Origin of the sequence: Streptomyces sp. NPDC005533 (assembly GCF_042871845.1) — a bacterium.
GTDB lineage: Bacteria > Actinomycetota > Actinomycetes > Streptomycetales > Streptomycetaceae > Streptomyces.
Map to the genome: position 1 here is coordinate 92,835 of NZ_JBIAJH010000024.1, position 43,084 is coordinate 135,918.

The 43,084-nt window shown below is 72.5% G+C and carries 34 protein-coding genes, 1 tRNA gene and 1 rRNA gene; 15 read left to right on the forward strand and 21 right to left on the reverse strand.

The annotated features are described in order from the left end of the window. Positions 1 to 149 precede the first annotated feature (149 nt). The 6 genes from ACFYP3_RS23825 to ACFYP3_RS23850 all read left to right on the forward strand — a co-directional run bounded on the left by ACFYP3_RS23825 (position 150) and on the right by ACFYP3_RS23850 (position 4,612). Positions 150 to 824 (forward strand): amino acid ABC transporter permease, encoded by a 675-nt coding sequence (locus tag ACFYP3_RS23825; protein ID WP_388835920.1) that lies wholly within the window; start codon positions 150 to 152, stop codon positions 822 to 824. Beyond that, the gene (locus tag ACFYP3_RS23830) at positions 821 to 1,714 is read left to right on the forward strand and encodes an amino acid ABC transporter permease (protein WP_388835922.1); all 894 of its coding nucleotides are present in this window, start codon (positions 821 to 823) and stop codon (positions 1,712 to 1,714) included. Before ACFYP3_RS23825 ends, ACFYP3_RS23830 begins: the two co-directional genes overlap by 4 nt. A 188-nt stretch (positions 1,715 to 1,902) precedes the next feature. Continuing rightward, the gene (locus ACFYP3_RS23835) at positions 1,903 to 3,477 is read left to right on the forward strand and encodes an FAD-dependent monooxygenase (RefSeq protein ID WP_388835925.1); all 1,575 of its coding nucleotides are present in this window, start codon (positions 1,903 to 1,905) and stop codon (positions 3,475 to 3,477) included. Positions 3,478 to 3,509: 32 nt separating this feature from the next. After that, positions 3,510 to 3,596: a putative leader peptide gene (locus tag ACFYP3_RS23840; RefSeq protein ID WP_311318651.1), complete on the forward strand. Its 87-nt coding sequence runs from the start codon at positions 3,510 to 3,512 to the stop codon at positions 3,594 to 3,596. Positions 3,597 to 3,674: 78 nt separating this feature from the next. Next, entirely contained in the window at positions 3,675 to 4,229 is a 555-nt protein-coding gene (locus ACFYP3_RS23845; RefSeq protein ID WP_388835928.1) for a cysteine dioxygenase, read from the forward strand. Beyond that, on the forward strand, positions 4,220 to 4,612 hold the full coding sequence (locus ACFYP3_RS23850; protein ID WP_388836010.1) for a rhodanese-like domain-containing protein: 393 nt from the start codon (positions 4,220 to 4,222) through the stop codon (positions 4,610 to 4,612). Before ACFYP3_RS23845 ends, ACFYP3_RS23850 begins: the two co-directional genes overlap by 10 nt. Before the next feature lie 147 nt (positions 4,613 to 4,759). On the opposite strand, the gene ACFYP3_RS23855 is transcribed toward ACFYP3_RS23850, so the two are convergent. The 4 genes from ACFYP3_RS23855 to ACFYP3_RS23870 all read right to left on the reverse strand — a co-directional run bounded on the left by ACFYP3_RS23855 (position 4,760) and on the right by ACFYP3_RS23870 (position 10,401). Then, positions 4,760 to 7,321: an FtsX-like permease family protein gene (locus tag ACFYP3_RS23855; protein ID WP_388835931.1), complete on the reverse strand. Its 2,562-nt coding sequence runs from the start codon at positions 7,319 to 7,321 to the stop codon at positions 4,760 to 4,762. A gap of 90 nt (positions 7,322 to 7,411) precedes the next feature. Continuing rightward, a complete protein-coding gene (gene recX, locus ACFYP3_RS23860) occupies positions 7,412 to 7,978 on the reverse strand; it encodes a recombination regulator RecX (RefSeq protein WP_388835934.1) in 567 nt (188 codons plus the stop codon). Between the two features lie 3 nt (positions 7,979 to 7,981). Beyond that, on the reverse strand, positions 7,982 to 9,094 hold the full coding sequence (recA, locus tag ACFYP3_RS23865) for a recombinase RecA (RefSeq protein WP_388835937.1): 1,113 nt from the start codon (positions 9,092 to 9,094) through the stop codon (positions 7,982 to 7,984). Positions 9,095 to 9,270: 176 nt separating this feature from the next. Then, positions 9,271 to 10,401, reverse strand: coding sequence for an NADH:flavin oxidoreductase (locus tag ACFYP3_RS23870; RefSeq protein ID WP_388835940.1), 1,131 nt, complete (start codon positions 10,399 to 10,401; stop codon positions 9,271 to 9,273). Positions 10,402 to 10,586: 185 nt separating this feature from the next. Here ACFYP3_RS23870 and ACFYP3_RS23875 point away from each other — a divergent pair, with 185 nt between their 5' ends. Then, positions 10,587 to 11,036 (forward strand): MarR family winged helix-turn-helix transcriptional regulator, encoded by a 450-nt coding sequence (locus ACFYP3_RS23875; RefSeq protein ID WP_388836013.1) that lies wholly within the window; start codon positions 10,587 to 10,589, stop codon positions 11,034 to 11,036. Positions 11,037 to 11,156: 120 nt separating this feature from the next. Here ACFYP3_RS23875 and ACFYP3_RS23880 read toward each other — a convergent pair whose 3' ends face one another. Further along, on the reverse strand, positions 11,157 to 11,609 hold the full coding sequence (locus tag ACFYP3_RS23880; protein ID WP_388835943.1) for an iron chaperone: 453 nt from the start codon (positions 11,607 to 11,609) through the stop codon (positions 11,157 to 11,159). Between the two features lie 194 nt (positions 11,610 to 11,803). On the opposite strand from ACFYP3_RS23880, the gene ACFYP3_RS23885 reads away from it, so the two are divergent. Next, positions 11,804 to 12,562 (forward strand): Clp protease N-terminal domain-containing protein, encoded by a 759-nt coding sequence (locus ACFYP3_RS23885; protein ID WP_388835946.1) that lies wholly within the window; start codon positions 11,804 to 11,806, stop codon positions 12,560 to 12,562. On the opposite strand, the gene ACFYP3_RS23890 is transcribed toward ACFYP3_RS23885, so the two are convergent. Next, a complete protein-coding gene (locus ACFYP3_RS23890) occupies positions 12,513 to 13,604 on the reverse strand; it encodes an AI-2E family transporter (RefSeq protein ID WP_388836015.1) in 1,092 nt (363 codons plus the stop codon). The two genes, ACFYP3_RS23885 and ACFYP3_RS23890, sit on opposite strands and share 50 nt — an antisense overlap. 268 nt (positions 13,605 to 13,872) lie before the next feature. Beyond that, positions 13,873 to 14,067 (reverse strand): DUF3046 domain-containing protein, encoded by a 195-nt coding sequence (locus ACFYP3_RS23895; RefSeq protein ID WP_030154244.1) that lies wholly within the window; start codon positions 14,065 to 14,067, stop codon positions 13,873 to 13,875. Positions 14,068 to 14,148: 81 nt separating this feature from the next. On the opposite strand from ACFYP3_RS23895, the gene ACFYP3_RS23900 reads away from it, so the two are divergent. Next, a complete protein-coding gene (locus ACFYP3_RS23900) occupies positions 14,149 to 15,141 on the forward strand; it encodes a hypothetical protein (RefSeq protein ID WP_388835949.1) in 993 nt (330 codons plus the stop codon). Here ACFYP3_RS23900 and ACFYP3_RS23905 read toward each other — a convergent pair. From ACFYP3_RS23905 to ACFYP3_RS23915, 3 genes are all read right to left on the reverse strand, one after another. Continuing rightward, positions 15,110 to 15,418 (reverse strand): AzlD domain-containing protein, encoded by a 309-nt coding sequence (locus tag ACFYP3_RS23905; protein ID WP_388835952.1) that lies wholly within the window; start codon positions 15,416 to 15,418, stop codon positions 15,110 to 15,112. The two genes, ACFYP3_RS23900 and ACFYP3_RS23905, sit on opposite strands and share 32 nt — an antisense overlap. Continuing rightward, complete coding sequence (locus ACFYP3_RS23910) at positions 15,415 to 16,122, reverse strand: AzlC family ABC transporter permease (RefSeq protein ID WP_388836018.1); 708 nt, start codon at positions 16,120 to 16,122, stop codon at positions 15,415 to 15,417. The genes ACFYP3_RS23905 and ACFYP3_RS23910 overlap by 4 nt, the downstream gene beginning before the upstream one ends. A 128-nt stretch (positions 16,123 to 16,250) precedes the next feature. After that, on the reverse strand, positions 16,251 to 17,084 hold the full coding sequence (locus ACFYP3_RS23915) for an AraC family transcriptional regulator (protein ID WP_388835954.1): 834 nt from the start codon (positions 17,082 to 17,084) through the stop codon (positions 16,251 to 16,253). Positions 17,085 to 17,164: 80 nt separating this feature from the next. Here ACFYP3_RS23915 and ACFYP3_RS23920 point away from each other — a divergent pair, with 80 nt between their 5' ends. From ACFYP3_RS23920 to ACFYP3_RS23935, 4 genes are all read left to right on the forward strand, one after another. After that, positions 17,165 to 21,754, forward strand: coding sequence for an ATP-dependent helicase (locus ACFYP3_RS23920; protein ID WP_388835957.1), 4,590 nt, complete (start codon positions 17,165 to 17,167; stop codon positions 21,752 to 21,754). A 157-nt stretch (positions 21,755 to 21,911) separates the two neighbouring features. Beyond that, a complete protein-coding gene (locus ACFYP3_RS23925) occupies positions 21,912 to 22,607 on the forward strand; it encodes a hypothetical protein (protein WP_388835960.1) in 696 nt (231 codons plus the stop codon). 169 nt (positions 22,608 to 22,776) lie between these two features. Next, positions 22,777 to 23,571, forward strand: coding sequence for an Fpg/Nei family DNA glycosylase (locus ACFYP3_RS23930; RefSeq protein ID WP_388835963.1), 795 nt, complete (start codon positions 22,777 to 22,779; stop codon positions 23,569 to 23,571). Positions 23,572 to 23,635: 64 nt separating this feature from the next. Further along, entirely contained in the window at positions 23,636 to 24,406 is a 771-nt protein-coding gene (locus ACFYP3_RS23935; RefSeq protein WP_388835966.1) for an SDR family NAD(P)-dependent oxidoreductase, read from the forward strand. Between the two features lie 420 nt (positions 24,407 to 24,826). On the opposite strand, the gene ACFYP3_RS23940 is transcribed toward ACFYP3_RS23935, so the two are convergent. The 8 genes from ACFYP3_RS23940 to ACFYP3_RS23975 all read right to left on the reverse strand — a co-directional run bounded on the left by ACFYP3_RS23940 (position 24,827) and on the right by ACFYP3_RS23975 (position 38,732). Continuing rightward, positions 24,827 to 25,207, reverse strand: a complete 381-nt coding sequence (locus tag ACFYP3_RS23940) for a helix-turn-helix domain-containing protein (protein WP_030012484.1) — start codon at positions 25,205 to 25,207, stop codon at positions 24,827 to 24,829. 109 nt (positions 25,208 to 25,316) lie between these two features. Next, entirely contained in the window at positions 25,317 to 25,826 is a 510-nt protein-coding gene (locus tag ACFYP3_RS23945; RefSeq protein ID WP_388835969.1) for a CinA family protein, read from the reverse strand. An 85-nt stretch (positions 25,827 to 25,911) separates the two neighbouring features. Beyond that, positions 25,912 to 26,568, reverse strand: a complete 657-nt coding sequence (gene pgsA, locus ACFYP3_RS23950; protein WP_388835971.1) for a CDP-diacylglycerol--glycerol-3-phosphate 3-phosphatidyltransferase — start codon at positions 26,566 to 26,568, stop codon at positions 25,912 to 25,914. Continuing rightward, the gene (gene rimO / locus ACFYP3_RS23955) at positions 26,565 to 28,052 is read right to left on the reverse strand and encodes a 30S ribosomal protein S12 methylthiotransferase RimO (RefSeq protein WP_388835974.1); all 1,488 of its coding nucleotides are present in this window, start codon (positions 28,050 to 28,052) and stop codon (positions 26,565 to 26,567) included. Before rimO ends, pgsA begins: the two co-directional genes overlap by 4 nt. 126 nt (positions 28,053 to 28,178) lie before the next feature. Next, positions 28,179 to 29,078, reverse strand: coding sequence for a helix-turn-helix domain-containing protein (locus ACFYP3_RS23960; RefSeq protein ID WP_388835977.1), 900 nt, complete (start codon positions 29,076 to 29,078; stop codon positions 28,179 to 28,181). A 220-nt stretch (positions 29,079 to 29,298) separates the two neighbouring features. Then, positions 29,299 to 32,121, reverse strand: a complete 2,823-nt coding sequence (locus ACFYP3_RS23965; RefSeq protein WP_388835979.1) for a DNA translocase FtsK — start codon at positions 32,119 to 32,121, stop codon at positions 29,299 to 29,301. 115 nt (positions 32,122 to 32,236) lie between these two features. Continuing rightward, positions 32,237 to 32,923 (reverse strand): two-component system response regulator, encoded by a 687-nt coding sequence (locus ACFYP3_RS23970; RefSeq protein WP_388835982.1) that lies wholly within the window; start codon positions 32,921 to 32,923, stop codon positions 32,237 to 32,239. A gap of 274 nt (positions 32,924 to 33,197) precedes the next feature. Continuing rightward, positions 33,198 to 38,732, reverse strand: a complete 5,535-nt coding sequence (locus ACFYP3_RS23975; protein WP_388835984.1) for a HAMP domain-containing protein — start codon at positions 38,730 to 38,732, stop codon at positions 33,198 to 33,200. Between the two features lie 166 nt (positions 38,733 to 38,898). Here ACFYP3_RS23975 and ACFYP3_RS23980 point away from each other — a divergent pair, with 166 nt between their 5' ends. Beyond that, a complete protein-coding gene (locus tag ACFYP3_RS23980) occupies positions 38,899 to 41,484 on the forward strand; it encodes a SpoIIE family protein phosphatase (protein WP_388835987.1) in 2,586 nt (861 codons plus the stop codon). Positions 41,485 to 41,541: 57 nt separating this feature from the next. Beyond that, complete coding sequence (locus tag ACFYP3_RS23985) at positions 41,542 to 42,255, forward strand: alpha/beta fold hydrolase (protein WP_388835990.1); 714 nt, start codon at positions 41,542 to 41,544, stop codon at positions 42,253 to 42,255. A gap of 46 nt (positions 42,256 to 42,301) precedes the next feature. On the opposite strand, the gene ACFYP3_RS23990 is transcribed toward ACFYP3_RS23985, so the two are convergent. The 3 genes from ACFYP3_RS23990 to rrf form a co-directional block, all read right to left on the reverse strand. After that, entirely contained in the window at positions 42,302 to 42,751 is a 450-nt protein-coding gene (locus ACFYP3_RS23990) for a hypothetical protein (RefSeq protein ID WP_388835993.1), read from the reverse strand. 162 nt (positions 42,752 to 42,913) lie between these two features. Further along, positions 42,914 to 42,986: transfer RNA gene (locus tag ACFYP3_RS23995), tRNA-Thr, on the reverse strand. A 5-nt stretch (positions 42,987 to 42,991) separates the two neighbouring features. Continuing rightward, positions 42,992 to 43,084: ribosomal RNA gene (gene rrf / locus ACFYP3_RS24000) — 5S ribosomal RNA — on the reverse strand; the annotation flags it as partial.

Below are 43,084 nucleotides of genomic sequence, written 5' to 3' on the forward strand. Positions count from 1 at the left end.
CAAACCCCCCGCCCCCCCCCAAAAACAACCCCCCCCCCCCCCCCCAACCCCCCGGGCGGGGGTGGGGGCGGGGGGGGGGGCCCCCCCCCCCCCCGGGGGGGGGGGGGGGCCCCACCTCACCGGCCATCCTGGGGAGAGCGCAGGGCATCGTGTTCGATTTTCTTGATTCCGGGCAGTACGACGTGCTCGGAGCCTTCTGGGTGACGGTTCAGCTCACCTTCTACTCGGCGGTCGGATCCCTGATCTGGGGCACCGTCCTGGCGGGGATGCGGGTCAGCCCCGTCCCGCTGCTGCGGGGCTTCGGCACCGCCTACGTCAACCTGGTGCGCAACACCCCGCTCACCTTGCTGATCATCGCCTGCTCGTTGGGCCTCAACCAGACGCTCGGCATCGCCCTCGGCGGCGAGACGTTCAAGGAGACCGGCTTCCGGCTCGCGGTCCTCGGACTGATCGCCTACACCGGCACCTTCGTCTGCGAGGCCCTGCGCTCCGGCATCAACACCGTGCCCGTGGGCCAGGCCGAGGCGGCCCGCGCGCTGGGACTGAGCTTCTTCCAGGTGCTCACCCTGATCGTGCTCCCCCAGGCCTTCCGGGCGGTCATCGCACCGCTCGCCAACGTACTGATCGCGCTCACCAAGAACACCACGGTGGCGGCGACCATCGGCGTGGCCGAGGCGGCCCTGCTGATGAAGGAAATGCTCGAGAACGAGGCGCAGGCGACCTTCGCGGTCTTCGCGGTCTTCGCCCTCGGTTTCGTCCTGCTGACCCTGCCCACCGGTCTTCTGCTGGGCTGGGTCGCCAAGCGAGTGGCGGTGAAGCGATGACCTCCGTGCTGTACGACACCCCCGGCCCCAAGGCCAAGGCGCGCAACTGGATCTACAGCGGGATCTTCGTCGTGATGTTCGGGCTCGTCATGTGGTGGGCGCTGTCCCTCATGGCGGAGAAGGGCCAGCTCGACGCCGACAAGTGGTCTCCCTTCGTCACCGACAGCCGGGTCTGGACCACGTACCTGCTCCCCGGCCTGACGGAGACCCTCAAGGCCGGCGCGCTCTCCATGCTGATCGCCCTCCCGCTCGGCGCGGTCCTGGGCATCGGCCGGCTGTCCGACCACGCCTGGGTGCGGGCGGCGGTCGGTACGTGGGTGGAGTTCTTCCGTGCCATCCCCGTCCTGATGCTGATGCTGTTCGGCAACGCGCTGATGGCGCCGCGGTTCCTGGACGTCCCGTCCGACACCCGGCCGTTCTGGGCCGTCGTCACGGGCCTGGTCCTGTACAACTCGGCCGTCATCGCCGAGATCGTCCGGGCCGGCGTGCTCTCCCTGCCCCGCGGCCAGACCGACGCGGCCAAGGCGATCGGCATGCGCAAGGGCCAGACCATGACCTACGTGCTGATCCCGCAGGCCGTCACGGCGATGCTGCCGGCCCTGGTCAGCCAGCTCGTGGTGATCCTCAAGGACACCGCGCTCGGTGGCGCCCTGCTCGGCTTCGCGGAACTGCTCTCCACGAACCGGCAGATCTCGGCCAACTACAGCAACACCATCGCGTCCCTCGTCGTGATCGCCCTGATCTACATCGTGGTGAACTTCGCCCTCACCACCTTCGCCTCCCAGCTGGAGGGCCGCCTGCGGAAGTCGCAGAAGGGCACCGGCGCCGTGCTCGGCGCGGAGGAGATCGACGACGCGGTCCCCGGCGCGAACACGGCGGCCGGAGCCTGACGCCGACGTCCGCTGCGGACGACCCCCCGGTCTGACATACGGTCAGTCAGAGTGCGTAGCCTGTGTGGTGCGGCGGAGCTCATCCGCCGCACCACACTGCGTTGTCCCGACGGGGGGCACTTGACGCAGGCACCTCGAGTGGGTTGCATACGTTCTGTGATCACATACCGGACATCGGGAGCCACAGCATGGACCCGGTGATCGTCGTCGGCGCCGGGCCCGTCGGGCTGTCCCTGTCCCTCGCCCTGGCCGGCCAGGGCGTGCCCTCCGTCGTACTCGACGAGGGTCCCGGCAAAGAGGAACCGCGCCCGGCCCGTACGGTCGTCCTGCACGCCGACACCGCGGCCATGGTGCACCGGCTGGGCTGTACGACGCTGCGCGACGAGGGGGCGTACTTCGCCGCCTGGCGCACCATGCGGCGCGGCCGTGACACCCAGCGGATCACCTTCGAGGACCACCCGGCGCCCCTGCACGTGCCGCAGCACGCGCTGACGCGCGGGCTGCGCGACGCCGCCGCGGCGCACCCGCTGGTCCAGCTGGTCACCGAGAGCCGGCTGGACGCCGTGGAACAGGACGGCCAGGGGGTCACCGCCCACACCCGGGGCGCCGAGACCACCTGGTGGCGCGGGAGCCACCTGGTCGGCTGCGACGGCGCCCGCTCCACCGTGCGCAAGCTGCTCGGCATCCGCTTCCCCGGCCGTACCGCCGTGGAGCGGCACGCCGTCGCCGCGTTGCGCACCGAACTCCCCTGGCCGGGCGAGGCCTTGCTGCACCGCAGCGCGCCGCGCGAGGTCACCTCCCGGCCGCTGCCGGACGGGGTGTGGCGGCTGGACTGGCTGCTGCCCGCCCGCGGGGAGCTGGTGACGCCCGACACGCTGGTGACCCTGATCCGGGACACCCTCGCGGTGTGGTGCGGCGGCAGCACTCCCCCGTACGACCTCATCGACACCGGGGTCCACACCCTCCACCACCGCCTCGCCCGGCGCTGGCGCGACGGCCGCGCCTTCCTCGCCGGCGACGCCGCGCACCTGCTGGGCGCGCTCGGCACCCAGGGGGTCGAGGAAGGGCTCCGGGACGCCGAGAACCTCGCGTGGAAGCTGTCCCTGGCCTGGCACCAGGGAGCCTCCGAGGCCCTCCTCGACAGCTACGAGGCCGAGCGGCGCACCGCCGTCGCCTCCCGGCTGCGCGCCGCCGACCAGGCGATGCCGACGCTGCGGACGAGCGGCGGGCTGCGCACCTACCTGCCCGGAGCCGCACGCTCCGCCGAAGCCCTCCTCACCGACGGCCACCTCGGGCGCGGGCCACTGGGCGCGGAGCCGACGTACGCCCCGCCGGTCGCCGTACGCGAGGTGCCGACGGCCACGGAACCGGGCGGACCGGTGGCGAACGTCCCGGTGACCGCACCCGACGGATCGACGGTGCCGCTGCGGGACCTGCTGGGGCAGGGGCGGCTGCTCGTCGTCCTGGTCGCCCCGGGCACCGGGGTCTGGGACCGGCGCCACTGGCTCGGCGCCGGGCTGATGCCCCGCCTCGCCGCGGCGGTGAGCGCCCTCCCGGTCCGTACCGACCTGCTGGTCGCGGACTCCTACCCGGGGGCGCCGGCCCACACCGTGCTGCTCGTACGGCCGGACGGGCACCTGGCGGCGACCTTCGCGGGGGTCCGCCCGGCCGAGCTGTACGAGGCGGCGGACGCGGTCCGGGCGGGCGCGCCCGCGTCCCGGTTGCCCGCCCCCTCGACGACACCGACCGTGGTGATCGATTGACCGCCCTCCCGGACTCGTGGTTCACTCGCCGAATGACCGGCAACGACGTACGCCTGTGGCGGAGGGTCCATATGGACCTGCTCCGCTACGCGGGCTGCGTGTGTCGCCCTTCCTGTTGATTCGCCCTTTCCTCCGCGCGCCCCGTGCCGTCCACCGGCCTGCGCGCACCTCCGCGAACCCAGGAACGGTCCCCCTTCATGTCTGCACCCGCGTCCACCGCACGCCCGTACGTCCCTGAGCCCGCGTCCGCGCCGGCCGGGGGCCCCACGGCCGCCGAACTCCTCGACTTCGCCCTCCGCACGGCGGCCGACCCCGCCGTGGTGGCCTCCCTGCCGCTCGACCCCGAGGGCCGCACCTGGGTCCGGCTGGACGGGCCGGGCGGCAGCGAGGCCTGGCTGATCGGCTGGCCGCCGGGCACCGGCACCGGCTGGCACGACCACGCCGACTCGCGGGGCGCGTTCGCCACCGCCCGGGGCCGGCTCACCGAACACTCGCTGGCCGTACGGCTGCCCTCGGAGGGCTGGCGCTCGCTGGAGCTGGCCCCCGACGTCGACCGCAGCCGCACGCTGGACGCGGGCACCGGGCGGGCCTTCCTCGAGCACCACGTGCACGAGGTCCTCAACGGGTCCCCGACCGAGCACGCGGTCTCGGTGCACGCGTACTACCCGCCGCTCCCGCTGATCCGGCGCTACAGCCGCAGCGGCCCGGTGCTCCACCTGGAGCACGTCGAGAGCCCGGCGGACTGGCAGTGAGCGCCCCCGTCGGCATCGACGAGCTGCTGGAACGGGTCCGCGCGGGCTACACCCGGGTCGGCGCGGAGGAGGCGTACGCCGCCTCCCGCGCCGGCGCGCTGCTGGTGGACATCCGCTACCAGGCCCTGCGCGAGCGCGACGGCCTGATCCCGGGGGCCCTGGTGGTCGAACGCAACGAACTGGAATGGCGCCTGGACCCCCGCGGCAGCCACCGCGCCCCCGAGGCCACCGGCCACGACCTCCAGGTGGTGGTGATCTGCAACGAGGGCTACGCCTCCAGCCTCGCCGCGGCTTCCCTCCACGCCCTGGGCCTCCACCGCGCGACCGACCTGGTCGGCGGCTTCCAGGCTTGGAAATCAGCCGGCCTCCCAACCACCCCATGACACGCCCCCGCCGGCGTGCCAGGCGATCTTCCAGGCCCGCCGGCGTGCGAGGCGTTCTTTCAGCCTCGCCGACGTTTGAGGCGCGGGGGCTCGGGGGCGGCGCCCCCGCAACGGCGCCGCAGCGGCAGGACGTCCGGGGGGCGAGGGCTAGCCCTTGGCCGTGGCCACGTCCACCGGAGCCACCCTCAACGCCACCCTCCCCGGGAGGGAAGTGGCCGCGAGGGCCAGCAGCCCCGCCACCCCCACCACCCCCGCGTACGCGACCGGCAGGACCGCCGGGGCCGCCACCCCCGTCATGCCGACGCTGAACGCGGTCAGTACGGCCAGCGCGATCCCCGACCCCAGCACCACCCCGATCAGGACCACCGCCAGTGCCTCCGCCCGGAGCATCCGCAGCACCTGGCGCCGCTTCGCCCCGGCCAGCCGCAGCATCGCGAACTCCCGGAAACGCTCGGCGGTCGACATCGCGAGCGTGTTCACCACCGCGATCGCGGTGAAGGCCAGGACCAGCCCCATCGCCAGCAGATTGATCTCCGCTCCGGCGGCCTGCCGCCGCGCCGGTGCCTCGTCCGCTTCCGCCGCGGACAGCACCCGCACCCCCGGGAACTCCCGTACCGCCGCGGCCAGCCGCTCCCGGCCGGCTTCCGGCCCCTGGCCCGGCTCCGCCGCCACCAGGACACTGCTCGCCAGCGCATTGTCCGCGTGCGCGGCCACCAGCCCGTGCGGCAGCGTCAGATCTCCGAAGCCCAGCCCGCGCGCGTACACGGCCGAGACCGTCAGCGTGACCGGGGTCCCGTCCCCCAGCGTCAGGCTCAGCGGGCTCCCGGGCTTCAAGCCGAGCTGGTCGGCGGCGAGTTCGCTCACCGCCGCGGCGCGGTCCCCGAACCCGTCCAGGCTGCCGGCCGTGACCCGGGGGTCCCAGGTCCGGGTCAGCCCGGCCGGGGTCACGCCCTGCGCGGCGTACTTCGCCAGCCCCACCCGTACCGACGTGTGCACGATCTCGGTGGCCGCCGTGACGCCGGGCGTCCGCCGGATCCGCTCGGCGGCCTCGTGCGTGATGCCGGGGCCCTGCGCGGCCAGCACCCAGTCGGCCCGGATCCCGTCCCGGGCCTGCGCGCGGGCGGCGTTCCCGAGCGTCGGGGTGACGAAGAGGACGGTGCAGGTCATGCCGACCAGCAGCGCGAGCGGGGTGACGGCGGAGGCCATCCGGGTGGCGTTCCCGCGGAGGTTGGCGGTGGCCAGGTGGCCGCCCGGACCGGTCAGCCGCAGCGGTCCGGCGAGCAGCGCGCCGGCGCCCCGTACGAGCAGCGGTCCGAGGAGCGAGACCGCCCCGGCCAGTACCACCACGGCCAGGAAGGTGACGGGGGTCGACGCCGGCTCGGTGCGCAGCGAGCCGAGTACGACGACGAGCACCGCCCCGCCGGCCAGCAGCAGCACGCCGAGCACGCTGCGGATCCAGCCGGGTCGGCCCCGCTCGACGGCGGCCTCGGCGAGCGCTTCGGCCGGGCGGATCCGGGCGATGCGCCGCCCGGTGATCCGCGCGGCGGCCCAGGCTCCGAGCAGGCTGGCCCCGACGGCCGCGCACATCGGGAAGACGCCGGCGGTGCGCTCCAAGGTGACGGGGACGACTCCGGCGTCGACGAACCGGCCGTGCAGCCAGGCGGCGAGCGGCAGCCCGGCGAACGCGCCGGTGACGCCGGCGGCCAGCCCGACGAGCAGCGCCTCCCGCCCGATCATCCGGCGCAGCTGCGCGGGGGTGGCGGCGACGGCCCGCAGCAGGGCGAGTTCGCGGTGGCGCTGCTGGACGGAGAGGGCGAAGGTGCCGACGACCACGAGGATCGCGACGAGCAGTGAGGTGCCGCCCATCGCGCCGCCCATGGAGACCAGCGTGAGGCGGGCGCCGGCGGCGTCGAGGAATTCCACCGGTCCGCGCTCGTCCCCGGTACTGACCTGCGCCGTGGTGTCCTTCAGTGCCCGGGCGACGCGGCCGGCGAGTTCACGGGCGTCGACGCCCGGCGCGGGCAGCACCCCGATGGCGCTGACCTGCCCGGGGCGGGCGGCCAGCCGCCGGGCCTCGTCGTCGCCGAAGAAGAGCGCGCTCTGCTGGGCGAGGTCGCCGCGGGGTGTGGTCGCGATCCCCGTGACCTGGTACGTCCTGGGCTCGCCGGTGGACTGGACGGTGAGTTCGGAGCCGGGCTTCAGCCCCGCGCGGGCGGCCAGCGCGCGGTCGACGACGACCTCGCCGCCGCTCCGGGGTTCACGGCCGTCGGTGATCGTGAAGGGGGTCAGCGCGGCCGAGGTCCAGGCGTGTCCGTACGAGGGCTTCGGCTCGCCGGGGGCCTTGACCAGCGGGACGGCCTGGAACGTGAGCTCGGGCACGGCCCGCTCGACGCCGGGCACGGCACGGACCGCGTCCACGGTGGTGCCGGGGAGCCAGGCCCGCTCGGCGACCGGCTTGGCCTTGTGCTTGGTCTTGGCCTTCTTCCCCTCGCCCTTCTTCTTGACCGTGGTCTCGTGGACGTTCTGGTCGGCGGAGACGAGGACCGGGGCGGACGCGTAGCGCTCGGTGCCGATCCTTCCGCGGAGTCCCGTTTCCAGGAGGGTTCCGCAGGCGGTGACGAGGGCGGCCGCGCACAGGAGGGCGACGAAGGCGCCGAGGAAGCCGGCCTTGCGGTCCCGGAGGGTCTGAAGGGCGTAACGCAGCATCATGCCGTCAACTCTGCTGGCGGGCGCGGCTCCTGACACTGGCGCACCCCGGCATCCGTGCCCGGGGGCTACCCCCACCCCGGGCCCGGCGGTTCACTCCCCTGGGTACCCGAGGTCGTCGGCGTCCTCGCCCTCCGCCTCCAGCGCACGCCGGACCACCCGCAGGGCCATGCCCTCCGGGTATCCCTTGCGGCCGAGCATGCCGGCGAGGCGGCGGATCCGCTTGTCGCGCTCCAGGCCCCGGGTGGCGCGGAGCTTGCGCTCCACGAGCTCCCGGGCGGTCTCCTCCTCCTGCTCGGAGTCGAGCAGCTCCAGGGCCTCTTCCACGAGGGTGGCGTGCACCCCCTTGGTCCGGAGCTCCTGGGCGAGCGCCCGGCGGGCCAGGCCCCGGCCGCGGTGCCGGGACTCGACCCAGGCTCCGGCGAAGGCGGCGTCGTCGATCAGGCCCACCTCCTCGTACCGGGAGAGGACCTGCTGCGACACCTCCTCGGGAATGCCCCGCTTGTGCAGGGCGTCCGCGAGCTGGCGCCGGGTGCGCGGGCTCCCCGTGAGCAGGCGCAGGCAGATCGCCCGCGCCTGCTCCTCGGGGCTCTGGGGCGGCAGTTCCTGGCGGTCCTCACGACCGCGCCTGCTCCTGCCGCCCCCTTCCTGCTCCCGCACGGGTCAGCTCTTGGCCACGGCGGCCTTGGCCGTCGTCTTGGCCTTCGACGCGGGGGCGGGCACGGCCGTGGCCTCGGCGGGCGCGGCGGCACCGGCGTCGGTGGTCGCGGCGGCGTCCTTGCGGACACCCACGCCCAGCTTCTCCTTGATCTTCCGCTCGATCTCGTTGGCGAGGTCGGGGTTGTCCTTCAGGAAGTTGCGGGCGTTCTCCTTGCCCTGGCCGAGCTGGTCGCCCTCGTACGTGTACCAGGCACCGGCCTTGCGCACGAAGCCGTGCTCCACGCCCATGTCGATCAGTCCGCCCTCGCGGCTGATGCCCTGGCCGTAGAGGATGTCGAACTCGGCCTGCTTGAACGGGGGCGCGACCTTGTTCTTGACGACCTTGACGCGGGTGCGGTTGCCGACCGCGTCGGTGCCGTCCTTCAGCGTCTCGATGCGCCGGATGTCGAGGCGCACGGAGGCGTAGAACTTCAGCGCGCGGCCACCGGTGGTGGTCTCCGGCGAGCCGAACATCACACCGATCTTCTCGCGAAGCTGGTTGATGAAGATCGCGGTGGTCTTGGACTGGTTGAGCGCACCGGTGATCTTCCGGAGGGCCTGGCTCATCAGTCGGGCCTGGAGACCCACGTGCGAGTCGCCCATCTCGCCCTCGATCTCCGCGCGCGGCACCAGGGCCGCCACGGAGTCGATGACGATCAGGTCGAGGGCACCGGAGCGGACCAGCATGTCCACGATCTCCAGCGCCTGCTCGCCGGTGTCCGGCTGCGACAGGATGAGGTTGTCGGTGTCGACGCCGAGGGCCTTCGCGTACTCGGGGTCGAGCGCGTGCTCGGCGTCCACGAAGGCGACGGTGCCGCCGGCCTTCTGCGCGTTGGCCACGGCGTGCAGGGTCAGGGTCGTCTTACCGGAGGACTCCGGCCCGTACACCTCGATCACGCGGCCGCGGGGCAGCCCGCCGACGCCGAGCGCGATGTCCAGCGCGGTCGACCCGGTGGGGATGACCTCGATGGGGTCGTTCGGCTTGTCGCCGAGGCGCATGACCGCACCCTTGCCGAATTGCCGTTCAATCTGTGCGAGCGCGGCGTCGAGAGCCTTCTCGCGGTCGGTGCCTGCCATGGGTTCCACCCGGTTTGCTTGAGTCGATCGCTTCACGCCATTGACGCTAATGCCTGCCACTGACAATGCGCCTCCACGACCGGTTCGGCTGTGGATAACTCATCAGAATGGATGTTCGATTTCCCTGTCAAGCGCACCACGCCCACCGGCACCGACCTGCGGCTGCCGGCTACCGACTACCGGCTGAGCGACCTGAGGGCCGCCGCGTCGTACGGCTTCAGCTCGTCGAAGCGGTTGCCGAGGACCTTCGCCGCCCACTGCGGGTCCTGGAGCAGCGCCCGGCCGACGGCGACCATGTCGAACTCGTCGCGCTCCATGCGGTCCAGGAGGTTGTCGAGGTCGCCGAGCGCAGCGCCCTCGCCGGCGAAGGCGCGGAGGAAGTCGCCGTCGAGGCCGACCGAGCCGACGGTGATGGTCGGCCGGTCGGTGAGCTTCTTGGTCCAGCCCGCCAGGTTCAGGTCCGAGCCCTCGAACTCCGGGAGCCAGTAGCGCCGGGTGGAGGCGTGGAACACGTCGACGCCCGCCGCCGCCAGCGGGGCCAGGATCGCCTCCAGCTCCTGCGGGGTCTGCGCGAGCCGGGCGTCGTAGGCCTCCTGCTTCCACTGCGAGTAGCGGAAGATCACCGGGAAGTCGGCCGGGACGCGCTCGCGGACCGCGGCCACGATCTCCGCGGCGAACCTGGTACGGGCCACCGCGTCGCCGCCGTAGGCGTCGGTGCGGCGGTTGGTCCGCTCCCACAGGAACTGGTCGAGCAGGTATCCGTGGGCGCCGTGCAGCTCGACGCCGTCGAAGCCGATCCGCTCGGCCTCCGCGGCGGCGTCGGCGAACGCGCCGATGACGTCGTCGAGGTCGGCGCGGGTCATCGCCTTGCCGGTCCCCTCCGTGCCGTCGACGCGGATGCCGGAGGGGCCGACGGCGGGGGCGTCGGCATAGGGCGCCTCACCCTGCTTGCGCACCATGCCTATGTGCCACAGCTGGGGCACGATCGTGCCGCCCGCCTCGTGCACGGCGGCGGCGACCTTCTCCCACCCCGCCAGCTGGTCCTCGCCGTGGAACCGCGGCACCCGGTCGCTCTGCCCGGCGGAGTCGTGACCGACGTACGTGCCCTCGGTGACGATCAGGCCCACGCCCGCGGCGGCCCGGCTGGCGTAGTACGCCCGCACGTCCTCGCCGGGCACGCCGTCGGGGGAGAACATCCGCGTCATCGGTGCCATCGCGATGCGGTTGGGGACGGTCAGGCCGTTCAGCCGGACGGGCCGGGACAGGATCTCGGCCGCGCGGGAGGCGGTGGACGTGGTGACGGTCATGCGGGTCCTCCGGATTGAGACGGTGGCTCGTCGAATGACAACGAGAAGTGCATAATACACATGCTATGTATCATGCATATTGCCGCCGCCGGCCGGTCGCCGGGTCCAGCGGTCCGGGGGTCCGCGATAATGGAGCGCCGGAGGGAGCGGGAGGCGCAGTGCTGGAGAAACTGGAGCGGGAGCTGATGCTGCTCTCGCGGCACCAGGTGCTCGCCCGCCGCGAGCGCGACCCCGAGCGCCTGGAGCGGTCGGCTTACCTGCTGCTCAGCCGGATCGACACACAAGGTCCCATGTCCATAGGGCAGCTGGCGGAGGCCTTCGGGCTCGACACCTCGACCGTGAACCGTCAGACGGCCGCGCTGCTGCGCTGCGGACTGGCCGAGCGCGTGGCGGACCCGGACGGCGGCATGGCCCGCAAGCTGCGCATCACGGTCGAAGGCGGCCGCCGGCTCGCCGAGGACCGCGAGGTCAACCGCTCCTGCCTGGCCCGCGTGGTCGCCGACTGGTCCCCCGAGGAGGTACGGGAGCTGGCGGACGCGCTGGTCCGCCTCAACCGCAGCGCCGAGGCCGTCGAGGGACGGTACTGGCCGCGCGCGGAGGAAGACGGCGGCGATGAGGCGTGCTCAGCGCCGTGAAAGGCTGAGGCATGACCGCCCTCGACAGCCCGCGGCACTGGAGGTGCTGCGCGGCGAGCTGGACGGTCGAAGACCGAAGGGGCTGACCCACCGAAACCCCCGCCCGTCACCGGTCGGTGATCAGCTGACGGCCTGCTTGACCAGCGCCGCGATCCGCTCCTCCACCTCGGCCGTCACCTCGGTCAGGGCGAAGCCGGCCGCCCACATCGTGCCTTCGTCCAGCTTGGCCAGGTCACTGAAGCCGAGGGTCGCGTAGCGCGCCTTGAACTTCTCCGCGCTCTGGAAGAAACAGACGACCTTGCCGTCCAGGGCGTAGGAGGGCATGCCGTACCAGAGCTTCGGCGCGAGGACCGGGGCGCTGGCCGTGACGACGGCGTGCACGCGCTCGGCCATGATCCGGTCCGAGTCCTGCATCTCGGCGATCTTCGCGAGGACGTCCCGCTCCGCCTCCGCCGCCTTGTCCGCGCGCGAGCCGCGGCGCGCGGCCGTCTTCAGCTCTCGGGCGTGGTCCTTCATCGCGGCCCGTTCCTCGGCCGTGAATCCCTCGTGCGTGCTGCCACGGTTCTCGCTCATGACGGATCTCCCCCTTGAGGTTCTCGATGCGCGCGCCTTGGGAGAGACCTTAAGCCCGCCCACTGACACCGACACGGCCGATGTCGAGGCGCCACGATCCGCGCGCGGCCGGCCGCCGACCACCGAAAGCGCGAGAAGCCCGACTGACAACCCAGGGTTGACGCTCGCTCGACTGTCAACCTAGGGTTGCACTCATGACGAACCCTCCCGTGGAACCCGTTCGCATGACCCATCCGGTCCGCCTCGACGACTTGATCGAGGCCATCAACAAGGTCCACACGGACCCCCTGGAGCAGCTCAGCGGCGCCGTCGTCGCCGCCGAGGCGCTCGGGGACGTCGCGGACCACCTCATCGGCCACTTCGTCGACCAGGCCCGCCGCTCCGGCGCCTCCTGGACCGACATCGGCCGCAGCATGGGCGTCACCCGGCAGGCGGCCCAGAAGCGCTTCGTACCCAAGGCGGACAAGGAGGGTGCCCCCGCGCTCGACCCGAACGCGGGCTTCGGCCGCTTCACCGCCCGCGCCCGCAACGTCGTGGTGACCGCGCAGAACGAGGCCCGCGCCGCCGGCGGCACCGAGATCCGCACCGACCACCTGGTCCTGGGCCTGCTGGCCGAGCCCGAGAGCTTCGCGGGGCTCGCCCTGGACGCCCAGGGGGTCGCGCCGGACGACGTACGCGCCGCCGTGGCCGCCGTACTGCCGCCTCCCCAGGCGGAGGTCCCCGACCTCATCCCCTTCGACGCGTCCGCGAAGAAGGCCCTGGAGCTCACCTTCCGGGAGGCCCTGCGCCTGGGCCACGACTACGTCGGCACCGAGCACATCCTGCTCGCGCTGCTGGAGCTGGAGAACGGCGAGGGCCCGCTGAGCGGCCTCGGCGTGCGCAAGGCGGCCGCCGAGGCGACCGTCATCGAAGCCGTGGAAAGCGCACTCGGCGCCGCCGGGGACGCGCCGTAGAGGAGTCCGCCGCCTCCGTGAGCGCGTAGCGCTTCACGTACGCGCCGAGGAAGGCCTGCAGCGTGGCGACGGCCGGGATCGCGATGAGCGCCCCGACCGCGCCCAGCAGGGCGGTTCCCGCGATGACCGATCCGAAGGCGACCGCCGGATGGATGTCCACGGTCCTGGAGGTCAGCTTGGGCTGCAGCATGTAGTTCTCGAACTGCTGGTACACCACCACGAAACCGAGGACGTACAGCGCGTACCAGGGGTCGACGGTGAAGGCGATCAGGACCGGCAGCGCACCCGCGAGGTAGGTGCCGATGGTGGGGACGAACTGGGAGACCAGCCCGACCCACATCGCGAGGGCGGGCGCGTACGGCACCCCGAGGACCGCCAGCACGATGTAGGTGGCGACGCCGGAGATCAACGCCATCAGCCCGCGCGAGTAGAGGTAGCCGCCCGTCTTGGCGACGGCGATCTCCCAGGCGCGCAGCACCTCGGCCTGCTTGGCGGGCGGCAGTACGGAGCACAGGGCGCGCCGCAGCCGCGGCCCGTCGGCGGCGAAGTAGAAGGAGAACAGTCCGATCGTCAGCAGCTTGAAGAGTCCGCCGAGCACCGTGGCGGAGACGTCGAGCACGCCGGACGCGCTGTTCTGCACGTACTTGCGCAGCCAGTCGGAGCGCAGCACGCTCTCCTGGATCTCGAGCCGGGACAGATCGGTGTGGAAGGTGGAGTTGATCGCCTTGATCACCGAGTCGAGATAGCCGGGGAAGCCCTCGACCATGGCGACGATCTGACCGGCGAGCAGCGAGCCGAGCAGCGCGAGGAAGCCGGCGGTCACGATGAGGACCGCGAGGAAGGTCACGAAGGTGGCGAGCCCGCGGCGCATGCCGCGGGCCGCCATCCCGGACACCGCCGGTTCGACCGCGAGCGCGAGGAAGAACGCGATCAGGATGTTGACGAGCAGCCCGGTGAGCTGGTGGAAGGCCCAGCTGCCGAGCTGGAAGCAGGCGACGAGGGCCAGGACGAGGATCACGGCGCGCGGCAGCCAGCGCGGCATCCGTGCCTCCGCCCATCCGGGGGCGGCGGGGGCCGCTCCGGCCGGGGGGAGGCCCGCCCCGCCGGATCCGGCCTGCGGGACGGGGCCGCCGGGGGCTACCGGCCGTCGGGAGCCGTCAGGGCCTTCACCGGCGTTTCCGGCGCTCGCACCGCCCGGCCCCGGGGCGGCGTCGGCACTCTGGTCGTCGGTCGTCGTCTCATCACTGGCTGCCACGCCACCAAGTCTGGCCCACCGGCCGCCCGAACCCCGACGTGGTGCGCTTGCGGCGTCAGCGCAGCGAGGCCGGCACGTCCATCGCCGAACACACGGCACGCCACACGTCCTTGGCCTCCCAGCCCGCGTCCAGCGCCTGGTGGACGGTCCGCCCGCCCAGTTCGGTCATGACGTGGTCCCGCGCGAAGGAGTCGGCGTAGCCCGCGCCGAAGTGCTCGGCCATCCGCTCCCAGAAAATCGTCAACCGCATGCCCCCAGTATCCCGCCCCGGGAGAGTGCACCGCCCGCGTTCGCCCCTCCCGGCCGCACCGCCTCGTCCTAGGTTGCACGCATGCCCGGAGACGAAGCTTCCTCGCAGACGTCGCAGACGCCGCCGAACGCGCAGAGCCCGCAGAGCCCGCTGGACCGCGCCGAGCAGTTCATCTGGCTCACGGCCCGCGTGCTGGAGCAGCGGCGGTTCGCGTACCACTTCCTGGGTGGGGACGCCGACCCGGTGGACACCGCCCTCGGCTCCTACCTCAACGGCGACGGCGGCTACGGTCACGCCCTCGATCCGGATCTGCGCGGTCCGCTCAGCCAGCCCCTGCACACGGCGCACGCCCTGCGCGTGCTGGACAGCCTGGGCCGCTGCGCCGGGCAGCGCATCGAGCGGCTGTGCCGCCACCTGACCGGGGTCTCCACCCCGGACGGCGCGCTCCCGGTGGTCTCCCCGGCGCCGCGGTCCTACCCGGCGGCCCCGTACCACCCCACCTACGACGCCCCGCCGGGCGAGCTGCTGACCACGGGCCCGGTCGTCGGCCTGCTGCACCGCAACCGCGTCTGGCACGCCTGGCTCTTCCGGGCCACCGACTTCTGCTGGGACCGGGTGGAGGGCCTGCGCCACTCGCATCCGTACGAGGTCCAGAGCGCGGTGGCCTTCCTGGACGGGGTTCCGGACCGGGCGCGCGCCGCGGCGGCCGCGGACCGGCTGGGCCGGCTGGTGCGCGAGCACCGGCTCGTGGTGCTGGACCCGCGGCGGCGGCCGGAGTACCCGCCGGCTCCGGGCTACGCGCCGGGCGAGCAGCTGTTCCCGCACGACTTCGCGCGTCGCCCCGAGTCGCTGGCCCGCGGCTGGTTCACGGACGAGGAGATGCGCCGCTCGCTGGACTTCCTGACCGCCGCCCAGCAGGTGGACGGCGGCTGGCCGGTCCGCCGCGAGGCCTGGGCGCCGGGGAGCTCGCTGGAGCGGCGGCCGATCGCCACGCTGGAGGCGCTGCTGACCCTGCGGGCGTACGGGCGCCTGCCGGACGGGATCAGCCGCCCAGGGCCCGTACCCCCGCGGTGACGAGGACGGCGGCCGCGACCACGACCAGGAACGGAGCCCGCAGCAGCAGCGCCAGCCCGGCGGCGGCGAGCCCGGCGGCACGGGCGTCGACGACGAGGGCGGACCCGGTGCTGAAGGTCTGCTGGGCGGTGAGCGCGGCGAGCAGCGCGACCGGCAGCAGGGCGGCCAGTCGGCGCACCGTCGGCCGCTCCAGGGCCCCGGCGGGGACGAGCAGCCCGGCGAGCTTGACGGCGTAGCAGCCGACGACGGTGAGGCCGATGGCGATCCAGACGTTCACGGCCGGCGTCCCTTCATCCACAGCACGGCGGGGGCGGCCAGGGCCGCGATCAGTACGGGCACCCCGGCGGGCAGCACGGGCAGGAAGCCGAGCCCGAGCACGAGCGCCAGGGCGGCGACGGCCCGTTCGGTGGCGGTCTTCAGCATCGGCGCGAGCAGGGCCAGGAACACGGCGGGCCCGGCGGCGTCCAGCCCCCACGCCTTGGTGTCCCCGATGGCCTCGGCGCCGAGCGCGCCGAGCAGGGTGGTCAGGTTCCAGAGCGCGTACAGGCTGAGGCCGGTGACGGTGAAGCCGAGCCGGGCCGACCTCCGGTCGGGCTGGGCCAGCGCCACGGCGGTGGTCTCGTCGATCACCCAGTGGGCGGCGAAGGGCCGCACGGCGCGGGGCAGGGCGAGCAGCTGCGACAGCCGCAGCCCGTAGAAGGCGTTGCGGGTCCCGAGGAAGAAGGCCCCGGCGGCGGCGGTGAACGGGTTCCCGCCCGCGGCCAGCGCTCCGACGAGGGCGAACTGCGAGGCGCCGGTGAAGACGAGCAGGCTCAGCACGCACGCCTGGAGGGTGCTGATGCCCGCCCCCGCGGCCGTCACCCCGAAGGCGAACCCGGACAGGCCGACGGCCACCCCGACCCCGAGCGCGTCCCGGATGACGGCGGCCCGCGGCCGCTCGTCGGGCCTCGGCGTCTCTCGTATCTCTGGCTCTGTGACCAGCTGCTTCTCTCCCACGACCCGAAACTACGCGGGGGGCGCCGGGTGGGTCTTGTACGTTCTTGCGCGCCCCCGTCGGCCGTGTTCCGGCCCGGCCGGCAGGGTTCGGGGCAGGCGGCAGGTGGCGGGGGCTAGCCGGCCCGCCCCCGCCGGTAGGCGCCCGGCGGGACCCCCACGATGCGGGTGAAGTGCCGGTTCAGGTGAGGCTGGTCGGTGAAGCCGACGGTGACGGCCGCCTCCGCGGGCGGGGTGCCCGTGTCGAGCAGCCGGCGGGCCCGGCGGACCCGGGCGTCGGTCAGCCAGGTGTGCGGCGGCATCCCGTACTGCTCGCGGAAGGCCCGCAGCAGCGCGAAGGGGCTGGTCCCCAGGTCCGCCGCCAGCTGTTCCAGCGACGGCGGGTCGGCCATCCGCTCCGCCAGCACCGCCCGGGCCCGTTCGGCGTCGGCGGCGCCCGCGCGCCGTACCGTACGGGCCGGCAGCGGGCCCGCGTGCCGGGTCAGCATCCGTGCCACGACTCCCCGCAGCAGCGTGTCGGCGGCCAGCGCGTTCCCCGCCTCGGCGGCCCGGTGCACCTCGGTGATCGTCCGCGAGCCGTGCGGGTCGGTGACCACGTCGGCCGTGAAACCGGGGGTGCCGCGCAGGGTGCCGATCTCGTCGGCGACCTCGGTGATCAGCTCGCGGGAGGGGTAGAGGGTGGCGTAGGCCCAGCCTTCGGGCACCCCGGCGCGCGCGGTGTGCGGCACCTCGGGGTTGATCAGGACCACGCTGCCCGGTCCGGCGCGCACGACGTGGCCGGGCAGGCCGACCTCCTCGATGCCGCCGGTGACGGCCGCGATGACGTACCCGTCGTGCGCGTGGCGCGGGAAGGTGTGGCGCACGTAGTGGGCGCGCAGCAGGTCCAGTCCGGGCAGCTCCGCGTACTGCCAGTGCCGCGCCCACTCCCGGCCGCCCTCTTCCGTCCCCATGCCCCCATTCTGCGCCCCGGCGACGAGGCACGTTTCCCCAGGTCCGGGCCGTTGTCAGTGGCCGGGTGCACGATGGGGGCATGGCAGGCGCTGCGCTCGACTCGTTCTCCCCCGCGACCCGCTCGTGGTTCACGGGGGCCTTCCGTACGCCCACCACCGCGCAGGAGGGTGCCTGGCGGGCGATCGGGGAGGGGGCGGACGTCCTGGTCGTGGCTCCGACCGGCTCCGGCAAGACGCTGGCCGCGTTCCTCGCCGCCCTCGACCGGCTCGCCTCGGCCCCGCCGCCCGCGGAGCCGAAGAAGCGCTGCCGCGTGCTGTACGTATCGCCCCTGAAGGCCCTGGCCGTCGACGTGGAGCGCAATCTGCGCAGCCCGCTGACCGGGATCCGGCAGGAGTCCGTCCGGCTCGGCCTGCCCGAGCCGGACATCCGGGTCGGGATCCGTTCCGGCGACACCCCGCCCGCCGAGCGGCGGGCGCTGGCCACCCGCCCGCCGGACATCCTGATCACCACCCCCGAGTCGCTGTTCCTGATGCTGACCTCGGCGGCCCGGGACGCCCTCACCGGGATCGAGACGGTGATCCTGGACGAGGTGCACGCGGTCGCCGGGACCAAGCGCGGCGCCCACCTCGCCCTCTCCCTGGAGCGGCTGGACGAGCTGCTGCCGCGTCCGGCGCGCCGGATCGGGCTGTCGGCGACGGTCCGGCCGGTGGACGAGGTGGCCCGGTACCTCGCGCCGCGCGGCAAGGTGGAGATCGTCCAGCCGCCCTCCGACAAGGAGTTCGACCTGTCGGTGGTCGTCCCGGTGCAGGACATGGGCGAGCTGGGCGGCTCGCCCGCGACGGAGGGCAAGGAGGGCGGCGACAAGCCGTCGATCTGGCCGCATGTGGAGGAGCGGATCGCGGACCTGGTGCAGGCCCACCGCTCGACGATCGTGTTCGCCAACTCCCGCCGCCTCGCCGAGCGGCTGTGCAACCGGCTCAACGAGATCGCGTACGAGCGCGCCCTGGGCGAGCGGCTGCCGGAGGGTTCGCCCCCGGCCGAGATCATGGCCCAGTCGGGCGCCGCCCTGGGCGCCCCGCCCCTGCTGGCCCGCGCGCACCACGGCTCGGTCTCCAAGGAACAGCGAGCGATCGTGGAGGAGGACCTGAAGGCGGGCCGGCTGCCGGCGGTGGTCGCCACCTCCAGCCTGGAGCTGGGCATCGACATGGGCGCGGTGGACCTGGTGGTGCAGGTGGAGTCACCGCCGTCGGTGGCGTCCGGGCTCCAGCGGGTGGGCCGGGCCGGCCACCAGGTGGGCGCGGTCTCCACCGGGGTGGTCTTCCCCAAGTACCGCGGCGACCTGGTGCAGGCGGCCGTGGTCACCGAGCGGATGCGCACGGGCGCGATCGAGTCCCTCCGCGTCCCCTCGAACCCCCTCGACGTCCTGGCGCAGCAGCTGGTCGCGATGGTCGCGATGGACACCTGGCAGCTGGACGACCTCCTCGCCCTGGTCCGGCGGGCGGCGCCGTTCGCCGGGCTGCCGGAGTCGGCGTTCACCGCGGTGCTGGACATGCTGGCGGGCCGCTATCCGTCGGACGCGTTCGCCGAGCTGAGGCCGCGCGTGGTCTGGGACCGGGTGGCGGGGACGATCACCGGGCGGCCGGGGGCCCAGCGCCTCGCGGTGACCTCCGGCGGCACCATCCCGGACCGCGGTCTCTTCGGCGTCTTCCTGGCCGGCTCGGACCCGAAGAAGGGCGGCGGGCGGGTCGGCGAGCTCGACGAGGAGATGGTCTACGAGTCCCGCGTCGGGGACGTCTTCACCCTGGGCACCACCTCATGGCGGATCGAGGACATCACCCGCGACCGCGTCCTGGTCACCCCGGCCCCCGGAGTGCCGGGCCGGCTGCCGTTCTGGAAGGGCGACCAGCTCGGCCGCCCGCTCGAACTGGGCCGTGCGGTCGGCGCGTTCCTGCGCGAGCTCGGCGCCCTGGGCGACGAGGACGCCCGGCTGCGGCTGCTGGCGGCCGGTCTGGACGCCTGGGCCGCCGAGAACGTGCTGGCGTACCTCGCCGAGCAGCGCGAGGCCTGCGGTCACGTCCCCGACGACCGGACCATCGTGGTGGAGCGCTTCCGCGACGAGCTGGGCGACTGGCGGGTCGTGGTGCACTCCCCCTTCGGCGCGCAGGTGCACGCCCCGTGGGCGCTGGCGCTGGGCGCCCGCCTCGCCGAGAAGTACGGCATGGACGCGCAGGTGATGCACGCCGACGACGGCATCGTGCTCCGCCTCCCGGACGCGGACCTGCTGTCCATGGACCTGCTCGACCACGACCCCGCGGCTCCGCAGCCCTTCGAGTTCGACGACGAGCAGGCCCCGCTGGGTGCGGCCGACGTCGCCTTCGACCACAGCGACATCAACCAGATCGTCACCGACCAGGTCGGCGGCTCCGCGCTCTTCGCCTCCCGCTTCCGCGAGTGCGCGGCCCGCGCCCTGCTGCTGCCGCGGCGCAGCCCGGGCAAGCGCACCCCGCTGTGGCAGCAGCGCCAGCGCGCGTCCCAACTGCTCCAGGTGGCCTCGGAGTTCGGTTCCTTCCCGATCGTGCTGGAGGCGGTACGGGAATGCCTCCAGGACGTCTTCGACGTGCCCGGTCTGACCGAGCTGATGGGGGACATCGAGGCGCGCCGCGTGCGCCTGGTGGAGGTCACCACCCCGGAGCCCTCCCCCTTCGCCCGCTCCCTCCTCTTCGGGTACGTCGCCCAGTTCCTCTACGAGGGCGACTCGCCGCTCGCCGAGCGCAGGGCGGCCGCGCTGTCGCTGGACTCCCGGCTGCTGGCCGAGCTGCTCGGCCAGGCGGAGCTGCGCGAGCTCCTCGACGCGCAGGTGCTGGAGGACCTGGAGCGGGAACTGCAGTGGCTCACCGAGGACCGGCGGGCCAAGGATCCCGAGTCGGTGGCCGACCTGCTGCGCGTGCTGGGCCCGCTGACGCAGGACCAGCTGACCGAGCGCGGGGCGGAGCCGGCCTGGGCCGAGGAGCTCGCCGCGGCCCGCCGCGCCATCCGGGTCAGGATCGGCGGCGCGGAGCACTGGGCGGCGATCGAGGACGCGGGCCGACTGCGGGACGCGCTGGGCACGGCGCTGCCCGTCGGAGTCCCGGAGGCGTTCACCGAGCCGGTCAAGGACCCGCTGGGGGACCTGCTGGCCCGGTACGCCCGCACCCACGGGCCGTTCACCACGGCCGCCGTCGCCGCCCGCTTCGGCCTGGGCACGGCGGTGACCGAGGGCGCCCTGCACCGGCTCGCCGCGGCCGGCCGGGTGGTCCAGGGCGAGTTCCACCCGGCGGGCATCGGCCAGGAATGGTGCGACGCCACGGTGCTGCGCCGGCTCCGCCGCCGCTCCCTCGCCGCGCTCCGCCAGGAGCTGGAGCCCGTGCCGCCGACCTCGCTGGCCACGTTCCTGCCCCAGTGGCAGCACCTCGGCGGAGCGCTGCGGGGCCTCGACGGGCTGGCCCGGGCGGTCGAGCAACTCCAGGGCGCGCCGGTGCCGGCCTCGGCGCTGGAGCGCCTGATCCTCCCGTCCCGGGTGGCCGGCTACTCCCCCGGCCTCCTGGACGAGCTGACCACGGCCGGAGAGGTGGTCTGGGCGGGCGCCGGAGCCCTCCCGGGCAAGGACGGCTGGATCTCCCTGTACCTGGCGGACGCGGCCCCGATGCTCCTGCCCCCGCCGCACCCGCTGGATCCGAGCCCGCTCCACCAGGCGGTGCTGGCCTCCCTGAGCGGCGGGTACGGCCTGTTCTTCCGCCAGATCGCGCAGGCGATCCGCGCCGATTTCCCCGAGGTCTCCGACCTCGCCCTCTCCGAGGCGGTGTGGGACCTGGCCTGGTCGGGCCGGCTCACCAACGACACCCTGGCCCCGCTGCGCTCGCTGCTCGGCTCGGGCCGCACGGCGGGTTCCACGGCCCACCGGGCCCGGCGCACGGTCCCCCGCGGCCGGTACGGCACGCTCAGCGCGACCGTGTCCCGTACGGGCCCGCCCACCGTCTCCGGGCGCTGGTCGCTGCTGCCGCCCCAGGCCCCCGACCCGACCCACCGGGCGCACGCGCTGGCCCGCACCCTGCTGGACCGGCACGGCGTGGTCACGCGGGGCGCGGTGGCCGCGGAGGGCGTCGAGGGCGGCTTCAGCGCGGTCTACCGGGTCCTCTCGGCCTTCGAGGACAGCGGCCAGGCCCGTCGGGGCTATGTGGTCGAGGGGCTGGGCGCGGCGCAGTTCGCGATGGACGGCGCGGTGGACCGCCTCCGGGCCGCGGAGCGGACGCCGCCCCCGCTGGCGGCGGTGGTCCTGGCGGCCGCCGACCCGGCGAACGCGTACGGTGCGGCCCTGCCGTGGCCCGAGCCGCCGGCCGGGGCCACCCACAAACCGGGCCGCAAGGCGGGCTCCCTGGTCGTTCTGGTGGACGGCGAGCTCATCCTGTACCTGGAGCGCGGCGGCAAGACCCTGCTGGCCTGGCCGCCGCCGGATGACCCCCGCCTCGCGGCGGCCACGGCAGCCCTGGTCGCCGCCTCCCGGGCGGGGACCCTCCCGGCCCTGACGGTGGAACGGATCAACGCCGAGGCCGCCCTGACCTCTCCCCTGGGCCGGGCCTTGGAGGCGGCCGGTTTCCACGCCACGCCGAGGGGTTTGCGCTTGCGTTCCTGAGGGCTGCAAATCGGCGCCGACTGTTCCGCTCACGTCCTGGACATGTCACAGAACCGTTGTGGGCCGCCCCCTGGGCTGGCACAGGCGCTTACTCGTCCCTTATCAAGATGATCACAGGCATTGCAGTGGCGATGCACAGTCATGGGGGAGTAGAAGAGTGAGCACCATCAGCATGCGTACCACCACCCTCGGCGCGGTCGTTCTGGCGGTCGCCGGCACCCTGGCCCTGACGGGATGCAAGAACGGCAACGAGGAGCTCGCCCCGGCGCAGCCGAGCGGTTCCGCCTCGACGGGAGCCCCGTCCTCCGCGCCCGGCGGCCCGTCCGCCTCGGCCAGCCCCAGCGCCGCCGACCCCGCCGCGGGCGGCAGCGAGGCCCCCGCGGGGGCGAATGGCACAGCGAAGTCGGGCCAGACCTTCAAGATCGGCGAGGCGGCAGAGATCCCGTTCAGCTACGGAAGCAACAAGGGCGGCCAGATCGCCCTCACGGTCACCGCGATCGAGCAGGGCGACCCCGCCGACCTGGACGCGCTCAAGCTCGGCGACAAGGTGAAGGGGATGATCCCGTACTACATCCGCTACTCGGTGAAGAACACCGGCACCACGGACCTGTCCTTCTCGTCCGTGACCCAGGTCAAGGGCCTGCTCGGGGACGGTACGGAGGCACAGCGCGTGTCGGTCATAGGCAAGTTCGAGAAGTGCCCGAACGAGCCGCTGCCGAAGGGGTTCGTCAACGGCAAGACGCAGACCACCTGCGCGCTGGCCCTCGCCCCGTCGGCCCAGACGAAGGTCGCCGCCGCCGAGTACTGGGGCAACCCCTACGGCTACCCGAACAAGGGCCTCGTCTGGAAGTGACGAGCGGCCCCACAGGCCCCTCCGGCCCCTCCCGACCCCTCCGGCCCGTCCCGGCCCGTCTGACCCCCTCCTGATCCACCAAGAGAGCCCCTGCGGCCGCACCCCGCCGCAGGGGCTCTCGCAGGGGCCCACGCGCCCACACGGGCCGCGGGCGGGTGAGAATGGCCCCATGCCCGAAGGCGACAGCATCCGGCGCGCGGCGACCCGTCTCCACGCCGCGCTGGCAGGCCGCGAACTCACCCGCAGCGACCTCCGCGTCCCCCGCTTCGCCACGGCCGATCTCACCGGCCGCCTCACCCTCGACGTCACCCCCCGCGGCAAACACCTCCTCACCCGCTTCGAGGGCGGCCTCACGCTGCACAGCCACCTCCGCATGGACGGCGCCTGGCACGTCTTCGCCACCGGCGAGAAGTGGCGCGGCGGCCCCGACTACGAGATCCGGGCCGTCCTCGGCACCGACGGGCACACCGCCGTCGGCTACCGCCTCCCCGTCCTGGAGCTGATCCGCACCGCCGAAGAGGACCGGGTCGTGGGCCACCTCGGCCCCGATCTCCTCGGCCCCGACTGGGATCCCGCGCGAGCCGCCGCCAACCTGCTCGCCGCCCCCGAGCGCCCCCTCGGCGAGGCCCTGCTCGACCAGCGCAACCTCGCCGGGATCGGCAACATCTACAAGGCCGAGCTCTGCTTCCTGGCGGGGGTCAGCCCGTGGACACCGGTCGGCGCGATCCCCGAGGCGACCCTGCCCCGCCTGGCCTCCGCCGCCCACCGGCTGCTGTCCGCGAACATCGGCGCGCGGCCGGGTCCCCGCAACACCACCGGTCTGCACCGCCGCGGCCAGGACCTCTTCGTCTACGGCCGCGCCCGCCGCCCGTGCCTGCGCTGCGGCACCCCCGTCCGCGAGGCCCCTCAGGACGACCGCCCCACCTACTGGTGCCCCCGCTGCCAGCCGGGGCCCACGCCGTAGGCGGTGTCCAGGCGACGGGACGCCCTGGTTGACGGTCCGTCAGATCCGGTCGTACCGTCCCGGCATGCCCACACCCACAGCCTCGTACGACCTCACCGGCCGCACCGCCCTGGTCACCGGCGCCGCCAGCGGCATCGGCCGCGCCACCGCCGTCCTCCTCGCCGAGGCGGGCGCGCACGTCCACTGCGCGGACCGTGACGAACAGGGCCTCGCCGAGACGGCCGCCCTCATCGCCAAGGCCGGAGGCGCGGCCACCGTCCATCCCCTCGACGTCACCGACCGGGCCGCGCTCCGGGCCGCCGTGACCGCGGCGGGCCCGCTCGACATCACGGCCGCCATCGCCGGAGTGATGCACACCAGCAGCGTCCTGGAGACGACCGACGAGGACCTCGACCGGGTCCTGGACATCAACTTCAAGGGGGTGCTGCGCACCTGCCAGGAGGCCACCCGCAGCATGATCGCGGGGGGCCGCCGCGGCTCCGTCGTCACCATGGCCTCCGGGGCCGTGGACGCCGCCCAGCCCGGCCTGCTCTGTTACAGCGCCGCCAAGGCCGCCGTGGTCCAGCTGACCAAGACCCTCGCCACCGAGGCCGGCCCGCACGGCATACGCGTCAACGCCGTCGCTCCCGGCTGGATCCGCACCCCGATGACCGGCCGCCACAGCCCCGAGGTCCAGGAGCAGACCGAGGCGGCGATGGTCCGCATGTCCCCCCTGCGGCGGGTCGGCGAGCCCGAGGACATCGCCCAGGCGGTGCTCTACCTGGCCTCGGACGCCTCGTCGTTCATGACGGGTCAGATCCTTCGCCCGAACGGCGGAGTGTCGATGCCCTGGTAGCCCCTGCACCGTCCGCTCCCCCGGTGGCGCCGCCGCGGGCGCCGGCATCCGCCGACCGCCGGGCCTTGCGCGCCGGGCTCGGTACACAGTGCACCGGCAGCAGCCCCAGCCCCCAGCCGCCCACCGCCACCGCGCCCTCCACCGCCCCGGACTCCTCGGGCGCCAGCACGAGCCGCAGCACGGCCCACCACCACAGCACCCCCACCGTCAGCGCGAGGGCCCATGCCGCAGGTATGCGCGGTGACCGCCGCACGGCTGCCTCCCTGGGGGTCCCCCCAGACGGAGCCTGAGGGCCGGGACCCGGACTGCCCCATCCTCCCGCACCGCCCCCGGCGCCGCACCCAGAACGGCCGGGAGCCCCGGCCGGTGCTTCAGGCACCGGCCGGGGCTCCGACCACGCTCACACGCTCACGTGCTCGCTCACGCGGCTACGACATTCACCGCTTCCGCAGGCGCCTTGATGGTCACCCGCTCCGGTCCACCCGTGACCGAGGCCATGGAGACCGAATTGAGCATCGGGCGGACCGGTACGCTCACCGGTTCGCTTGCCGCGGCCGACTGTGCCAGCTCGGCCAGCGACAGTTCGTCACTGACTTCGCGCATCAACTCGGACATCCGTACGTCCAACGCGTCGCAGATCGCGGAGAGCAGCTCGGAGGATGCCTCCTTCTGCCCCCGCTCCACCTCGGAGAGATAGCCGAGCGAAACTCGGGCCGACGAGGAGACTTCGCGCAGAGTACGGCCCTGGCGCTGGCGCTGCCGACGCAGCACGTCACCCAGCAGGCGACGGAGCAGAATCATCGGTGGCTCCCTCCTCTGACCGTGTAGCCGCATCCTTCACGCCCCACCGTACCGCCTCGCGCCGCGGCCGTGCGGGGAGCGATGTCGTGTTCACTCAGGGCTGCAAACATCAAATCCCCCCGTTCTGTTCCGTATCCTGCCTCCGCGCATTCTCACGGAGTTGGCCTGAGAGAAGCTCGAGCACTGTGCGTGCACTCTCCCTACGAATTTCCGCACGGGAGCCGTTCAACCTCAGCCGGACCGTTTTCCTGCCCCCCGGGCCGTCCACCGCGACGTAAACCGTGCCCACCGGTTGCCCGTCCTGCGGCTGCGGACCGGCCACCCCGGTGGTCGCAATTCCCCACGAAGCACCCATCACCCGCCGCACCCCGGCCGCCATCTCCGCCGCGACCTGCGCGTTCACCGCGCCTTCCGCCGCGAGCAGCTCCGCGTCCACCCCGAGGACCCGGTGCTTGATCTCCGTGGCGTAGGCCGTGACGGATCCGCGGAAGGACTGCGAGGCGCCGGGGACCGCGGTGAGCTCGGCGGCCACCATGCCGCCGGTCAGCGATTCCGCCACGGCGAGCGTCTGGTCACTTTCCGTGAGCAGTCGCAGGGCCTCCGCGGCCAGGTCGAACACGTGGTCCACCGATCCGCCCGTGCCGGCCTGGCCGGACGTCCGCGCTCCGCCTCCGGTCACCGGCAGGAATCCCCCGTCCCGAAGGTCACCGCGCGGCCCGCTCCGCCGCGAGCCCCTGGCGGCGCAGGACGACCGCCTGCCGGATGTAGTCCAAACCGGTGACGACGGTCAGCACGACGGCGATCGCCATCACCCAGAAGCGCAAGGTCGCCAGCGCCCCGGTCAGCGCGAGGACGTACATGCCCACCGCCGTGCCCTGGGCCAGGGTCTTGAGCTTGCCGCCGCGACTGGCCGGAATCACTCCGTAGCGGATGACCCAGAAGCGCAGCAGCGTGATCCCGAGCTCCCGCCCGAGGATGACCCCGGTCACCCACCAGGGAAGGTCACCGAGCCAGGAGAGGCAGATCAGCGCCGACCCCATGATCGCCTTGTCGGCGATGGGGTCGGCGATCTTGCCGAAGTCCGTGACCAGGTTGTACGTGCGGGCCAGGTGCCCGTCGAAGATGTCCGTGATCATGGCGACGGCGAACGCCGCCCAGGCCCAGGCGCGCCAGGCCGGGTCGTAGCCGCCCTCGGCGAGCAGCAGGAAGACGAATCCCGGCACCAGGACGAGCCGGACCATCGTCAGGATGTTGGCGATGTTCCACAGGCTGGCCTGATCGACCGCCGCGGCCCCCAGCTTCGCGCCGGGTACGGGCCGGCGATCGGTCCCGCCCGCCGCAGATGCCGGGACTCCGGTCATCCGGCCGCCTCCTCAAGATCCACGCCCAGGGGCTCCGCCACCAGGTCCACACCGAGGGTGCCGACCACCTTGGCCGTGACGATACGCCCGGGCACCAGGCCCGTGCTGTCCGTGAAGACGACCTGGCCGTCGGTTTCGGGGGCCTGGTGGGCGGCGCGGCCGTAGGCACCGTCGCCGTCCTCGTCGACGGTCTCCACGGACTCGACGAGTACCTCCAGGGTCTCTCCGATGCGCTCCTCGGCGCGCTGCGAGGTGAGCTCCTCGGCGAGCCGCTGCATGTGCGCGAGCCGCTCGGCGATGGTGTCCTCGTCCAGCTTGTGGTCGTAGCCGACGGCCTCGGTGCCGTCCTCGTCGGAGTAGCCGAAGATGCCGATGGCGTCGAGCCGCGCGTGGGTGAGGAAACGCTCCAGCTCGGCGAAGTCCGACTCCTTCTCGCCGGGGAAGCCGACGATGAAGTTGGACCGCACACCGGCCTGCGGGGCCTTGCTGCGGATGGTGTCCAGCAGCTCCAGGAAGCGGTCGGTGTCACCGAAGCGGCGCATGGCGCGCAGCACGTCGGGGGCCGAGTGCTGGAAGGACAGGTCGAAGTACGGCACGACCTTGGGGGTCGAGGTGAGGACGTCGATCAGGCCCGGCCGCATCTCGGCGGGCTGCAGGTAGCTCACGCGCACGCGCTCGATGCCGTCCACCGCGGCCAGCTCGGGCAGCAGGCTCTCCAGCAGCCGGATGTCGCCGAGGTCCTTGCCGTACGAGGTGTTGTTCTCGGAGACCAGCATGACCTCCTTGACGCCCTGCTCGGCGAGCCAGCGGGTCTCGCCGAGCACATCGCTGGGGCGGCGGGAGATGAAGGAGCCGCGGAAGGACGGGATGGCGCAGAAGGAGCAGCGGCGGTCGCAGCCGGAGGCCAGCTTGACCGAGGCCACGGGGCTGTTGCCCAGGCGTCGGCGCAGGGGTGCGCGCGGCCCGGAGGCGGGCGCGAGTCCGGTAGGCAGGTCGGCGGGGGCCTCGGCCGGCTCCTGGGCGTGGCCGGGAAGGGCCACGTCGGCGCTCTGCCGCTCCGCGGGGCTGATCGGCAGCAGCTTGCGGCGGTCGCGCGGGGTGTGGGCCTCCACGCTGCCACCGTTCAGGATGGTCTGGAGGCGGTTGGAGATGTCGGCGTAGTCGTCGAAACCGAGGACTCCGTCGGCTTCCGGAAGGGCTTCGGCGAGCTCCTTGCCGTAGCGCTCGGCCATGCAGCCGACGGCGACGACCGCCTGGGTCTTGCCGTGATCCTTGAGATCGTTGGCTTCCAGGAGGGCGTCTACGGAGTCCTTCTTGGCGGCTTCGACGAAGCCGCAGGTGTTGACGACGGCTACGTCCGCATCGGCGGCGTCCTCGACGAGCTCCCAGCCATCCGCCGCCAGGCGGCCTGCGAGCTCCTCCGAGTCCACCTCGTTACGGGCGCAGCCAAGAGTGACAAGGGCGACGGTACGGCGTTCGGGCATGGACTCAAGACTACTTCGTCCCGGCGTCGGCCCCAGCCGCAAGTCCCCGTACAGCAAGATCCCCGGGGTGCGGCGCAGCACCCCGGGGATCCGGAATTCCCTGTTCCGCCCGTGGGCGGCCTCTGCTCAGCCCGCCTGGGGCTGATCGTGAAGAGGGTCCGCCTTGGTGTATGTGAGACGTTCCACCTGACCCGGCTGGAAGTCGTCCTTGATCTCCTTGCCGTTCACGAAGAGCTTCACGGCCCCGGCGTCGCCGAGCACGAGGTCGACGGACTCCTTGTCGGTGAAGGTCTTGGACTGCCCCTGCGTGAGGGTGCCGTCGAAGAGCAGCCGGCCGGTGGAGTCCTTCGCGGAGATCCAGCTCTCGCCGGTGTCGGCCGTCAGGACGACCGTGACGAGGTCCTTGGGCGCGGCGGCGATCGCACTGTCCGAGGGCTCCGGCTTGGGCGCGACCGGGGTCTGCTGGGGCTGCGCGGCCGGCTTGCCCCCGGTCTGCTGGGGTGCTGCCGGCTTCGGGGCGGCGGAACCTTCCGCCACCGGTCGCTTGTCCTTCGCGTCGCCGCCGCTGAAGGCGGTGAAGCCCACGAAGCCGATCACGGCGACGATGGCGGCGACCATGGCCGCGGTCCAGTTGGGCCGCTGCCGTTCGGGACGGATGCGCTCGGCATCGAACATCGGCGCGGCGGGCGTGGGAGCCGGCCGGCCGCCGTGGGCCGCGTCGTAGCTCTCGACCAGGGGGACCGGGTCGAGGTGGACGGCGCGGGCGAGCGTACGGATGTGACCGCGGGCGTACACGTCGCCGCCGCACCGCGTGAAGTCGTCCTCTTCGATCGCGTGCACGATCGGGATGCGCACGCGGGTGAGGGAACTGACCTCGTCGACGGTGAGCCCGGCGGCGATGCGGGCCTTCTTGAGGGCGGTCCCGATGGACGGGGTCTCGACGGGTCGTTCGACGATGCGGTCCTCGGACCGGTCGTCGGTCGAAGGCCGCTCTTCTTCGGGGGAGTTGGCGTTGCCGATGGACACGTGGGCGCCTTTCGAGCGTGTAGCCACCTGCTGGATGTCCAGTCTAGGGGGGTGACGAAAGGGTGGAGCAACCGGAGGGTGCACTTCATACGCCATACGAATGGCGAAGGGAGGTCCGCTCCGGCGTGGCGGACCGACGCCGTACGCGGGGTCGTGCGCGGTGCCACTACCTCCCTTCAACTGGACGTGGGCCCAAGGGAAACGGTTGCTCGCGATTTGATTACGGATGGGCCTCGCCGCGGATGACGGCGAGCACGTCGTCCAGCTCGTCGGCCTTCAGCAGGACGTCGCGCGCCTTCGAACCCTCGCTCGGGCCGACGATCCCCCGCGATTCCATGAGGTCCATCAGCCGCCCGGCCTTGGCGAAGCCCACCCGCAGCTTGCGCTGGAGCATCGAGGTGGAGCCGAACTGCGTGGTGACCACGAGCTCCGCCGCCTGGCACAGCAGGTCCAGGTCGTCGCCGATGTCCTCGTCGATCTCCTTCTTCTGCTTCTGCCCGACGGTGACGTCCTCCCGGAAGACGGGCGCCATCTGGTCCTTGCAGTGCTGGACGATCCCGGCGATCTCGTCCTCGGTGACGAAGGCCCCCTGGAGGCGGACCGGCTTGTTCGCCCCCATCGGCAGGAACAGCCCGTCGCCCTTGCCGATGAGCTTCTCGGCGCCCGGCTGGTCGAGGATGACCCGGCTGTCGGCGAGCGAGGAGGTGGCGAAGGCCAGGCGCGAGGGCACGTTCGCCTTGATCAGGCCGGTGACCACGTCCACCGAGGGCCGCTGGGTGGCGAGCACCAGGTGGATGCCGGCCGCGCGGGCCAGCTGGGTGATCCGGACGATCGAGTCCTCGACGTCGCGCGGGGCCACCATCATCAGGTCGGCGAGCTCGTCGACGATCACGAGCAGGTACGGGTACGGGCTGAGCTCCCGCTCGCTGCCCGGCGGCAGTTTGATCTTGCCGTCCCGGATGGCCTGGTTGAAGTCGTCGATGTGCCGGTAGCCGAAGGCGGCCAGGTCGTCGTAGCGCAGGTCCATCTCGCGTACGACCCACTGCAGCGCCTCGGCGGCCCGCTTGGGGTTGGTGATGATCGGCGTGATGAGGTGCGGGATGCCCTCGTACGCCGTCAGCTCCACCCGCTTGGGGTCGACGAGCACCATCCGCACGTCCTCCGGGGTCGCCCGGACCATCACGGAGGTGATCAGGCAGTTGATGCAGGAGGACTTTCCGGAGCCGGTGGCGCCGGCGACCAGCACGTGCGGCATCTTGGCGAGGTTGGCCATGACGTAGCCGCCCTCGACGTCCTTGCCGAGCGCGACCAGCATCGGGTGGTCGTCCTCGGCCGCGTCCGCGAGCCGCAGCACGTCACCCAGGTTGACCATCTCGCGGTCGGTGTTCGGGATCTCGATGCCGACCGCCGACTTGCCCGGGATCGGGCTGATGATCCGCACGTCGGGCGAGGCCACGGCGTAGGCGATGTTCTTGGTCAGGGCGGTGATCCGCTCGACCTTGACCGCGGCGCCCAGCGTGACCTCGTACCGGGTGACCGTCGGCCCCCGGGTGAAACCGGTGACGTCCGCGTCGACCTTGAACTCGGTGAACACGTTGCGCAGCGAGGCGACGACCGCGTCGTTCGCGGCGCTGCGGGTCTTGCCGGGCCCGCCCTTCTCCAGCAGGTCCAGCGAGGGCAGGGCGTACGTGATGTCCCCGCGCAGCTGGAGCTGCTCGGCGCGCGGCGGCAGCGCCTGGGCCTGCGGCGGGGCCTTGGTGAGGTCCGGCACCGACAGGGTCCCGGAGGCCGCGGCGGTGGTGGCGTGCGGCTGCTCGGCGGCGGGCTCGGGAGCGGGCACGGGCTCGGGGGCGGGGGCGGTCGGGGCCTCGGGGGCGACGGGTGCCGCGGGGCGCGCCCCGCGGGCGGTCGGCACGGGCGCGGTGATCTCCGCGCCCTCCCGCTCACCGGAGATGCCGTGCGTGAGGTCGGCGACGAGCGGGGAGGGCGGCAGGCCGCCGTAGACCACCCCGTCCAGTGCGGCGGCGGCCGCCGCGGCCACGTCGACGGCGTCCATCTCCCGGTCCATGGCCGGCCGGACGGAGCTCCTGCGCGGCCGGCGCCGCCGGGCGAGCGCCTCCTCCTCGGCGGCGTCCGCCGGGTCGTCGGAGCCGCCGGCGGACGCGCCCGTACGGGCCCGCCACTGCTCCGCATCGTGCCGGTCCCGGCGCCCGGCGACGCCCTCGGCCTCCCCGTACCCCTCGTCGTAGGCGTTGGGGGCGATGATCCCGAGCCGGATGCCGAGCCTGCGCAGCCGCTGCGGGATCGCGTTGACCGGGGTCGCGGTGACCACGAGCAGCCCGAAGATCGTGAGCAGCACCAGCATGGGCACGGCCAGCGGCGCGCCCATCGTGAAGATCAGCGGCTTGGAGGCGGCCCAGCCGACGAGCCCGCCCGCGTTCTGCATCGCGGTGGTGCCCTCGTCGCGGCCGGGCGCCCCGCAGGCGATGTGGACCAGGCCCAGGACCCCGATGACGAGGGCGGAGAGCCCGATGCCGATGCGGCCGTTGGCGTCCGTCTGCTCGGGGTGGCGGATGAAACGTACCGCCATGACGCCGAGCAGCACCGGCACGAGCAGGTCCAGTCGCCCGAAGGCTCCGGTGACCAGCATGGTCACCAGATCCCCGACCGGACCGCTCAGGTTCGACCAGGTACCGGCGGCCACGATCAGCGCGAGGGCGAGCAGCAGCAGCGCGACGCCGTCCTTGCGGTGGGCGGGGTCGAGGTTCCTGGCCCCCTGGCCGATCCCGCGGAAGACGGCGCCGACCGCGTGCGCGCAGCCGAGCCACACCGCGCGCACCAGCCGCACCACGCCCCCCGTCGGGGACGGCGCGGGCTTGGCCGCGGCCCTCTTGGCCGGGGCGCGCTTCGTGGCCGCTGCCTTCTTCGCCGGGGGCTTGCGCCCGGGGGCCGCCTTCTTGGCCGGCGCCGTCGTACGGCCGGTGCGGCCCTTCGCGGTGCCCGCGGTGCTCTGGGAACCCTTGCCGGACGTACTTGAGGCCATGGGCCCGAGGTTACCGGTGCGCGCGCCGGTGGACACGCGTGCCCACCCCTTCACCCGTTCGTGTCGTCGGCTCCGCGGGTGCTGTGACGCACCGCCAGAGCCGACGCCCGCGCGGTCAGTTCTGCGACGGCAGGGCCGCGGCCCCTCCGGCGGTCCCGGGCTCCAGCGCGTCGAGCGCCCGCCGCAGCCCCGTGAGCTTGCGCTCCAGGTGGGCGGCGGTCGCCACCACGCCCGCGTCGGCCGAGTCCTCGCCGAGCTGCTTGGTCAGCGCCTCGGCCTGCTCCTCGACCGCCGCGAGCCGCGCGGAGAGCTCGGCCAGCAGACCGGCCGTCTCCTTGCTGGCGTCCACGCCGTTGGAGCTGCTGCCGCCCTCCAGCTGGAGGCGCAGCAGGGCCGCCTGCTCGCGCAGTTGGCAGTTCTTCGTGTACAGCTCCACGAAGACCGAGACCTTGGCCCTCAGCACCCACGGGTCGAAGGGCTTCGAGATGTAGTCGACCGCACCCGCCGCGTAACCGCGGAAGGTGTGGTGCGGACCGTGGTTGATCGCGGTGAGGAAGATGATCGGGATGTCCCGGGTCCGCTCGCGCCGTTTGATGTGCGCGGCCGTCTCGAATCCGTCCATCCCCGGCATCTGGACATCCAGCAGGATGACCGCGAAATCGTCCGTCAGCAGCGCCTTGAGCGCTTCCTCCCCCGACGACGCCCGGACCAGTGTCTGATCGAGCGCGGAGAGGATGGCCTCCAGCGCCAGCAGATTCTCCGGCCGGTCGTCGACCAGGAGGATCTTGGCCTTCTGCACCATGCCCTGTCCTCCTCGCCCCGGCATGGGGCCTCCCCGGCTCCGGGCTCCGGCCTGTGCGCCGGGCCCCGCCCCAGAGGACGGCATCCTTGCGCCGTCCGTCCTTGTGCCGGTCATCGTAGCCCCAGTCCCGAGATCGCCACACCCTGTCACCAGGATGTCACTGTGCACGAAGCAGAAACGTGGTGGGAGAGCGAAAGGTTCCCCGTCCACCGGGATCCCACACCGCCCCGGCCCCAGTGAGTCGGCCCTTTGGTAGGCACCGCGCTCCCGGCGGTCACTTGCCCCGCATCCACTGTTCCATCACCGACAGAAGGTAGTCGGGGTCGACCGGCTTGGTGACGTAGTCGGAAGCACCGGAGTCGATCGCCTTCTCCCGATCGCCCTTCATCGCCTTCGCCGTCAGCGCGATGATCGGCAGGCCCGCGAACTGCGGCATCCGCCGGATCGCCGAGGTCGTGGCGTATCCGTCCATCTCGGGCATCATGATGTCCATCAGTACGACCGTCACATCATCGTGCTGCTCCAGGACTTCGATGCCCTCCCGCCCGTTCTCCGCGTAGAGCACGGACAGTCCGTGCTGCTCCAGCACGCTCGTGAGCGCGAAGACGTTGCGTACGTCGTCGTCCACGATGAGCACCTTCTCGCCGTGGAAGTCGTACGTCCGGGGCACCACCGGAAGTTCGTCCTCCGCGCTGCCCCAGCCGTCCTCGGCCGGCACCGCGTTCGGCTGCCCCGGCACCGCCGTACGCGGCTCCAGGTCGCTCAGCGCCTTGCGCCGCCGCCGGAACAGCGCGGCCCCGCCGTTCTGGCCCGGCTCGGCGGCCGGCAGCGCGGGACGCGCCGGCTGGGGCGGCTGGGCCGGCCCCGACGGTACGGCCGCGGGCCCGGGCGGGGCCGACGGCAGTCCCGGCCGCGCCCCGTCCAGGGACCTGCGGTACAGCTCGCCGCGGCCACCGCCGGGCGTGGGCGGCGCGTACCCCTGCGGAGGCAGCTCGCTCGGGTGCAGCGGCAGGTACAGCGTGAAGGTGGACCCGCGGCCGGGCTCGCTCGCCGCGTGGATCTCCCCGCCGAGCAGCCGGGCGATCTCCCGGCTGATGGACAGGCCCAGGCCCGTGCCGCCGTACTTGCGGCTCGTCGTCCCGTCCGCCTGCTTGAACGCCTCGAAGATCACCAGCATCTTGCTCGCCGCGATCCCGATCCCGGTGTCGGTGACCGAGAAGGCGATCAGGTCCGCGTCCGCCTCCCGCAGCGAACCGGCCTCCAGCAACTGCTCCCGGATCGCCGTCGGCACGTCGGCCCCGGCCGGCCGGATCACCAGCTCCACCGCCCCGCCGTCGGTGAACTTCACCGCGTTCGACAGCAGGTTGCGCAGCACCTGGAGGAGCCGCTGCTCGTCGGTGTGCAGGGTGGCGGGCAGCTCCGGGGAGACCCGGACCGAGAAGTCCAGGCCCTTCTCCGCCGTCAGCGGCCGGAAGGTGGCCTCCACGTAGTCCACGAGCTGCACGAGCGCGATCCGGGTCGGCGAGACGTCCATCTTCCCGGCCTCGACCTTCGACAGGTCGAGGATGTCGTTGATCAGCTGTAGCAGGTCCGAACCCGCGCCGTGGATGGTCTCGGCGAACTCCACCTGCTTCGGCGACAGGTTCTCGTCCGCGTTGTCGGCGAGCAGCTTGGCGAGGATCAGCAGCGAGTTGAGCGGGGTCCGCAGCTCGTGCGACATGTTCGCCAGGAACTCCGACTTGTAGCGCATCGAGACCGCGAGCTGCTCGGCGCGCTCCTCAAGGACCTGCCGGGCCTCCTCGATCTCGGTGTTCTTCACCTCGATGTCCCGGTTCTGCTGGGCCAGCAGCTCGGCCTTCTCCTCCAGCTCCGCGTTCGCGGCCTGCAGGGCCTTCTGCCGGTTCTCCAGCTCGTCCGAGCGCTCGCGCAGCTGCTCGGTCATCTCCTGCGACTGCTTCAGCAGCATCTCCGTCTTGGAGTTGACGCTGATGGTGTTGACGCTCGTACCGATCATCTCGGCGATCTGGCTGAGGAAGTCCTTCTGGATCTGCGTGAACGGCGTGAACGAGGCCAGCTCGATGACGCCGAGCACCTTCCCCTCGAAGAGCACCGGCAGCACGATCACGTGCGCCGGAGGCGCCTCACCCAGCCCGGAGGAGATCTTCAGATAGCCGGGCGGGGTGTTCTCGACGAGGATCGTCCGCTTCTCCTCGGCGACGGTCCCGATCAGCCCCTCCCCCGGCCGGAAGGAGATGGGCATCTGGCCGCCCGCGTACGCGTAACTCCCGCGCATCCGCAGCTCGTACGAGCCGTCCGCGCCCCCCTCCGTCCCGATCTCGGGGGTGCCACCGGCCGGCAGCGCCAGGAAGAACGCGCCGTGCTGTGCCGAGACCACCGGCGTCAGCTCGCTCATGATCAGCGAAGCCACGTCGTCGAGCTCGCGGCGACCCTGCATCAGGGCGGAGATCCGGGCGAGGTTGCCCTTGAGCCAGTCCTGCTCCTTGTTGGCCAAGGTGGTGTCGCGCAGGTTGACGATCATCGTGTTGATGTTGTCCTGGAGGACCTGGATCTCGCCCGCCGCGTCCACGTCGACCTTCAGGCTCAGGTCGCCGCGGGTCACCGCGGTGGCCACGGCAGCGATCGCGCGCACCTGCCGGGTGAGGTTCCCGGCCATCTCGTTCACGGACTCCGTCAGGTCCCGCCAGGTGCCGTCCACGTCCCGGACGCGGGCCTGACCGCCCAGGATGCCCTCGGTGCCGACCTCGCGGGCCACCCGCGTCACCTGGTCGGCGAACGAGGACAGCTGGTCCACCATCGTGTTGATGGTGGTCTTGAGCTCCAGGATCTCGCCGCGGGCGTCGATGTCGATCTTCTTGGTCATGTCGCCCTTGGCGATGGCGGTCGTGACCATGGCGATCTGCCGCACCTGACCGGTGAGGTTGGAGGCCATGAAGTTCACCGAGTCGGTGAGGTCCTTCCACGTCCCCGAGACCCCGGGCACGTGCGCCTGGCCGCCCAGGCGGCCCTCCGTACCCACCTCACGGGCCACGCGCGTCACCTCGTCGGCGAACGAGGACAGGGTCTTCACCATCGTGTTGACCGTGTCGGCGAGCTGCGCGACCTCGCCGCGCGCCTCGACCGTGACCTTCTTCGTCAGGTCGCCGTTGGCGACCGCCGCCGAGACCTGGGCGATCCCGCGCACCTGCGCCGTCAGGTTGCCGGCCATGGTGTTGACGTTGTCGCTGAGGTCCTTCCAGATGCCGGTGACCCCGCGCACCCGGGCCTGACCCCCGAGGATGCCCTCCGTACCCACCTCACGGGCCACCCGCGTCACCTGCTCGGCGAACGAGGACAGCTGGTCCACCATCGTGTTGACGGTCGTGACCAGTTCGAGGATCTCGCCCTTGGCGTCGACGGTGATCTTCTTCGAGAGGTCGCCCATGGCCACGGCCGTGGTCACCTCGGCGATGTTGCGCACCTGCGACGTCAGGTTGTTCGCCATGAAGTTGACGGACTGCGTGAGGTCCTTCCAGGTACCGGAGACCCCCTTCACCTCCGCCTGGCCGCCGAGGATGCCCTCGGTGCCCACCTCGCGCGCCACCCGCGTCACCTGCTCGGCGAAGTTCGAGAGCTGGTCGACCATCGTGTTGAGGGTGTTCTTCAGCTCCAGGATCTCGCCCCGGGCGTCCACGTCGATCTTCTGCGACAGGTCACCGCGCGCCACCGCCGTCGCGACCTGCGCGATGTTGCGCACCTGCGAGGTCAGGTTCCCGGCCATGCCGTTCACCGAGTCCGTCAGGTCACGCCACACGCCGGCCACCCCGGGCACCTGCGCCTGGCCGCCGAGGCGGCCCTCCGTACCCACGTCCCGGGCCACCCGGGTCACCTGCTCGGCGAAGGCGGAGAGCTGGTCGACCATCGTGTTGATGGTGTTCTTCAGCTCCAGGATCTCGCCCCGGGCGTCCACGTCGATCTTCTGCGACAGGTCGCCCCGCGCCACCGCCGTCGTCACCTGCGCGATCTGGCGCACCTGCGAGGTCAGGTTCCCGGCCATGAAGTTGACGGAGTCGGTGAGCTCCTTCCAGGTGCCGGAGACCCCCTCCACCCGTGCCTGGCCGCCGAGCCGGCCCTCCGTACCCACGTCCCGCGCCATCCGCGTCACCTGGTCGGCGAACGACGACAGCTGGTCCACCATCGTGTTCACGGTGTTCTTCAGCTGGAGCATCTCGCCCGAGACGTCCACGGTGACCTTCTGCGACAGGTCGCCGTTGGCCACCGCCGTCGTCACCTGCGCGATGTTGCGGACCTGCCCCGTGAGGTTGCGGAAGGCGGTGTTCACCGAGTCGGTGAGGTCCTTCCAGGTCCCCGCCGCGCCCGGCACCTGTGCCTGACCGCCCAGCTCGCCCTCGACGCCGACCTCGCGGGCCACCCGCGTCACCTCGGCACCGAAGGACTGCAGCTGGTCCACCATCGTGTTGACGGTGTTCTTCAGCTCCAGCATCTCGCCGGCCACATCGACGGTGACCTTCTGCGACAGGTCGCCGTTGGCCACCGCCGTCGTCACCGTCGCGATGTCCCGCACCTGCGTCGTGAGGTTGCGGAAGACCGTGTTCACCGAATCGGTGAGGTCCTTCCACGTCCCCGCCGCACCGGGCACCTGCGCCTGACCGCCGAGCGTTCCCTTGGCCCCGACCTCGCTGGCCACGCGCGTGACCTCGTCCGCGAACGTCCGCAGCGTCTCGGTCATCTGGTTGATCGTTTCGGCCAGCTGCGCCACCTCGCCGCGCGCGCTGACCCGCACCTTCTGCGACAGGTCGCCGTTCGCGACCGCCGTCGTCACCTGCGCGATCCCGCGCACCTGGGCCGTCAGGTTGCCGGCCATGGTGTTGACGGAGTCGGTCAGGTCCTTCCACACCCCCGCGACCCCGGGGACCTTCGCCTGGCCGCCCAGCTCGCCCTCCGTACCCACCTCACGGGCGACGCGCGTCACCTCGGAGGAGAAGGACGACAGCTGGTCCACCATCGTGTTCACGGTGTTCTTCAGCTGGAGCATCTCGCCGGCCACGTGCACCGTGACCTTGCGCGACAGATCACCCTTGGCGACCGCCGTCGTGACGAGAGCGATATCACGCACCTGAGCGGTGAGCCGGTACGCCATGGTGTTGACGGAGTCGGTCAGGTCCTTCCAGGAACCGGACATACCGCGCACCTGGGCCTGACCGCCGAGCTTGCCCTCGGTACCCACCTCCAGCGCCACCCGCGTCACCTCGTCGGTGAACGCGGACAACTGGTCGACCAGGTTGTTGACCGTGCGCCCGACCTTCAGGAACTCGCCGCGCAGCGGATGCCCCGCCCCCTCGGCGGCCTGCGTCCGCAGGTCCATCCGCTGGTCCAGATCGCCCTCGGCCACCGCCGACAGCACCCGGCCCACCTCGGACACCGGGCGGGCCAGATCGTCCACCAACTGGTTCGAGGCGTCGATCGCGGCCGCCCAGGAGCCCTCACAGGCGCCCGTTTCCAGCCGTTCGCTGAGCTTGCCCTCGCGGCCCACCATCCGCCGCACCCGGGACAGCTCCCCGGTCAGGTGGAGGTTGCGGTCGGCGACCTCGTTGTAGACGGCGGCGATCTCCGCCATCACGCCCTCGCCGGACACCGTCAGCCGCTTGCGGAAGTTCCCGTCCCGCATCGACACCAGGGCCGTGAGCAGCCGGTTCAGCGCGGCGGTATCGACCTCCGTCGTGCCACCGCGCCGGGGACGGCCGCCCTTCGGCCGCGTTCCCGTACGCCGCACCGCTGCGCCAGACTCCACCGTGTCCCTCCCGAAAGGGTCGACCGCTGTTCCGCCGGGCTTCGAGTACCACTGCCCGGCTCTTCAAGCCTGCCCAGTGTTTCACCCTGGCCGAACCAGGCCATAACACTTCGGCACCATCGCACACCCGCCGTACCCTGCGAGTGGATTCCCGGACGACGGCACCATGCCGACCGCGAAGGTAAGTAACCTGGCAACCGATGTCCAACCGCGTCGAAGGAGATTCGTGATCACGGCACGGGCGGCTGCCAGCTTCGATCCCCTCGGGCGCTCGGTCGCCGCCGCTCGCGCGTTCGTCCGCGACACCCTGCAGGGCTGGGGATTCGCGGACATCGTCGACGACGCGGTGGTGCTCACCAGCGAGCTCGTCACCAATGCCGTGGTCCACGCCGGAACCCGGGCCGAGGTCCTGTGCCTGCGCACCGAGGACGGCGTACGCGTCGAGGTCGCCGACCGCTACCCGGAGCGCGACCTCTCGCTCCGGCACCCCGACGAGCGCCCGTACGCCGATGCCGACAGCGAGAACGGCCGCGGCCTGATGCTCTGCGCCGCCCTCGCCACCCGCTGGGGCGTCGAGTACACGGCCACCCACAAACACGTGTGGTTCCGTCTCGACCTGCCAGACCGGCCGGTCGGTACCCGCTCCGCCGGCCCCGTCGTCCCGGACCGCCTGCTCCCCCTCGCCGACAGCCGGGTCCGTGTCGCCGTCCTCCAGATCGACGCGGCCGACACCATCTCGGCCTGGAACGAGGACGCCGAGCACGTCTTCGGCTACCCGGCGGAGAAGGCCCTCGGCCGCCCCCTCGCCGAACTCGCGGCCTGGCCGCAGACCCCCGGCACCGGGACCGGCATCGCCGAGGCCCTGCGCCTGTCCCGCTGGGAGGGCAGCTACGGGGTCCGCGGCTCGGACGGCCGCGTCATCCCCGTCTACGCCTCACACCTGCGCGTCCGCGACGCCCACGGCGAACCGTCCACCGTCTGCCTCCTCGTCCACGACGACGAGCGCGCACTGCTCCAGAGCCCGGTACGGGTGCCCGTCAACGACAGCGGCCACTTCACCGAGCCGCGCCCCACGGACCCCTTCGAGGTCTTCATCGGCTCGCCCGCCCCCGACGACCTCGACGGCCTCCTCCAGCGCACCGTCGAACGCGCCCGCGACCTCCTCGACGCCGACGCCGCCTTCCTGCTGCTCGCCACCGACGACGAGACCGAGCTGGAGGTCCGCGCCACCACGGGGCTGCCCTCCACCCGCCAGCGCTTCGCCCGCGTCCCCGTCGAGGCCGGCACCAACCGGTACGGCTCGGCCCGCATGCCCGCCGTCCACGACGACCTCACCGCGGTCCCCGGAGCGGTCCCGCTCCTGGAGGCCACCGGCATGCGCTCCGCGGTCACCGTCCCCCTCAAGGTGGAGGGCCGGCTCACCGGCTCCCTCGGCGTCGCCGCCGAAACCCCCGGCCGGTACTCCAACGAAGAGGCGCTGCACCTCCAGTTCGCCGCCGACCGCATCGCCCTCGCCGTCGAGTCCGCCCGTCTCGGCGAGCTGGAACGACTGCGCCGCGGCTCCCTCTCCTTCCTCGTCGAGGCCTCCGACCTGCTGGCCGGCACCCTCGACCGGGACCAGACGCTGGCGCTCATGGCCCAGATGACCGTCCCTACCCTCGCCACCTGGTGCGCCGTCTACACGATCGCCGACCAGTCCTCGGACCCGTACCTCTCCTACGTCCTCCACGAGGACGAGGAGCGCATCGACGGCCTGAAGGCCCTGCTCTCCCGGGTCAGCCCGCCCGACCCGGTCCGTGAGGCCGGCGCCCGCCCCTGGACGGAGGCGACCCTCGCGGTCGGCGGGGAGACCGTGGTCCTGCCCCTCCTCGCCCGCAACCGCGTGATCGGCATGCTCACCCTCGGCAAGCCGCGCGAGGAGCACTTCCGCCAGGAGATCCTCGAACTCGCCGAGGACCTGTCCCGCCGGGCCGCCCTCGCCCTCGACAACGCCCGCCTCTACTCCGAGCGCACGGCGATCAGCCGCTCCCTCCAGCGCAGCCTGCTGCCGCCCGGCTCGCCCGCCATCCCCGGCATGGAGGTCGAGGTCATCTACCGCGCCGCCGGCGAGGGCAACGAGGTGGGCGGCGACTTCTACGACGTCTTCCCGATCCGCGACGGCGCGTACGGCTTCGCCATCGGCGACGTCTGCGGTACGGGCCCGGAGGCGGCCGCGGTCACCGGTCTCGCCCGGCACGCGCTGCGCCTGCTGGCCCGCGAGGGCCTCGGCGGACCGGCCGTCCTCGAACGCCTCAACGCGGCCATCCTCGACGAGGGCGCCCGCAGCCGCTTCCTCACCCTCCTCTACGGGGAGCTCCACCCCCAGCCCGACGGCGGAGCCCTCATGAAGGTCGTCTGCGCGGGCCACCCGCTCCCGCTCCGCCTGCGCCCGAACGGCCAGGTCGACGCGGCCGCGGACCCGCAGCCCCTGCTGGGCGTGATCGAGGACCTGGACCTCTACGAGCAGACCCTCACCCTCGATCCCGGCGACGTCCTGCTCTGCGTCACCGACGGAGTGACCGAGCGCCGCGAGGGGACCCGCATGCTCGGCGACGACGGCCTCGCCGAGGTCCTCACCACCTGTACGGGCCTCACGGCGGGCGCGGTCGCCTCGCGCGTCCTGCGCGCCGTGGAACGCTTCGCGGCCGAGCCGGCCTCGGACGACATGGCCATCCTGGCCTTCCGCGTCCCGGAACAGCGCACGGGCGACTAGCACGCATATCGAAAATACTTTCCAGGGAGCGTGAGGCTGCTCCGCTACGGTACGAGCATGGTCAATTTCGTGCTGGTTGCAGGTGCACGGCTCGGGGCGTGGGCGTGGGACGAGGTGGCGCCGTACCTGCGTGCGGCCGGCCACGGCGTGTACCCGTTGACCCTCTCAGGCCTTGCCGACAAGCGGGGTGTCCCGGCGGGGCAAGCGACTCACGTCCAGGACATCGTTGCCGAGGTGGAGCGCCAGGGCCTGCGTGATGTGGTCCTGGTGGGTCACAGCTACTCGGGCATTCCAGTCGGTCAGGCCGCGGAGCGGATCGGGGACCGGTTGGCACGCGCGGTGTTCGTGGACTCCAATGTTCCCACTGACGGCGAGTCGTTTGTCTCCGCCTGGCCGGACGGCGGCACGGCGGTAACGGCCTCGATCGCCGAAAACGGAGGGTTCTGGCCGGTCCCGCCGGCTTCTCACTACGATGGCGAGGGTCTCACTGATGAGCAGATCGCACGCCTCGTCCGCGGCTCGACGCCTCACCCGGGCGCCACGCTGACCGAGCCCGCCGTGCTGGCGAGGCCGCTCAGCGAACTTCCCGCGACTTACATCCTGTGTGTGCTCGCGGGGGCCGAGCCCGAGGATGCCGAGCCCGACGCAGACGTAGCCGAGCTGGTGGACAGCGAGCACTGGCGGCTGATCAAGATGGACACCGGTCATTGGCCGATGTTCTCCCAGCCGCGCGAGCTGGCACGGGTTCTCCTCGATGCTGCCGTGGAGTGACGGGTCTTCCAGGCTCCGGTGATTCCTCCCGTGGAATCGATCCGGCCTAGTTCACGACGGGACCGCGGGTGGGCGGGCCGACCCAGCCGCCGTAGTCGATGTCGTTCGAGGGCTCGCCGCCGCCACCACCGTAGTCGGTGTCGCCGCCGCGGGCCGCGTCGCTCGAACCGGTCGAGCCGGTCGACCCGGAATAGGTGTCGCCGCCGCGTGCCGCGTCATTCGCCCCTGGCGACCCGGTCGACCCGGCATGGGTGTCGCCGCCGTTGGCCCCCTGGTCGCCGCCCCGACCGAGTCCGAAATCGATGTCGCCGCCGTACCCTCCCCGGGCAACGTCTCTGAGGATCTCGTAGCGGCCGAAGGGATCGTCGGCGTCGGCGGTCGCCCGCGTGGGCGCGGTGCTCGGGGCGGCGGACGCCGAGGAGCACAGGGAGACGCCGCCGGCGCCCAGGGCGATCACGATGACGAGGACGAAGCGTCGGATCCTGGCGATGGTCATGAGAGGGGTCCTTCTGCGGCTCAGGAGGTCGGTCTGTCCACTCCATTGCGCCCTGCACGGGCTCCTGGGTCACGGCACGGAAAGTCGGGGCTTGACAACGCCGGAAACACAGCCGGAAACGCAAGAAGGCCCCCGCCATATGGCGGGGGCCTTCTTTGTCGGAGCCCTTTAACGGAATCGAACCGTTGACCTTCTCCTTACCATGGAGACGCTCTACCGACTGAGCTAAAAGGGCGGGTTGTTCGGCGGCGTCCTACTCTCCCACAGGGTCCCCCCTGCAGTACCATCGGCGCTGAAAGGCTTAGCTTCCGGGTTCGGAATGTAACCGGGCGT

Excerpts from the sequence above, each read along its gene's own strand:
- ACFYP3_RS23830 (WP_388835922.1), top strand. The coding sequence starts at position 821 with ATGACCTCCGTGCTGTACGACACCCCCGGCCCCAAGGCCAAGGCGCGC.
- ACFYP3_RS23835 (WP_388835925.1), top strand. The coding sequence starts at position 1,903 with ATGGACCCGGTGATCGTCGTCGGCGCCGGGCCCGTCGGGCTGTCCCTG.
- ACFYP3_RS23840 (WP_311318651.1), top strand. The coding sequence starts at position 3,510 with ATGACCGGCAACGACGTACGCCTGTGGCGGAGGGTCCATATGGACCTG.
- ACFYP3_RS23845 (WP_388835928.1), top strand. The coding sequence starts at position 3,675 with ATGTCTGCACCCGCGTCCACCGCACGCCCGTACGTCCCTGAGCCCGCG.
- ACFYP3_RS23855 (WP_388835931.1), bottom strand. The coding sequence starts at position 7,321 with ATGATGCTGCGTTACGCCCTTCAGACCCTCCGGGACCGCAAGGCCGGC.
- recA (WP_388835937.1), bottom strand. The coding sequence starts at position 9,094 with ATGGCAGGCACCGACCGCGAGAAGGCTCTCGACGCCGCGCTCGCACAG.
- ACFYP3_RS23870 (WP_388835940.1), bottom strand. The coding sequence starts at position 10,401 with ATGACCGTCACCACGTCCACCGCCTCCCGCGCGGCCGAGATCCTGTCC.
- ACFYP3_RS23875 (WP_388836013.1), top strand. The coding sequence starts at position 10,587 with ATGCTGCTCTCGCGGCACCAGGTGCTCGCCCGCCGCGAGCGCGACCCC.
- ACFYP3_RS23880 (WP_388835943.1), bottom strand. The coding sequence starts at position 11,609 with ATGAGCGAGAACCGTGGCAGCACGCACGAGGGATTCACGGCCGAGGAA.
- ACFYP3_RS23885 (WP_388835946.1), top strand. The coding sequence starts at position 11,804 with ATGACGAACCCTCCCGTGGAACCCGTTCGCATGACCCATCCGGTCCGC.
- ACFYP3_RS23890 (WP_388836015.1), bottom strand. The coding sequence starts at position 13,604 with ATGCCGCGCTGGCTGCCGCGCGCCGTGATCCTCGTCCTGGCCCTCGTC.
- ACFYP3_RS23895 (WP_030154244.1), bottom strand. The coding sequence starts at position 14,067 with ATGCGGTTGACGATTTTCTGGGAGCGGATGGCCGAGCACTTCGGCGCG.
- ACFYP3_RS23900 (WP_388835949.1), top strand. The coding sequence starts at position 14,149 with ATGCCCGGAGACGAAGCTTCCTCGCAGACGTCGCAGACGCCGCCGAAC.
- ACFYP3_RS23915 (WP_388835954.1), bottom strand. The coding sequence starts at position 17,084 with ATGGGGACGGAAGAGGGCGGCCGGGAGTGGGCGCGGCACTGGCAGTAC.
- ACFYP3_RS23920 (WP_388835957.1), top strand. The coding sequence starts at position 17,165 with ATGGCAGGCGCTGCGCTCGACTCGTTCTCCCCCGCGACCCGCTCGTGG.
- ACFYP3_RS23930 (WP_388835963.1), top strand. The coding sequence starts at position 22,777 with ATGCCCGAAGGCGACAGCATCCGGCGCGCGGCGACCCGTCTCCACGCC.
- ACFYP3_RS23935 (WP_388835966.1), top strand. The coding sequence starts at position 23,636 with ATGCCCACACCCACAGCCTCGTACGACCTCACCGGCCGCACCGCCCTG.
- ACFYP3_RS23940 (WP_030012484.1), bottom strand. The coding sequence starts at position 25,207 with ATGATTCTGCTCCGTCGCCTGCTGGGTGACGTGCTGCGTCGGCAGCGC.
- pgsA (WP_388835971.1), bottom strand. The coding sequence starts at position 26,568 with ATGACCGGAGTCCCGGCATCTGCGGCGGGCGGGACCGATCGCCGGCCC.
- rimO (WP_388835974.1), bottom strand. The coding sequence starts at position 28,052 with ATGCCCGAACGCCGTACCGTCGCCCTTGTCACTCTTGGCTGCGCCCGT.
- ACFYP3_RS23965 (WP_388835979.1), bottom strand. The coding sequence starts at position 32,121 with ATGGCCTCAAGTACGTCCGGCAAGGGTTCCCAGAGCACCGCGGGCACC.
- ACFYP3_RS23970 (WP_388835982.1), bottom strand. The coding sequence starts at position 32,923 with ATGGTGCAGAAGGCCAAGATCCTCCTGGTCGACGACCGGCCGGAGAAT.
- ACFYP3_RS23980 (WP_388835987.1), top strand. The coding sequence starts at position 38,899 with ATGCCGACCGCGAAGGTAAGTAACCTGGCAACCGATGTCCAACCGCGT.
- ACFYP3_RS23985 (WP_388835990.1), top strand. The coding sequence starts at position 41,542 with ATGGTCAATTTCGTGCTGGTTGCAGGTGCACGGCTCGGGGCGTGGGCG.
- ACFYP3_RS23990 (WP_388835993.1), bottom strand. The coding sequence starts at position 42,751 with ATGACCATCGCCAGGATCCGACGCTTCGTCCTCGTCATCGTGATCGCC.